This is a genomic window from Phytopseudomonas straminea, from assembly GCF_900112645.1.
Lineage (GTDB): Bacteria > Pseudomonadota > Gammaproteobacteria > Pseudomonadales > Pseudomonadaceae > Aquipseudomonas > Aquipseudomonas straminea.
Genome location: NZ_FOMO01000010.1, coordinates 56,476 through 111,359 on the forward strand (window position 1 = coordinate 56,476; position 54,884 = coordinate 111,359).

Below are 54,884 nucleotides of genomic sequence, written 5' to 3' on the forward strand. Positions count from 1 at the left end.
AGGGCCAGGGTCAGCAGCGCCTGCAGGGCCATCGGCAGCTCGGCCAGTGGCAGATTGCGCACCAGCAGCACCATGGCCACGGCGTACAGGAGCTTCACCGGCACCCAGCGCGGCAGGCGGAAGGCGTGGCTGCTGCGCAGCGCACCGATCAGGTCGAGGCTGCAGTCGATCAGGGTCAGACCGAGCAGCAGCCACACCAGCGCGGTCGGCTGGCCGGCCTGCAGGGCGGCCATGGTCAGCGCGCCGTAGGTCACGTATTCACCCTGGGGGATCAGCAGAATCCGGGTCACGGTGAACACCAGAAGAATGGAGAGCGCCAGCAGCGCGTAGATCGCGCCATTGGTCACGCCATCCTGGCCGAGCAGCAGGGCTATCTGAAAATTCATGGGGGCAACATCCTTCGCATGCAGGGCTGGGCGCGCGCGCGATGAGCCCCGACCCGCAGGCCGGGGCGCATCTGACGGCGAGCGTGTTACCGGTGCCGGGCACCGGTCGGGGTTACTTGAGCAGTACCCACTTGCCGCCTTTCACGGTGATCAGCTCACGGCCGCGCACGTCGAAGCCGCTGTGATCCTCCGCGCTCATGTTGTACACGCCCTGGGTACCGGCCAGTTCGTGGGTGCTTTCCAGTGCATCGCGCAGGGCGGCGCGAAACTCCGGGGTGCCCGGCTGGCCTTTCTTCAACGCGCTGGGAATGGCGTTTTCCAGCAGCAGGCCAGCGTCATAGACGTTGGCGCCGAAGGTCGCCGGCGCGCTGCCGTTGAGCTTGGTGTAGTCGTCGATGTACTTGCGGGCCACGGCCTTGGACGGGTGATCGTCCGGCACTTCGTCGATCACCAGCATCAGGCTGGCAGCGAGGATGGTGCCCTCGACTTTGCGCCCGCCGAGCTGCAGGAAGGCCGGCAGCGCCGCGCCGTGAGTCTGGTAGACCTGGCCCTTGTAACCCTGATCGACCAAGGTGGTTTGCGGCATCACCGCCGAGCCGCCGGGTGCGGCGATCAGCACGGCGTCCGGGCGCTGGGAAAGCACTTTCAGGCTCTGCCCGGTCACCGAGGTGTCCTGGCGCTGGAAGCGCTCGTTGGCGACGATCTTGATGCCGTTCTTGGCGGCCAGGGCGCTCATCACCTTGCCCCAGTTTTCGCCGTAGGGGTCGGCGGTGCCGATCATCCCCAGCGTCTTCACGCCATTCTTGACCATGTGTTCGGTCAGCGCCTCGGCGATCAGCTCATCGTTCTGGGTGGTCTTGAACACCCACTTCTTCTGCTCGTTCATCGGCAGCACCACGGCGGCGGTGCCCACCGGGGCGAGCAGCGGCGTGCCCGACTCGGCGGCGAACTGGATGACGCCCATGGCGTTGGGCGAGCCGCTCGGGCCGATGATGGCGTCGACCTTCTCCTCGTCGAGCAGCTTCTTGAAGGCCTTTACCGTGGCGGTCGGGTCGCTGCCGTCATCGAGCGCGACGTAGCGGATGGCTTCGCCGCCGGCTTCGCTCGGCATCAGCGCGATGCTGTTCTTCTGTGGAATCCCGACCAGCGCGATGGGCCCGGTCGAGGAGCTGATAACGCCGATCTTCACGTCGGCCTGAGCCGTCATCGACGCGCAGAGCGCGCCCAGTAGCAGGGTGGACACAGCTTTCTTGAACAGCATGTCGTACTCCGGGGTGCAGGGCTAATAACGGGCTCAACAGCCGTACCGCGGGGGTAGGGGTATCGCCTTCTCGTAATGGGCTCGGTGGTCTCACCGGCATAGCGCAACCAGTGAACAGCCGGCGGTGCAGCTGAGGGCGAAATTGCAGGTTGCATGCCAGAAATTTTCGGGTGGGGTTGGCGCGGGGGCGTTTGGCCTACAGCCAGGGCGGCCTGCAGAAGGAGGATTTGGCGTAGCCGGAAAACCTAACCGAACGCAGCAAAGCCGGGGGCTTGAGCATCCATTTTTCGGGTCTTTTTTACATTGAAAAAATGAGATTTATTCTGTGTTTTTAGGGGCGCAAATTTTTTCTATCAGTGCCGATTTTATGATTTTTATTTTTGATCAAAAAATAGGCAGGTAACACCGTTGGTGTTGCTGATCTTGCTCGTTTTATAAAATAAATTTCTGTTTTTAAAGGGTATTTTTCATATTTTTCAGAAAAATGTTGGTTTTCGAAGCGTTACCAAAATGCACGCACTTGGTGCTTTTTAGTGGAAAAGTGCACCAAATTACTCATCAATTAATTTTGAATATTCAATTGACAATTCACGTAATTCTGACGATTTTAGATTTACGCGAATCGGCAGCGCTGGCTGCCCGACGCAACGTTCAAGTAGGTGAGTGACATGCAGATGGTCATCGAGCACATGAAGCTGGGCGGCGCCGGACTGACGGTAATGGTCAAGGACACCATCGATATCGCCGGCTACCCGACCCGCGCCTCCAGCCGTGCCCTGCACGATGCCGCGCCGGCCGAGCAGCATGCGGCGGTGGTCGAGCGCCTGCTGGCTGGCGACTGCCAGATCCTCGGCAAGACCGTGTTGCATGAACTGGCCTACGGCACCACCGGCATCAATGCCTACGCCGGCACCGCGGAAAACCCGCGCTACCCCGGGCGCATTCCCGGGGGCTCATCCAGTGGTTCGGCCGCCGCCTTAGCTGCTGGCCTGTGTGATTTCTCCCTGGGCACCGACACCGGTGGTTCGGTACGCATTCCCGCCTGCTGCTGTGGCGTGTTCGGTTTCAAGCCGACCTTCGGCCGTATCGACCGCCGCGGCACCATGCCCGCCCAGACCAGCCTCGACTGCATCGGGCCGTTCGCCCGCAATCTGTCGACGCTGAGCCAAGCCATGGCTGTGATCGACCCGACATTCGGGCCGGCGCCCGAGCTGGGCGACATCACTATCGGCGTAATTTCCGTACAAGCTGCCAGCGACATTCAGGACACCCTCGATGCGCTGCTCGACGCCAGCGACCTGCCCCTGGGCCGCGTCGAGCTGCCCGGCCTGCAGGGCGCCTATGACGCCGGCATGGTGGTGATCAACCGGGAAACCTGGAACGCCTGCGGGCATTTGCTCGCCACCGGCCTGGTCGGCGCCGATATCGCCGGCCGTCTGGAAGCAGCCGGGCAGACCAGCGACGCCGCCCTGGCGACTGCCGAACAGGTGCGCGAGCGCTTCACCGCCGAAGTGGACGCTGCGCTGGAGCGCTTCACCGTGCTGGCGCTGCCGACCATGCCCGATTACCCGCTGCGCCTCGAAGAGGCCGCCGACACCCGCGCGGTGCTCGGCATGACCGCTTTCGTACGTCCCTTCAACCTGTCTGGCCACCCGGCCCTGAGCATTCCCTTCGAAGGGCAGGCCGGGCTGCCGGTGGGGCTGCAACTGATCGCCGCCAAGGGCGCCGACGAACTGCTGCTGGCAGTCGCTGGCGAGCTGCTGCGGCGTCTCGATTCCAACCTCCTGTGATCCCGGAGCCTGTCATGAATTCGCTCAATCTGGCCGGCAAGCCGCCCGCCGCTCCCATTACCGACAGCCAGGCCTTCAAGGACCTGCTGGCCGATATCAAGCAGCGTGGCCGTGCCGGCGAGTTCGACCGCCTGGGCCATATCGCACCGGACGTGATCGAGTCGTTCAAGGCCGTTGGCGTGTACCGCGCCCTGGTGCCGCGTCGCTTCGGTGGCGACGAACGTTCGCCTGGCGAGTTCTGCGCCATGATCGAGGAGATCGCCAAGGCCGACGGCTCCGCCGGCTGGGTCGCCAGCTTCGGCATGAGCCCGGTCTACCTGGCCTCGCTGCCGCTGGAAACCATCGAGCAGGTGTATGCCGATGGCCCGGACGTGGTGTTCGCCGGCGGTATCTTCCCGCCACAGCCGGCTGACCCGGTGGAAGGCGGCTTCAAGGTCAACGGCCGCTGGAAGTATTCCAGCGGCTGCATGGGCGCCTCGCTGGTCGGTATCGCCCCGAAGAACGGCGACAAGCTCGACCTGCCGCGCTTCGCGGTGATGCCGCAGAGCAAGGTGCGCATCGACCAGACCTGGGACACCGTCGGCCTGCTGGGTACCGGCAGCCACGACCTGGTGGTCGAGGACGTGGTGGTGCCCGAGGCCTGGACCTTCGTGCGCGGCGGCCCGGCCAACCTCGACGAGCCGTTCTTCCGCTACCCGTCGCTGTCGTTCGCCACCCAGGTTTTGTCCGTGGTCGGCCTGGGCGTGGCTCGCGCCGCGCTGGACGAGCTGCGTGACATGGCCGCCGGGCGCATCTCGGTGACCGGCGCACCGGCAGTAGCCGACCGTCCGCTGGCCCAGGTCGAGATCGCCAAGGCCGAGGCCGCCCTGCGCGCCGCCCGCTGCTTCTTCTACGAAGCCATCGACGATGTCTGGCAGCTGGTGCTCGCCGGCGAGCCGCTGCCGGCGGAAAAGATCAACCTGCTGCGCCTGTCCTCGACTCACGCCGTACGCGTTGCCGCTGAAGTGGCACGCACCGCGCAGATGCTCTCGGGCATGACCGGCGTCTACAACAGCAGCCCGCTGGCGCGTTTCGTCAACGACGCCCAGGTGGTGACCCAGCATGCCTTCATGGGCGACGTCACCTACCAGAACGCCGGCGCCATCTTCTTCGGCAAGCAACCCTTGCCGGGCTACCTCTGACCTTTCCCGGAGCCAAATCATGAGCGAGAAAAAACCACTGCGCGTGCTGTTCTGCATGGGCATCAACCAGAACTTCTTCGACGCCGCCCGTGACGAGCAGCTGGAAGTCTGGGCCGCATTCAGCGCCATGTGGAACGGCATCCACGACCTGCCGGGCGTGACCGTGTTCGGCAACATGGACGACGACCAGAGCATGGTCGGCCCGAGCAGCGGCTACCCCTGGACCACCTACCTGCTGGCCGACGTGCCGGACCTGGAAACCGTGCACGCCGCCTGCAACCTGTTGCGCACCACCGCCGTGGGCAGCGGCCCTTACAAGCTGTGGCGCTACGTGAAGATCGAGGCCCGTACCGGCCGCGAACTGATCATCCAGCGCGCGTGAATGCCATGTCGACCATCGCCGAACTTCACGCCCGCCTCGCTCGCTTCGAAACCGAGCATGCCGTGCGCGCCTGCATGAACCGCTACATGGTGCTGTGCGACGCCCTGGATGCCAGCACGCCGCTGGACGAACTGGCCGGCCTGTTCACGCGTGAGGCCGTGTGGGAAGGCAAGGGCGCCAAGTACGCCGCGAGCTTCGGCGGCTACCGCGGCCGTGAAGCGATTCGCGCGATGTTCGCCACCTACATGAAAACTCCGACGCACTTCGCCCTCAACGTGCACTTCCTGACCAGCGAGCTGATCGAGGTGCAGGGCGAGGGCGCGACCGGCAGCTGGGTGATGTTGCAGACCTCGACCTTCGCCAGTGGCGCTTCGCACCTGAATGCGGCGCGCCTGACCGTCCGCTTCGCCGAGGAAGAGGGGCAGTGGCGCATGGCGCATTTCCAGACCGAGAACCTGTTCAGTCGCCCTGTCAGCGCCTGGAACAGCGAGGCGCAGCTGCCGGTGCCGAACAAGGCGGCCGAATGACCCGAGACTTTTTTGCAGTCGGCCAGATAAGCCGACCAGGAGCCAACCGTGAATAACATGATCGATGTCGTGAATCTGCAATGCGACCCCGCCGAACTGGTCAAGGCCGACCGCGTGCACACCTCGCTGTACACCGACGCCAAGCTGTTCGACGCCGAGATGGAAAAGATCTTCTACAGCACCTGGGTGTGGGTCGCCCATGAGAGCGAGATCCCGGACGCCGGCAGCTACAAGAGCACCTTCATCGGCAAGCAGCCGGTGATCGCCGTGCGTGACCGCAAGAAGCAGGTTCACGTGCTGCTCAACCGCTGCCGCCACCGTGGCGCCACCGTGTGCGAACACAAGAAGGGCAAGACCAACAGCTTCGTCTGCCCGTACCACGGCTGGGGCTACGCCCTGGACGGTTCGCTGCGCGGCATTCCGCACCCGGACAGCTACGGCGAGTGCCTGGACAAGAGCGAGCTGCCGCTGGTCAGCCTGCGTACCGAAAGCTACGCCGGGATGATCTTCGCCACCTTCAAGGACGACATCGAGCCGCTGGTCGACTTCCTCGGCCCGGCCAAGAAGTGGATGGACCTGTTCATGAAGCAGGGCGCCGGCTACGGCATCAAGGTGCCGGGCGAACACCGCTTCCGCTTCCCGGGCAACTGGAAGATCCAGCTGGAAAACACTACCGACGCCTACCACTTCCCGCTGGTGCACAAGTCGTTCCTGCACTCGGTCGACCAGCAGACCATGGACATGCTCGACTTCGTCGACGGTTCCGGCTACGTCGAAGACCTGGGCAATGGCCACAGCGTGATGGTGATGATCCCCGATCTGATCGACCTGGAAGCCAACCTCGACGCACCGATCCCCACCCGCTTCGAGAGCCTGGCGCAGGAGCTGCGTGACGAAGGTATCGAGGAGCAGCAGGTGCGCCGCATCGTGCGTGCGGTCGGCGGCTCGGGTTTCAACCTCAACCTGTTCCCCAACGTCGCCTGTTCGATGGCGTTCTTCCGGGTGCTGCAGCCGATCTCGGTCAACGAAACGGAAATCCATCACTCGGTGATCACCATGGACGGCGGCCCTGCCGTGGCCAACCGCTACCGCCTGCGCCTGCACGAACACTTCCAGGGCCCGATGGGCTTCGGTACTCCGGATGATTCCGAGGCTTGGGAGCGCGTGCAGAAGGGCGCCAGCGCCGGCGAAGACCTGTGGATCATGCTCAACCGCGGCCTGCCCGGCGAGAAACCCAGTGAAGACGGCCTGGTCAGCGACGTATCCGCTGAAACCGGCATGCGCGCTGCCTACCAGCAGTGGAAAAAGATGATGTCGGCCTGAGCGACGGAGAACCGAAAATGAATCTGCAATTGCTGCAAGAAGTCACCGCTTTCATCTGGGCCGAAGGCGACATGCTCGACCACAACGAGTACGACACCTGGCTGGCGCTGTGGGCCGACAAGGGCACCTACATCATCCCCATCGACCCCAAGGAAGAAGACTTCGAGAACACCCTCAACTACGCCTACGACGACGCCCATATGCGCCAGTTGCGGGTGCAGCGGTTGATCGGTGGCGAGTCGATTTCCACCAGCCCGCAGCCACGCACCGTGCGTTCGGCGTCGAACTTCCGGGTGCTTTCCGAGGAAGGCGACCAGGTGCGGGTGCGGTGCTCCCAGCACCTGCGCGATTTCCGCAAGGACTCGCTCAAGCACTACAGCGCCGACCTGACCTATGACCTGGTGCGCAGCGGCGACAGCTTCAAGATCCAGCGCAAGCTGATCCGCCTGATCAACTCCGACGATACCCTCGCGGGCATCGGCTACATCCTCTGAGGGCCTGACCATGACGCAGATCGCACTGGTCACCGGCGCCGCTCAGGGCTTGGGTCTGGCCATCGCCAGCCGGCTGTTCGCCGCCGGCTATGCGGTGGTGATCACCGACCTGTCGCCCGAGCGCGCCCAGGCGGCAGCCCAGGGCCTGGACGCCAGTGGCGAGCGGGTGCTGGCACTCAAGCTCGACGTTGGCAGCAAGGCTGATTTCGAGGCCGCGCTGGCCGCCACCCTGGCTCGCTTCGGCGCCCTGCACGTGGTGGTCAACAACGCCGCGATGACCATGGCCACGCCGGTCATGCAGATCAGCCCGGACGAGTTCGATCGCGTCATGAGCCTCAACACCCGCAGCGTATTCGTCGGCTGCCAGGTGTTCGGCGCGCACATGGCCAAGGCCGGCTACGGGCGCATCGTCAACATGGCCTCGCTGGCAGGGCAGAACGGTGGCACCGCCACCGGCGCGCATTACGCCGCGTCGAAGGGCGCCATCGTCACCCTGACCAAGATCTTCGCCAAGGAACTGGCCGCCGGCGGCGTGACCGTCAATGCCATCGCGCCGGGGCCGATCGACTCGCCCATGGTGCACTCGGTGGTATCGGCCGAACGCATGCCGGGCATGCTCGCCAACATCCCGGTAGGGCGTCTGGGCGATGCGGATTTTCTCGGCGACCTGATCGTGCAGCTGGCACGTCCGGAAGCCTATTTCACCACCGGGGCGACCTGGGATGTGAACGGCGGCTTGTTTATGCGCTAAGCGCTGGACCAACCCATACGACGGCCGAAACAACGACCGCCTTTACCTTGACGTGCAATGCGGGTGAACCCGAGATGACTGAACAACTCCTGACGGTGCAAGTGCACAAGCGCCAGCTGCAGGGCGACGGCGTCGTCGTCCTCGACCTGATTCCGGTGGGCGGCGCCACGCTGCCGGCGTTCGACGCCGGTGCCCATGTGGATATCCACATCGCCCCTGGCCTGGTGCGCCAGTATTCGCTGTGCAGCGACCCGGCCGACCACGCCGTCTACCGTCTCGGGGTACTCAAGGACCCCGCTTCGCGCGGTGGCTCGGTAGGCGTGCACGACACCTTGCTCGAAGGCTCCGAGGTGCAGATCAGCGCGCCGCGCAACCTGTTCCCACTGGCCAAGGCCGCCAGGCGTTCGATCCTGCTCGGCGGCGGCATCGGCATCACCCCGATGATCGCCATGGCCTACGCCCTGCACGCCAGGGGCGAGGATTTCGAGCTGCACTACTGCGGCCGTTCGCGCAGCCGCAGCGCCTTCCTCGAGCAGCTGCAGAGCGTCGCCTTCGCCGACCGCGTCTTCACTCATTTCGATGACGAAGCGCCCGAGCAGAAGCTCGACATGGACGCTGTGCTCGGCCAGGCCGAAAGCGGTGTGCACATCTACACCTGCGGGCCGACCGGGTTCATGGAGTGGGTGATCGGCGACGCGCTCAAGCGTGGTTACGCGGACGATCACATTCACCGCGAATACTTCCAGGTGGAGGTCGACAACAGTGGCGCCAGCTTCGAAGTGGTCGCCGCGCGCAGCGGCAAGAGCGTGCAGGTCGCTGAAGGGCAAAGCATTCTCGACGCCCTGGCGGATGTCGGCATCAAGATCGAGATTTCCTGCGAGCAGGGCATCTGCGGCACCTGCCTGTGCGACGTGCTCGAAGGCGAGCCGGACCACCGCGACGTGTACCTCACCGACGACGAGAAAGCGGCCAACGATCAGATCCTGGTCTGCTGCTCGCGCGCCAAATCCCCAAAACTGGTTCTGGACATCTAGGAGAACGGACATGGTCGACGTAACCGGATTCCGCAATGCCATGGCCCGTCTCGGCGGCGCCGTTTCTGTCATCACCACCGACGGCCCGCACGGGCGCTTCGGCTTCACCGCCTCGGCGGTGTGCAGCGTCACCGATTCACCACCCACCCTGCTGGTGTGCATGAATCGCGCGTCCACTTCCAACGCGCACTTCAAGAACAACGGCGTGCTTTGCGTGAACGTGCTCAGCGCCGCGCTGCAGGATATTTCCGGGGTGTTCTCCAACCGCGAGATGAACTCCGAGCAGCGCTTCGCCGCCACCTCGTGGACGACCCTGGAAAGCGGCTCGCCGGTGCTGGAAGAGGCGCTGGTCAACTTCGATTGCCGTATCGCCCAGGTCCATGAAGTCGGTTCGCACAGCATCTTCTATTGCGAGGTGCTGCACATCAAACAGGGCGACGCCGAAGAAGGCCTGATGTACTTCAACCGCGCCTACCACCGCCTCTGCGAGTCTTCCAAAGCCGCGTTCTAAACCGTTTCAAGCCTACAAAAAGCCTGGCGCTGCGGCGCCGGGCACGGGCCTTCTCACGCCCGTTTTGCGGATAACCGCGCCGTTCAGAGCGCCCGCAAATTCACTGCCACTGTTGATCTGCTCATACCTACAAGACCCCGGCTCGCCGGAAACAAAGGAGCATCACATGCACCCCAGCACTTCCCCGCTTGCGCGCGCACTGAAAAAAGTCGGCCTGATGGGCGCCGTTCTCGCCCCGATAACCGCCCAGGCGGATCTGGTCGACGACAGCCACCTCAAGGTGGACATGCGAAATTTCTACCTCAACCGCGACTTCACCAACAGCGACGCGCCGGCCTCCAAGGTCGGCAGCTGGTCTCAGGGTTTCGACCTGCAGTTCGCCTCCGGCTACACCGACACGCCGATCCAGTTCGGTGTCGACGTCAATGCCCAGTACGCCATCCGCCTGGGCTCACACGGCGATGACGGCACCCTGCCGATGGATTCGAGCAGCGGGCGCACCGCCAGGGACTACAGCCGCGCCGGCGCCACGCTGAAGATGAAGTATTCCAAGACCGAGCTGAAGGTCGGCGACATGCGCCCCGAGCTGCCGGTGGCCTGGCACGACCCGAGCCGCCAGCTGGACACCATCTACCAGGGCGCCGTGCTGGAATCCAAGGAAATCAGCGGGCTGACCCTGACCGGCGGGCGCTTCTGGTCGGCGGTTACCCGCGAGTCGTCCAACCACGAGAAATTCTACAAGTTCGGCTCCACCGACAACCTCGACAGCGACCGCGGCATGGATTTCGGTGGTGCCACCTGGGACATCACCAAGAACTTCCAGGCCAGCTACTTCCACGCTGTGGTGCACGACATCTACCGCCAGCACTACGTCGGCTTCGCCCACACCGCCGACCTGGGCGGCGGCTTCGGCCTGCGCACCGACGCACGCTACTTCGACAACAAGGAAAACGGCGACGCCCTGAACGGCGAGATCGACAACCGCGCCTTCTCCGGCGGCTTCACCCTGACCAAGGGCGGCCACAAGGCGAGCATCGTCTACCAGCGCATGTTCGGCGACAGCATGTTCCCGACCCTCAACGGCTACATCCCGCAGTTCTACCTGCTGAACTGGGCCAACCAGCCGTTCATGCGCCCGCAGGAGCGTTCCTGGGGCATCGGCTATGGCTACAACTTCGCCGAGCTGGGCCTGCCGGGCCTGACCTTCAGCAGCCGCTTCATCAAGGGCAGCGACATCGACCTGGGTCGTGGCGTGAAGGGCGCCGAGAACGAGCGCGACCTGGCCCTCAAGTACGTGGTGCAGAGCGGCGCGCTCAAGGGCGTGGGCATCGAGTGGAAGAACTACCTGGTGCAGCAGCACGACTTCGGTAACGACTTCAACGAGAACCGCCTGTACGTGACCTACACCTGGAACGTTTTCTGAGGCCCCACGGCGCGGCGCCCGCCTGGGCGCCGCGCAGGTAACGATTGAGCCCCGCTGTAGCGGGGCGACAGGAGTGTGTATGTCCAGTACGACGCAAAAGGGCGGCCTCAGGCGCATCGTCGCCGCATCGGTGATCGGCAACGCGCTGGAATGGTATGACTTCTTTCTGTACGGCACCGCCGCTGCGCTGGTGTTCGGCCCGCTGTTCTTTCCGGCTGGCACCGACCCGGTAGTCGGCACCCTCGGCGCCTTCGCCGGTTTTGCCGTGGGCTTCGTCGCCCGGCCTTTGGGCGGTATCGTCTTCGGCCATATCGGCGACCGCCACGGGCGCAAGCTGGCGCTGGTTATAACTCTTTCGTTGATGGGTTTCGCGACCTTTCTGATGGGTCTGCTGCCGACCTTCGAGCAGGCCGGCTATCTGGCGCCGATCAGCCTGGTGATCCTGCGCATCGTGCAGGGCATCGCCTCGGGCGGCGAGTGGGGCGGCGGCGTGCTGATGCTCAGCGAAAACGCGCCGTCGAGCCGCACCGGTTTCTATTCCTCGTGGAGCCAGCTGGGCGTGACCGGCGGCTTTCTGCTGTCTGCCGGGGCGTTCTATCTGGTGCAGCTGCTGCCAGACGACGACTTCATGAGCTGGGGCTGGCGCATTCCGTTCGTGGCCAGCATCGTGATTTTCGGCGTCGGCCTGTACATCCGCCGCAGCCTGCCGGAAAGCCGCGACTTCCAGCAGGATGTCGAAGCCAAGGCAGCGGCCAAGCACCTGCCGGCAATGCAGGTGCTGCGCGAACATCCCAAGGCGGTGCTGCAGGCCATGGGCCTGCGCCTGGCGGAGAACGGCGGGGCGTACATCTTCCTGTCCTTCGCCATGGCCTATGCCAAGTTCACCGGCCTGGCGACCCAGACCGTGCTGATCGGGGTGATGATCGCCATGACCCTGGAGGCGTTCATGATCCTGTTCTGGGGTTGGCTGTCGGACGTCATCGGCCGGCGCACGGTGTACGCCATCGGTTCGGTGGGGCTGGTGGTCTTCGCCTTCCCGTTCTTCTGGCTGTTCGACACCCACGACACGCTGCTGGTCTACCTGGCGCTGATTCTTGGCCTGCCGCTCAGCCATGCGGCGATGATCGGCACCCAGCCGGCGCTGATGGGCGAGCTGTTTCCCACCCACGTGCGCTACACCGGGCTGGCCATGGGGCACGAGATCGCCTCGATCTTCGCCGGTGGCTTCGCGCCGTTGATCGCCACCGCGCTGTTCGCCCACTTCCAGTCGGCCTGGCCGGTTTCGGTAATGCTGGCGCTGTTCGGCCTCGTCACCACCGTCACGTTGCTGACCATCCGCCAGGCGCCGTACCGCACCGGCACGCCTTGACGCCTTCTTTCTCGAAACCCTCTTGCCCGTGCTTGCGCGGGCTTTTTTATCGCCCGACTTTTTATCGCCCGACTCACCGGGAGCAGACATGACCTTGTATGAACTGATCACCTTCACCGTGCGCGTACGCACTCCGGCCGATGCCATGCGCCGCTTGCAGGCGAGCTTGCAGATTCACGAACCGGGCGTGGTGCTGGCCGGCTGCTGGGTGTCGGAAATCGGCCCGCAGAACCAGATCGCCGTGCTGCGCGGCTTCCCCGACGCCGAGACCCGTGTGCAGGAGCGCACCCGCTACCTGCAGGCGGCGGACGCCTTCGGCATCGCCGACCTGCTGCTGGAAATGCAGGTGGCCGATTACAGCTTGTTCCCGTTTCTCGAGCCGCTGGCGCCCGGCGCCCACGGGCCGTTCTACGAACTGCGCGAATACAACCTGATTCCCTCTGGCCTGGCGCCGACTCTGGCGGGTTGGGAGAAGGCCGTCGGGCCGCGCACCGGACCGCAGTATTCGGCGGTTTATGCGGCGTTCTACGCCACCTCCGGGCAGCTACCGCGCTACCTGCATATCTGGCCCTACGTGAGCCTCGAACAGCGCCTCGATGTACGCACCCGCGCCGTGGCCGATGGTGTATGGCCGCCGGAAAACTCCGGCCCGCAATTGCAGAAAATGAACTCCACCGTATACCTGCCGGCCAGCTTCTCGCCGCTGTACTGAGCACCGCCGGTCAAGACGGCACGCTCGAACAGAGGGATGGCCGGCATCGACAAGCTTTGCCGCGCGGCCTGGCTAGGATGGACGCATAACGACATGCCGAGCGCTGCCCCAAGCGCGCTCCTTTCCAATGCCTACATCCGAGGGTACTGCCATGACCAACGTTTCGATCACGCCGGCCGTTCAGCAATTTCTGCAGCGCCGGCACGGCTCATTCATCGCCGGCCGCGCGGTGCACGACGAAAGCGGCGCCGTCATCGAGGTCATCAACCCGGCAACCGGTGAGGCGATTGCCGCCGTCACCGGTGCCAGTGCGGCGCAGGTCGAGGAGGCGGTGGCATCCGCTCGTGCGGCATTCGAAGGCAGCTGGGCGCAGACCTCGCCGTACCAGCGTGGCGTGCTGCTCAACCGCCTGGCCGACCTGATCGAACAGCACGGCGAGGAACTGGCGCAGCTCGAGAGCCTGTGCTCCGGCAAGGCGATCAACCTGGCGCGCGGCCTGGAGGTGGCGCAGAGCGCGGTGTTCCTGCGCTACTTCGCCGGTTGGGCGACCAAGATCAACGGCGAAACCATGACCCCGTCGCTGCCCTCCATGGCCGGCGAGCAGTACATGGCCTTCACCCGCCGCGAGCCGATTGGCGTGGTGGCCGGCATCGTGCCGTGGAATTTCCCGATCATGATCGGCATTTGGAAGATCGCCTCGGCGCTCACCACCGGCTGCACCGTGGTCGTCAAACCCAGCGAATTCACCCCGCTGACCCTGCTGCGCGTCGCCGAGCTGGCTATCGAAGCCGGCATTCCGGCAGGCGTGATCAATGTGATCAACGGCCTTGGCTCGGTCGGCCAGCAACTGATCGGTCACCCGCGCATCAGCAAGGTGTCGTTCACCGGCTCGGTGCCGACCGGTATCGCTGTCGGCAAGGCGGCCATGGAAGCCAAGCTGACCCGCGCCACCCTGGAACTGGGCGGCAAGAACCCCGCGGCGATGCTCGCCGACGTGGACATCCAGAGTGCCGTGCAGGGCATCGTCATGGCCGCGTTCTCCCACCAGGGGCAGATTTGCGCCTCACCCGAGCGACTGTACGTACACCGCTCGATCGCCGATGACTTCGCCAGGGCGCTCGGCCAGGCGCTGCAGACCCTGAAGATCGGCTCGCCAATGGATGAAACCGTGCACTTCGGCCCGCTTGCCAACAAACCGCATTACGACAAGATGCTGGCCTTCTTCGCCCGCGCCCAGGCCTCCAACACCGTTATCTGCGGCGCCAGGGCCCATGGCGACAAGGGCTACTTCGTCGAGCCGACGGTGATTCTCGCCAATGGTGCGGACGACCATTTCCTGCACGAGGAAACCTTCGGGCCGATCATCTGCATCCTGCCGTTCGACGACGAACAGCACCTGGTCGAACTGATGAACGACAGCCCCTACGGCCTCGGCGCCAGCATCTGGACCAACAACCTGTCCAAGGCACTGAGCCTGATTCCCAAGCTGGAATTCGGCACCGTGTGGGTCAACATGCACACCTTCCTCGACCCGGCCGTGCCTTTCGGCGGCACCAAGGCCTCCGGCCTGGGCCGCGAGTTCGGCTCGGCGTTCATCGAGGACTACACCGAGCTGAAGTCGGTGATGATTCGGTATTGATTTGGCAGATACTGGATATCTGGCGCCTCGGCTTTTGCCGGGGCGCCGGCGCCGATCAGAAAAGAAAAGGGGCAGATTTAGATCTGCCTCTTTCTTGTCATAAAAGCCTGCCCTCACTTCACCGAAAACTTGAACACCGTGTTCTGCGTATAAGTCTGCCCCGGATCCAGCCGTGTTGAGGCGAACTTCGGCTGGTTCGGTGCATCCGGGAAGTGTTGGGTTTCCAGGGTGAAGGCGCTCCAGTGGGCGTAGGTCTTGCCGGCTTTGCCTTTTACCGAGCCGTCCAGGAAGTTGCTGGTGTAGAACTGCACGCCTGGCTCGGTAGTGTAGAGCTGTAAGAAGCGGCCGGAGGCGGGGTCGTGGACTTCCGCGGCGAGTTGCTTGATGTCGCCTTTGGTATCCAGTGCCCAGTTGAAGTCGAAGCCGCCCTGTTTGGCCTCGGCGAATTTGAGCTGCTCGTGGTCAGCCTTGATGTGCTGGCCGATGGGCGTCGGTTTGCTGAAGTCCATCGGCGTGCCTTTGACCGGGGCCAAGTCGCCGGTGGGGATCAGCGTCTTGTTGACCGGCGTGTAGTGGCTGGCGTGCAGGGTGGCGACCTGCTTGAGGATGTCGCCGTTGCCGGCACCGGCGAGGTTGAAGTAGCTGTGGTTGGTGAGGTTGACCACGGTGGGCTTGTCGGTGGTGGCCTTGTAGTCGATGTGCAGTTCGTTGTTGTCGGTGAGGCGGTAGGTGACTTCGGTTTTCAGGTCGCCGGGAAAGCCCATCTCGCCGTCCTTGGACAGGTAGGTGAGGGTCACGCCGACCGAATCCTTGTCCTTCACCGGCTTGGCTTCCCAGACCTTCTTGTCGAAGCCCTCGGCACCGCCATGCAGGGCGTTCGGCCCGTCGTTGAGCGGAACCTGGAAGCGCTTGCCATCGAGCTCGAAGGCGCCGCCGGCCAGGCGATTGCCGAAACGGCCGATGGTGGCGCCGAAGAATGCAGTGCCGCCTTCGTAGCCCTGCACGTCATCGAAACCCAGCACCACGTCTTCGACCTTGCCGTTCTTGTCCGGCACTTCCAGGGCCTGCAGCACGCCCCCGTAGGTGATGATGGTGGCCTGCATGCCATGGCTGTTGCGCAACTGGTACTGCTCGACGGGCGTGCCATCGCGGGTCTTGCCGAATGGCTTGTGTTCACTGGTCAGCCCTGCCGCGTTGGCGCCGGTGCTGGCGATCGCCAGGGAGAGGGCCAGGCCGGACAGCAGGTGATGAGGTTGGGTCATGGTCGAACTTCCTTTTATTGTTGTGGGAATCGTTCTAACGCAAGCGGCCTTCGCTGAGAGGCAAGCCGGAATAATTTTGATACGAAAAACAGGTTAGCTGTTATCTGACAACCAGCTAGTCCGTTCGTCCCGGCATGGCCGATCAGATAGCTGGTTCAGCGCGAACTAACCCGCCGAGCGCGGCACTAAGGGGAAATCATGTCAGGCGCTGAGACTGGCATTGCTGCAGACAGGGAGAAGATTGAGTCATGAGCGACAGTGCATTGGAAACCGGGCCACGGACGGTGGTAATCCAGCTGCAGCCCGAGGATCTGGCCCTGGCCCAGCGCCTGCACTTCTGGCAGCACGTGCGCAGCCGTGGCGGGCTGATTCGCTTGGCTATTGTCTGGGTTGTGGCCACAGCGGTCTTTGCCGGCCTGTTGCGGCTGATGGGAGACAAGGCCGTGATGCCGGTTGTGATCTTCGCCCTCATCGCGCCGGTCGCGGTGCTGGCCTTTCCGTACCTGATCACCCATCTGCTGGGCGGGGTCGCGGCACGCCGAACCTTCAGGCAGCAAAAAACCTTACATAAACCTGCCAAGTTGACCTGGAACGAGCAGGGAGTGGTGATGCAGAGCGCGTATGGCGATGCTCGCATACCCTGGGCGGACCTTCGCAAGGCGCGCGAGGATCAGCGGGTGATTCTGCTCTATGAGTCCGACCGCCTGTATCGGCTGATCCCCAAGCGTTGCTTATCGGCCACGCAGCTGGCCGATATTAAGTCCTGTCTAGGGGCCGTCCCGCCGGGCTAGGGCTGCGCCTGCCACTGGCGGATCGCTTCTAACACCTGATCCTGATAGCCGTGCAGTTTGCGCGCCTTGTACGGTGAGTCGCTGATTGCCAGGATCGGTGCGCTGTAGTGGATGGCTTCGGCCAGGCGATTCAGATAGGCGTAGCCGTTTTCTCGATACTCGGCCAGCTCCTCGTCATTCAGGCGGATCAGCACGCTGCAGCTCACGGCGCCGTGGTGGCACTCCACGTCGAGCAGCAGGCCGCTGTCGTCTTCGAGCAGGAGCCAGGCGTGGGGTTGGTGGTCGATGACTTTCATGGCCCGTCAGCCCTTGCCGATCGTCTGCTGGGAAAACAGCGTGCGGATCGCCTCGCGGTATTCGCGGCTGCCGGTGCGCATGCTGTTGTTGTGGTTGCCGCCGTCGATCAGCAGCAGGCGTTTGGGCTGGTTGGCCGCCTGGTAAAGGCTTTCGCTGAAGCGCGCCGGCACGTAGCGGTCGCCGGTGCCGTGGGCGATCAGCACCGGCACCTTGATGTCGCCGATCTTGCTCAGTGAATCGAATTTCTGCGACAGCAGCCAGCGCACCGGCAGCGAGGTGTATTCGGCGGCCACGGCGGTGGCGGCATCAGCCAGGTTGGTGAAGGTCGATTCGATGATCAGCCCGGCCAGCGGCGGCGTATGGCGATCACGGCCCAGGGAGTCGGCGAGGTTGACCGCCACCGCGCCGCCAAGGGAATGCCCGTAGATAAAGCGTTTGGCAGGATCCGGCTGCAGCTCGGTCAGGCGTTGCCAGGCGATTTCGGCGTCTTCGTAGAGGGTGCGTTCGGAAGGCAGGTCGCCGCGGCTCTCGCCGAAGCCGCGGTAGTCGATGGCCAGTACCGCGAAGCCCATGGCGTGCAGTTGCTCGATGCGAAACAGCTGGCCGGTGAGGTTCCAACGCGAGCCGTGCAGGTACAGGAGGGTCGGTGCGTTCGCCTTGCGGGCCGGCCACCACCAGGCATGGATGCTCTGACTGTCGCCGAACTCCGGCACGCTGAGGGTCATGTCTTTCACGCCGGCCGGCAGGCCGTGGAACCAGCTGGCGGTGCCCGGCTCGATGCGAAACACCAGTTCGCGTTCCTTTTGCTCGAGCTGGGCGCAGCCGACCGGCAGGCCGACGGCCAGGAGTGCGAGCAAGCCGATGCTCAGCCAGCGACGGCGCAGGGTGTGGATAAGTGTGGTGGCCATGGTTCTCCACGGAGGTTGCAAACGTAACGCGCGCCGCGCTTCGCTCAAGGGCGGCGCAGGGGCGTGGGAGGTGATAGGCGAATAGACCGAAACGCTGCGGCTGCGTTCGTCTGCGCTGGTGCTTTCGGGTATCGAGTTGTAACCGCCGCATGCTGGCGCTTTCAAGCCTGCGCTATGCTGCGCCGCTGTATTTTCGCGGACATTGCCATGTCGCTCACTCCCGCCGATTTGCGCCGCCCGGCCGGCGCCACCCTGGTGCTGCTGGCCTCGCTGTATTGCGCCCAGGGTTTGCCGTCCGGGCTGATCGCCCATGCGTTGCCGGTGCTGCTGCGCCAGCATGGCGTGGACCTGGCGGTGATCGGGCTGCTCAAGCTGCTGGCGCTGCCCTGGCTGCTCAAAGTGCTGTGGGCGCCGTGGGTGGATCGCCTGTCATCGCGTCGCTTCGGCCATCACCGCGGCTGGATTCTGCCGCTGCAGGGCGCGGTAGTGGTGATCCTGCTGATCCTGGCGCTGCTCTCGCCGGATGCGCTGTTCGGCACCCATCTGCCGCTGTTGCTTGGCCTGCTGGTGCTGGTCAACCTGGCGGCGGCGACCCAGGACATCGCCACCGACGGCCTGACCGTGCGCCTGTTGCCCGAGCGCTGGCGCGGGCTGGGCAACAGCCTGCAGGTCGGCGGCTACAAGGTCGGGATGATCGTCAGTGGTAGCGGCCTGTTGCTGGTGATCGACCGTTTCGGCTGGAACCTGTCGCTGCTGGCGCTGACCCTGCTGGTGGCTCTGATGCTGCTGCCGGTCTGGCGCTTTGCCGAAACGCAGCAATTGCCGCCAGCCAGCGCGCCGGCCGAGCCAATGGGCGTTGGCCTGCTATGGCGCCACTACCGCGGCCTGCTGGCGCTGCCGGGCATGGGGCTCTGGCTGGCGGTGGTGCTGACCTTCAAGCTCGGCGACGCCCTCGGCTCGCCGATGATCAAGCCGATGCTGGTCGACCAGGGCTGGAGCAACGCCGAGCTGGGCCAGCTGACGTTGATCAGCAGCCTGGTCGGTATCGGCGGGGCGTTGCTGGGCGGCCTGTTGTATGCGCGCCTGGGTGTGCTGCGCGCGCTGCTGATCTTTGGCACCTTGCAGGCGCTGAGCCTGGCCGCGTTGGCGCTGCTGGTCAGTCGTGGCGGCGATACGATTCTTGTCTACGCGCTGACCCTGAGTGAGCAGGCCGCCGACGGCTTATCCACTGTCGCGCTGTTCGCCGCGATGATGCGCCAGTGCCGGCCGGGTCACGAAGGGGCGGACTTCACCCTGCAGGCTTCCACGCAGATTCTGCTCGGCGGCTTCGTCGGTGCGGCCAGCGGTGTGCTGGCCAAGGCGCTGGGCTATGACAGGTTGTTCGTCTGTGCCGGGGTACTCGGGCTGGCGGCATTGCTGCTGGTGGCTCGCTACTTTCGTCGGCACGGCTGGCGGTAGCCTGCGGATCGTTCGTGGTCCGGGTCGAGCGTAGCGACACCCGGGGATTCCTAGGTATCGCTGCGCTCAACGCCAGGCTACTGGCTCAGTCCTCGAACAGCACCGGGCAGGTGGCGCCTTCGAGTTTCTGGATTTCCTCGATCACATGGGGGCGGGCGTGGCGCAACACCAGCTGGCGGTTCTGCGCCATCAGGCGGCGCGCCTCCAGATGAAGCATCTCTACGCCGGCGTAATCGATGAAGTTGATGTGCCGGGCGTCGACCACCACCCGTTCGCCGTGACTCAGTTGCAGGATCTGCTGCACGTAGTGGCAGGCACCAAAGAAGATCGAGCCTTCCAGGCGCAGCAGTTCGTCGTCGCCGTCGCGGGTGTATTTGAAGCGCGGCTGCGAGGTGCGCTTGAGGTAGAAGAACAGCGAAGCCAGCACGCCGGCGTAGATCGCTGTTTGCAACTCCAGCACCAGGGTGGCGAGCAGGGTCAGCAGCATCACCACGAACTCCGCGCGGCTGACCCGCAACAACGCGCGCACGCCTTCGATATCCACCAGGCCCCAGCAGATCAGTAGGATCGCCGCGCCCATGCTGGGCAGGGCGATATGGGCGATCAAAGGCGCGCAGAACAGCGCGAAGGCCGCCACCAGCAGTGCCGAGAACACCCCGGCCATTGGCGAGGTGGCGCCGCTCTGCAGGTTCAGCGCCGAGCGGGTGAAGGAGCCGGCCGACAGCGAACCGGAGAACCATGGGCCGATCATGTTGGAAAGGCCCTGGGCGCGCACTTCCTGATTGGCGTCCAGCAACTGCTGGGATTTCGCTGCCAGCGAGCGGGCGATGGACAGGCTGGTGACCAGCCCGAGCATGCCGCAGGCGATGGCGGCGGGCAGCAGGCCAAGCAGGCTATTGACCTCGAAGTGCAGCAGGGTGAGTGGCGGCAGCGAACCCTCGAAGGCATCGACCAGGCGGATGCCGGCGAAGAAGCCGGGCAGGGCGGCAACCAGCAGGCTGCCGGCGACCACACCGATCAGCAGCGCTGGCAGGCGCGGCCACAGGCGCCGGCAGACCAGGCTGACCGCCAGGGTGGAGGCCGCGACCAGCATGGCGTGCCAGTCGGCCTGGCCCAGATGCTGGCCGAGGTCGAGCAGAGTCGCCACGGCGGTGCGCTGGCTTTCCAGTTCCAGGCCCAGCAGGTTGGGCAACTGGCCGAGGGCGATCACCAGCGCGGCGCCCAGGGTGAAGCCGAGGATCACCGATGGTGAGACGAAGTTGACCAGGTTGCCGAAGCGCAGCAGCCCGAGCAACCACTGGAACAGCCCGGCGAGGAAGGTCAGCACCAGCACCAGGGCGACGAATTCCTCGCTGCCCGGCCGGGCCATGGGGCTGACGCTGGTGAACAGCACGATGGAAATCGCCGCCGTCGGCCCGCCGATCAGGTGCCACGACGAGCCCCACAGGCAGGCGATGATCACCGGCACGATGGCCGCATAGAGCCCGTACTCGGCCGGCAGGCCGGCGATCAGCGCGTAGGCGATCGATTGCGGCAAGGCGAGGATGGCGCCGCTCAGTCCGACCAGCAGATCCGTGCCCAGGCTGCGCCGGGTGACGGTCGGCCACCAGAGCAGGAAGGGGAACAGGCTGTAACGGCTGGGTAGGCGCATGCGGTTTTCGTTGAGTGGGTCGGCTGGTGGGCAGGGTAGCAGAGGTGTTGGTCATCACGTCTGCGGCTTGAGAAAGTCAGGAACTGGCAGTTGCATAACTTGTGGAAGGGGCCGGGCGGCGATCCGCTTTAGCCGCGAGCTCTTTACACCTAGACAGGCACAATCGCGGCTAAAGCCACTCCCACGAGATCGCGACCAGCACCTACGCGGCCGGCGTCCACCGCTCTGCAATCGCAACGGTGGATGAAAAAAGCGCCATCCACCCTACAGGGCGATCAATTTGTAGTTCGTAGGATGGGTGAAACCCATCAATGGCCGATGGGTTTCACCCATCCTACAAGCTATCGACCCCTAACAGGCCCTACAGCTTGGCCTTCACCGCCGCCAGCGCATCGCCGCCTTCACGGGTGGTGACGCCCTTGAGCCAGCCGTCGATCACCTCGGGGTTGGCCTTTAGCCAGTCTTTCACGGCCTGATCGTTGCTGGCCTGTTTGCTCAGCACCTTGTCCATGATGGCGTTCTCCATGTCCTGGGTGAACTTCAGGTTGCTCAGCAGCTTGCCGACGTTCGGGCACTGCGCCGCATAGCCCTTGCGGGCCAGGGTGTTGACGCTGCCGCTGTCGCCAAAGTACTTCTCGCCGCCCTTGAGGTACTTCATGTCGTACTGCACGTTCATCGGGTGCGGGGTCCAGCCGAGGAACACCACGAACTCGTCGCGCTTCACCGCGCGGCCAACCTGCACCAGCATGGCCTGCTCGCTGGACTCGACCAGTTTCCAATCCTTCAGGCCGAATTCGTTGGCGGCGATGATCTCCTTGATCGACTCGTTGGCCGGCGCGCCGGAGGCGATGCCGTAGATCTTGCGGCCGAACTTGTCGGCGTGTTTTTCCAGGTCCGCGAAGGTCTTCACGCCGGCGTCATAGGCGTAGGTCGGCACCGCCAGGGTGTACTCGGTGCCGCTGAGGTTCTCGGCGACCTTATCCACAGCCCCATTGGCGACGAACTTGTCGTAGTTGGCCTGCTGCGCCGGCATCCAGTTGCCGAGGAACACGTCCACCTGGCCCTTTTGCAGGCCGGCGAAAATGATCGGTACGCCCAGGGTCTGGGTCTTCACTTCATAGCCCAGACCGTCGAGCACCAGGCTGGCGATGCCGTTGGTCACGGCGATGTCGCTCCAGCCCGGATCGCCAAGCGTCACCGTGGCGCAACTGGCGTCTTCGGCGTGGGCCTGGCTGGCCAGGGTGACGGCCAGGAGCAGGCTGCCCGCGACGGCTTTCTTGAACGTTTTCATGCCTCTGTCCTTACGTTGGTTTTCTGTTGGGCAGGCTATGCGACGCAAGCGAGCGCGCCAGGTTCCCGCTTTTTGGCCCCGGCGCGCGACGTCACGGTTGGGGAAAGCGGGTGCGGCGCTCCAGGTCGTCGAGGTCGATGTGATTGCGCATGTATTGCTCGCTGGCATCGACCATCGGCTGGTGGTCCCAGCTCTTCAGGCGGCCTCTGGTCAGCGCCTCGGCGACCAGGCGGCGACGGCGCTGGCTGGCCAGGGTGGCGCCGTGGATGGCTGCCATGTTCCACCGGCTGCGCGCCTCGGCGAGAAACGCCTGGAGCTGCTCGCGATGACCCGTTGAGGTGGCGAGGTTCTCGCGTTCCTGGGGATCGTTGGCGACATTGAACAGCAGCAGCGGGTCTTCCTCGCTGTAGACGAATTTCCACTCGCCACGGCGAATCATCATCAGCGGGCTGGTGGTGCCTTCGGCCATGTATTCGCCGAGCACTTCATCGTGGCCGCCGTTGCCCTGCAGATGCGGCAGCAGTGAGCGGCCATCGAGCGCCAGGCCCGGCTCGACCTGGCCGCCGGCCAGCTCCACCAGGGTCGGCAGTAGGTCGACGGTGGATACCGACTGCCTCACCCGATGCGCCGCGAAACGCGCCGGCGCATGAACCAGCAGCGGCACCCGGGCGGCCATCTCGAACCAGTGCATCTTGTACCAGAGGCCGCGCTCGCCAAGCATGTCGCCGTGGTCGCCGGAGAACACGATGATGGTGTCGTCGGCCAGCTTGCAGTCCTTCAGCGTCTTGAGCAGCTTGCCGATGTTGTCGTCGATGTAGCTGCAGGCGCCGAAGTAGGCGCGCCGCGCGTCGCGGATCTTGTGTTCGGGCAGCGGCTTGTCCCACAGGTCGATGACCTTGAGCAGGCGCTGCGAGTGCGGGTCCTGCTCGGCCTGGTCGATCACCTGCTGGGGCAGCGGAATGTCTTCTTCGCTGTAGCGATCCCAGTATTCCTCGGGGATGGTGTAGGGGTCGTGCGGGTGGGTCATCGACACGGTCAGGCAGAACGGCTGGTCGGGCGTCACCCGCACGTGGTCGTAAAGGTACTGCTGGGCCTTGAACACCACCTCTTCGTCGAAGTCGAGCTGGTTGGTGCGCACGCAGGGGCCGGCCTGCAGCACCGAGGACATGTTGTGGTACCAGCTGGCACGCACCTCGGGCTCGTCCCAGTTCACCGCCCAGCCGTAGTCGGCGGGATAGATGTCGCTGGTCAGGCGTTCCTCGTAGCCGTGCAACTGGTCCGGGCCGCAGAAGTGCATCTTGCCGGACAGCGCCGTGCGGTAGCCGAGGCGACGCAGGTAATGGGCGTAGGTCGGCACGTCGGCGGGGAAGTCGGCGGCGTTGTCGTAGGCGCCGATCTGGCTGGGCAGTTGGCCGCTGACCAGGGTGAAGCGCGACGGCGCGCACAGCGGGCTGTTGCAGTAGGCGGAGTCGAACAACACGCCCTCGGCGGCCAGGCGCTGCAGGTTCGGCACCTTGATCGGTGAATTGGCGTCGTGCAGCGGCAGCAGCGGCGCGGCCATCTGGTCGGCCATGATGAAGAGAATGTTGGGGCGTTTCATGGCGGCGTATTCCATATCGTTGTTTTATGCGAAATTGATCAGCCGATGATCAAGGCTCGATGAACAGGGGTAAACCCGGATGCAGCACATGGCTCGGATAAGCAGCGCTTATGTTTGAGGCGCTCGAAGGCATATCGCTCGATACGCTGCGGGTGTTCGAATCGGCGGCGCGCCACCTGAGTTTTACCGCCGCTGCAGCGGAGCTCGGCAGCACCCAGCCGGCAATCAGCCAGCAGATCAAACGGCTGGAGGCGCAATTGGCGACCCGCCTGTTCGACCGCGTATATCGCGGCATCGTGCTGACCGATGCCGGCGAAGCGTTGCTGGCGCCGGTGCAGGAGGGGCTGGCGGCCATGGACGCCGGGCTGGCGACGGTCGCCGGCCGTCAGCAGCACGAGGTGCTGCAGGTCGCGACCGACTTCGCCTTTGCCGCCTACTGGCTGATGCCGCGCCTGCAGCGTTTTCACCAGCGTTATCCGGACGTGGACGTCAGCCTGATCACCAGCGAGCGCGACCTGGCCAGCCTGCCGGCGGAGATCGACGTGGCCATCTCCTTTGGTGACGGGCGCTTCAAGCACGGCGAGCAGCACCTGCTGTTCAGCGAGGAGGTATTCGCCGTCTGCAGCCCGCTGCTGCTCAAGGATATCGAGCCCTCTGCGGGTGATCTGCTGGCGCGCCTGCCCTTGCTGCACCTGCGCCCGGAAAGCCGCTCGCGCTGGTTCGACTGGAGCGGCCTGTTCCGCGCCCTGGGCATCGCCGAGATGCCCAGCCCCGGCAGCCTGCGTTTCGACAATTACACGCTGCTGATCCAGGCGGCCATCGCCGGGCGCGGCGTGGCCATCGGCTGGCGGCATCTGGTCGACGAGCTGATCGGCCAGGGGCTGTTGGTGCGGCTCGACTCGCGCTCGGCCGCCTCGCGCTTCGGCTATTACGTGGTGCTGCCCGCGCGCAAACGGCGCATTCGCCTGGTGGAACATTTCGTCGCCTGGCTGCAGGATGAGCTGCAACGCGAACCCCTGCCGGCTCGGCCGGGTGGTATCGACCCCAAAGGACTTGCCCTATGAGCGAAACCAGAATTCGCGGCTACCACGCCCATGTGTATTTCGACGCCAGCAGCATCGCGCAGGCTCGGGTGCTGTGCGAAGCGGCGGCCGCACGTTTCGCGCTGAAGATGGGGCGCATGCACGAAAAACGCGTCGGCCCGCACCCGCAGTGGAGTTGCCAACTGGCGATGCGCGCCGAGCTGTTCGGCGAGGTGATTCCCTGGCTGATGCTCCACCGCGGCGCGCTGGTGGTGCTGGTTCACCCGATTACCGGCAACGATCTGGTCGACCACCGCGACCATGCCTTCTGGCTGGGGGCCCCTCAGCCACTGGATCTGTCGACCTTGTCGGGTGGGCCGTTGACCTTCGAGCTCTGACGCGCAAAGCAAGGCAAGGTATGATCCGCGGCTGATTTTCCGAGAGCCCGCGCCATGCCTTACCTGCTCGCCGTCACCGTCCTCTGGGCGTTTTCCTTCAGCCTGATCGGCGAATACCTGGCTGGCCGGGTGGACAGCGACTTCGCCGTGCTGGCGCGGGTGGCGGTGGCGGCGCTGGTGTTTCTGCCGTTCACCCTGTGGCGCGGTTTGCCGCGGCGTTTGCTGGGCGGCTTCTGGCTGGCCGGAGCGCTGCAATTCGGTGTCACCTACCTGTGCCTGTACCGCAGCTTCCAGGTGCTGACGGTGCCCGAGGTACTGCTGTTCACCGTGCTAACGCCGATCTACGTGACCCTGCTCGACGATGCCCTGGCGCGGCGCTTCAGCCCCTGGGCACTGGTGGCCGCGCTGGTGGCGGTCGGCGGCGGCGTGGTGATCCGCTTCGAGCGCCTGGAAGGCGAGTACCTGATCGGCTTCCTGCTGCTGCAACTCGCCAACCTGACCTTCGCCGCGGGCCAGGTGCTGTGCCGTCAGTTGCTCCTGCGCTACCCGACCGAGCAGCCGTTGCACCGCTTCTTCGGGCATTTCTTCCTCGGTGCGCTGGTGCTGGTGGTGCCGTCGTTCCTGCTGTTCGGCAACCCGGACAAACTGCCAAGCACCGCGCTGCAGTGGGGCATCCTGCTGTGGATGGGGCTGTTCGCCACGGCACTGGGGCTGTTCTGGTGGGTCAAGGGCAGCGTCAAGGTGGATGCCGGCACCCTGGCGGTGATGAACGAACTGCACGTGCCGGCCGGCCTGGTGGTGAACCTGCTGATCTGGAACCGCGACGCCGACCTGCCGCGCCTGGCTCTGGGCGGTGCGATCATCCTCGCCTCGCTGTGGCTCAACCGCCTTGGCAGGCGGCGCCTGGCGACCGCCTGATCCATTTATCGGACGATAGGAACCGGCCTTGACGGGTGCTAACATCGCACCTTCAATTGCCGATGCAATTAGCTGTTTTTCAAACCCTATTTCTGGGGCTCATATGAGCGTTGCCGAGAGAAGATCTGCGCGGCGCTTTTATCGAGGCTCAAGGGTCATGGACGAAGTTCCTTCACCGGCACGGAGCGCCTTTTCAGCCATCTCTTGCCCAGTGAATCCATCGTGAATATTCGACGCCCCTTCGCCAGCCTTGCCCTGGCCTGCCTGTTCATCGTTTCTCCGCTGGTGGCCTCCGCCGCCACCGCGCCTGCCAAGCAGGAACTCGCCTCCGGCAGTGCCCTGCTGGTCGACCTGAATACCAACAAGGTCTTGTACTCCAGCAACCCGGACATGATGGTGCCGATCGCCTCGGTGACCAAGCTGATGACCGCCATGGTCACCCTGGATGCCAAGCTGCCGCTCAACGAGGAGCTGCCGGTGATCATCCGTGACGTGCACGAGATGCGCGGCGTGTATTCGCGCGTGCGCATCGGCAGCGAGATCAGCCGCCGCGAAATGCTCCTGCTGACCCTGATGTCGTCCGAGAATCGCGCGGCCTCCAGCCTGGCCCATCACTACCCGGGCGGCGTCACTGCCTTCGTCGCGGCCATGAACGCCAAGGCCCGCGCCCTGGGCATGACCCACACCCGCTACGTGGAACCGACCGGCCTGTCCGAGCACAACGTGTCCACCGCCAACGATCTGGTGAAGCTGCTCAAGGCAACCCGTAGTTACCCGCTGATCGGCGAGCTCAGCTCCACCCCGGAAAAGACCGTGGCCTTCCATAAACCCAACTACACCCTGGGTTTCCGCAACACCAACGGGCTGACCCGCAAGCAAGGCTGGGACGTGCAGCTGACCAAGACCGGCTTCACCAACAGCGCCGGTCACTGCCTGGTGATGCGCACCACCATGGCCGGCAAGCCGGTGGCCTTCGTGGTGCTCGACGCCTTCGGTAAGTACACCCACATGGCCGACGCCAGCCGCCTGCGCAAATGGGTGGAAACCGGCAAGGTTACTCCAGTGGCGCCCGCCGCCCTGGCCTACAAACAGCAACGCGCTTCGCAGCGCCAGCTGCAGGCGTCGCAGTAAGCGCTAACGCGCCTGCCAAAGCGGATCGGCTGCCAGCCGCTCGGCGATGAAATCCAGCAGCGTACGCAGCGCCGGCAGCATTTGCCGGCGCGATGCGTAGATGGCGTGAATACCCAGGGACTGCGGCTGCCAGCCTGGCAGCACACGCAGCAATCGCCCTGCTTCCAGTAGCGGCGCCGCGGCATACAGTGGCTGCATGCAGATGCCGCCGCCGCTTACCGCCGCCTCCAGCAGCACCGCCGTGTCGTTGCTACTCAGGTTGCCCGTCACCGGCACCTGCATTTCCCCTTGCTCACCCGTGAAGTGCCACAGGTTGCGACCGAAATAGCTGTAGGTCAGGCAATTGTGCGCGGTCAGTTCTTCCGGCTGGCGCGGTGTACCGGCACGCGCAAGGTAGCTCGGCGCCGCGCACACCACCGAATGGCAGTCGCCCAGATGACGGGCGATCTGGTTGGGTTCCAGCTGATTGGTGATGCGCAGCGCCAGGTCGATGCGTTCCTCGACCAGGTTCACCGCCTGGCTGCCGATCAGCACATCCACCGAGGTCTTCGGGTAGCGCGCCAGATAATCCACCAGCACCGGGCTCAGCCAGGTTTGCGCAAACGACTGGCTGGTGGCGATGCGCAAGTTGCCGCTTGGCCCGTCGCTAGCCTTGAGGCCGGTGGCCTGCATCATCTCGGCGGTATGCAGCATTTCCCGGCAGTGCGGCAGCAGCTCGTGACCGACTTGGGTGAGGCTCAGCTTGCGCGTGGTGCGGTGCAAAAGGCGTGCGCCGACCCAGCCTTCCAATTCGGCCAGGTAGCGCGAGACCATCGCCCGCGACAGGTCCAGATGCTCGGCAGCGGCCGTCTGGCTGCCGCGATCCACCACCTCGACGAAGACGCGGGTTGCCGTGAGTCTGTCCATGATTTGCTCGTTTCATGCAACGGTGTAGCGGCGATTATGCGGCTTTTTGAGGCGTTGCACGCGGGTAAGCTCATGCCTCGTCCATCGGTGCGCTGCAGTGCCTGCCGATGCCTCCTTGCCCGTCACAGTGGAGCCTCACATGAAAGTCGTCATTCTGGGTATCAGTGGTCGCGTCGGCTCGCGGCTGAGTCATGAACTGCTGCAGCGTGGTCATCAGGTTATCGGGATCGCCCGCGACGTAAGCAACGTGCCGGCCCAATCCGGTCTTACCCTGGCCAGCGCCGATGTGGCCGATGTCGAGCGCCTGGTGCCGTTACTCAAGGGGCACGATGCGGTGGTCAGTACCACACGCTTCGTTGGCAGCGATGCCTCGAGCCTGATCGCTGCGGTGAAGGCCGCTGGCGTACCGCGTCTGCTGGTGGTTGGCGGCGCGGGCAGCTTGGAAGTGGCGCCTGGTGTCGCGCTGATCGACACGCCGCAATTTCCGGCGGCCTACAAGGAGGAAGCGAGCGCGGGGCGGGATTTCCTCAACGTGCTGCGTGGCGAGCAGGCGCTGGACTGGACCTTCCTGTCGCCCTCGGCACTGTTCGAGCCGGGCCAGCGCACCGGGCGTTTCCGCCTCGGCAGCGACAGCCTGCTGGTCGATGCCGACGGCAACAGCGCGATCTCCATGGAGGATTACGCCATCGCCCTGGTCGATGAGCTGGAACAGGCCAAGCATTCGCGCAAGCGCTTTACCGTCGGTTATTGAAGGCCAATTGTCGTCAATGCGCGGCTTGGACCAAGCCGCGCGTTTACCTCAACCTGAGCTATTCAGGTGCTTCTCCATTGGCTGGTAAACCAGCCCCGCGAATTCGCCTACCGCGCCACTGCATATGAAACCAAAGCGTTCATAAGCCGTTACCGAAGAAAGCGATGCCCTGACCGTAATAACATCGCTTCTTGCATATTCAAGCGCTGTGCTCAGTAATTGCCTGCCAATACCACGCCGCTGGCAGGCGGGTTCGATGAACAGCATGGCAACATGGCGGCCTTCCTTGAGTTCGATTACGCCCTGTATCGCGGCTGCGTCGGTAAATACCAGCATCAGATTGTCGCCATGCATACGGCTGGCGAAGCTGTCCGCTGCAGCAACGTTGGTGAAGGTCTCTACGCCTTGCTCTGATAACCCGGGCGCGACCGCTTCACTGAATGCTCTGAGGCAAATCGCACTGACGAACTCCAGATCATCGCGTTCGATCTTTCGTATGGGCATAGACCATTCCTTGGTGTTGGTGAAATGACCGGCACTTAACGCCACGACCATCGAACATACGTCAGGAGAGGCAGGTTTAGAACCGTTGCTTGGGCGGGACCGCCGGTCCACCTTACGTGCAGATAATAAAAAACCGCTGCACCCGACTCGGGGCAGCGGTTTTTTGTTTTGGCGCAGGGTGCTTAGCGGCGGGCGCTGCGCACACCTTCGGCCAGTTGGCTGCACAGCTCGAGCACGCCGTCGATGGCCTGCTGATCATTGCCGGCCGCCTTGGCGATCTGGTCGATCAGCGCCGAGCCGACCACCACACCGTCGGCCAGGCGGGCGATGGTCGCCGCGTGTTCCGGGGTGCGGATGCCGAAGCCGATGCTGATCGGCAGGTCGGTGTGGCGGCGCAGACGGGTGACCGCTTCCTGCACGTGTTCCACGGTTGCCGAACCTGCGCCGGTAACACCCGCCACCGACACGTAGTAGACGAAGCCCGAGCTGCCGGCGAGTACGGTCGGCAGGCGCTTGTCGTCGGTGGTCGGGGTGGTCAGGCGGATGAAGTCGATACCCGCGGCCTGGGCCGGGTCGCACAGGTCACGGTTATGCTCCGGCGGCAGGTCGACCACGATCAGGCCGTCGACGCCGGCCTCCTGGGCATCGGCGATGAAGCCCTCGACGCCGTACTTGTGGATCGGGTTGAAGTAACCCATCAGCACCAACGGCGTGGTGCTGTCGTCCTGGCGGAACTCACGGACCATCTGCAGCGTCTTGGCCAGGTTCTGCTTGGCGGCAAGCGCGCGGATATTGGCCAGCTGGATCGCCGGGCCATCGGCCATCGGGTCGGTGAACGGCATGCCCAGCTCAATCACATCAGCGCCGGCTTTCGGCAGACCCTTGAGGATCTTCAGCGAGGCGTCGTAGTTCGGGTCGCCAGCAGTGACGAAGGTCACCAGGGCGGCGCGGTTCTGTTCTTTCAGCTCGGCGAAGCGCGTCTGCAGGCGGCTCATATGTGTTCTTCCTGTTCGTCGAAGTGGTGCATGACGGTCTGCATGTCCTTGTCGCCGCGGCCCGAGAGGTTGAGCACCATCAGGTGATCCTTGGGCAGGGTCGGGGCGCGCTTGAAGACTTCAGCCAGGGCGTGGGACGACTCCAGCGCCGGGATGATGCCTTCCAGGCGGCAGCACTGGTGGAAGGCGGCGAGCGCCTCCTTGTCGGTGATCGAGGTGTACTCGACGCGGCCGATGTCGAACAACCAGGCGTGCTCAGGACCAATGCCGGGATAGTCGAGGCCGGCGGAAATCGAGTGGGCGTCGATGATCTGGCCGTCGTCGTCCTGTAGCAGGAAGGTGCGGTTGCCGTGCAGCACGCCCGGTACCCCGCCGTTCAGGCTGGCGGCATGCTTGCCGGTTTCCACGCCGTGGCCGGCCGCCTCGACGCCGATGATCTGCACCGACTTGTCGTCGAGGAACGGGTGGAACAGGCCCATGGCATTGGAACCACCACCGATACAGGCGACCAGCGAATCCGGCAGGCGGCCTTCCTGCTCCTGCAACTGGTCGCGGGTTTCCTTGCCGATCACAGCCTGGAAGTCGCGCACCATCGCTGGATACGGGTGCGGGCCGGCCACGGTGCCGATGATGTAGAAGGTGCTGTCGACGTTGGTCACCCAGTCGCGCAGGGCTTCGTTCATCGCGTCCTTCAGGGTGCCGGTGCCGGCGGTGACCGGAATCACCTCGGCGCCGAGCAGCTTCATGCGGAAGACGTTGGCCTGCTGGCGATCGATATCGGTGGTGCCCATGTAGATCACGCACTGCAGGCCGAAGCGCGCGGCGACGGTGGCGGTGGCCACGCCATGCATGCCGGCGCCGGTCTCGGCGATGATGCGCTGCTTGCCCATGCGCTTGGCCAGCAGGATCTGGCCGATGCAGTTGTTGATCTTGTGCGCGCCGGTGTGATTGAGCTCCTCACGCTTCAGGTAGATCTTCGCGCCGCCGCAGAACTCGGTCAGCCGCTCGGCGAAGTACAGCGGGCTTGGGCGGCCCACGTAGTCGCGCTGGAAGTAGGCCAGCTCCTTGGCGAACTCGGGATCGGCCTTGGCCTTTTCGTACTCGGCGGCCAGGTCGTGGATCAGCGGCATCAGCGTCTCGGCGACGTACTGACCGCCAAACGCGCCGAACAGGCCGGTGGCGTCGGGGCCGTTGCGAAGTGAAGTCATGGGAGTCTCCTGTGAATTCAGCGGCCGTGGTCGGCCTGCCAGCCAGATGGCTTGGCGTCGATGGTGGCCAGACTAACGCTGCCGCGTTGCTCGGAAAAGCGATTAGTTTTAACGGATGGGTGAGTAAATATCACATATCTATGGTTCTGTTGTTGATGATCAGCTGTGCGGGGTGTCGCAATTATCGAGGCTATAAGGCCTGGCCATTGGCGTTGTCAGCGGGTTGGCCGATAATCCCTCAATCATGATTTTTACGCACAGGTAGGGAACGCCCATGAAAACAGCTTGGTTGTGGATATTTCCCGGGATCGGCGCGCTGATGCTGGCCGGGGCGGTCGGCATTCAGGTGGCGCGCTTCAGCGATCAGGCACAGATGACGCGCGCCGAGGGTTCGGTGGTGGATATCGAGGGCGGTTGCCCGACGGTGTCGTTCACCAGCCTCGATGGCACCCTGGGCGAGTACCACAGTGGCACTTGCAGCACGCCGCCGTCGTTCGATATCGGCGAGCGGGTGACGGTGTATTACGACCCGCAGAACCTCGAGCGGGCGCGGATCGACAGCTTCGAGCAGAACTGGATTGGCAGCCTGATCCTCGGCGGTATCGGCGCGGTATTTCTGCCGCTTGGCCTGCTGTTCGTGTTGCCGCCGCTGCTTGGCAAGCGCCGCGCTGCCGAATTGCTGGTCACCGGTACACCGGTTCAGGCCGAGGTGGTGGATGTCGAACTCAATGGCGGACTGAGCATCAATGGCCGTAACCCGTACCGCATCGTCGCCCAGTGGCTGAACCCGCAGACCAACAAGCTGCATGTGTTTCGCAGTGAAAACCTGTGGTTCGATCCGGGCCCCTATATCAGCGAGTCGCTGGTCACGGTGATGATCGATCCGCAAAACCCCAAGCGCTACAGCATGGACACGCGTTTTCTGCCCGAGTTGGCGGACTGACGTGGCCCAGGACCTGCCGTCACTCAATGCCCTGCACGCCTTCGAGGCAGCGGCGCGGCTGGGCAGCGTCAGCCGTGCGGCGCTCGAACTGCACGTCACCCACGGCGCGGTAAGCCGGCAGATCCGCACCCTGGAGGAGCAGCTTGGCGTGTCGCTTTTCGCCAAGGACGGGCGCGGGCTGAAGCTGACCGAGGCGGGCTTGCGCCTGCGGGACGTGAGCGGCGAGACCTTCGCCCGGCTGCGCCAGGTCTGCGGCGAGCTGCGCCAGCGCGAGGCGGACATGCCCTTCGTGCTCGGTTGCCCGGGCAGCCTGCTGGCGCGCTGGTTCATTCCGCGCCTGGACCGCCTCAACAGCGCGCTGCCGGATCTGCATTTGCAGCTGTCCACCAGCCAGGGCGAGCTGGACCCGCGCAGCCCTCAGGTCGACGCCACGCTGCTGTACGCAGAGCCGCCCTGGCCGGCGGACATGCAAGTGTTCGAGCTGGCGCGCGAGTCCATCGGCCCGGTGCTCAGCCCGCAACACCCGCGCTTTACCGAGCTGAGCGCGGCAGCGCCGGGCGCCTTGCTGAATGAAGCCCTGTTGCATACCACCTCGCGGCCCCAGGCCTGGCCGCAGTGGCTGGCCGCGATGCACCTCGACCCAGCGGCGATGCGCCTCGGCCAGGGCTTCGAGCACCTCTACTATCTGCTCGAAGCGGCGAGCGCCGGCCTCGGCGTGGCCATCGCGCCGCTGCAGCTGGTGGCCGATGACCTCAAGGCGCGGCGGCTGGTGGCACCCTGGGGCTTCGTCGAGACTGACGCGCGCCTGGCGCTATGGGTGCCCGAGCGACGTAGCGGCGGGCGCGCCGAGCGGCTGGCCGACTGGTTGCGAAGTGAGTTGCAAATCGCGCAGTGAGCCTCAGGCTGGCGAGAACCTTCGCTGATCGGCATCGGTCATAACGTCGGCCCCGCGATCTGCTTCGGGCCATGACCGAGAGAGGGATTTGTCGATGAACCGTATGCAAAAGCTGGGCGGCCTGCTGGCCGGTATGGCGTTAACCGCGCTGGCGCAGGCCGAGCCACTGAATATCGAGGGAATTGGCCTGTCGCGCGATATCTCCTGCAAAGGCCAGGACGTGAACATCTCCGGCAACGCCAACGTAATTCACCTCAAGGGCGATTGCGGCGCGGTGGAGGTTTCCGGCTCGGAACACAAAGTGACGCTGGGCACGGCCAAGTCCCTCAGCGTTTCTGGTGCCGAGCATGAAGTGGTGGCCGAGCGCGTCAATGCGCTGAGTGTCGATACCCTTAACAATCAGGTGCGTACCGCGGTCGTCGCGGGTGAGCAGTCGACACCGATAACGGTTGCGGGTACTGGGCAAAAGCTGGATCTGCGCCTCGAGGGCGAGACCAGACTGGACGTCAGTGGGATCGAACAGCAGGTGCGCTGGAGTAGCGATGAGCCGCAGGTGCAGCTATCGGGCGCCGACAACAAGGTCGAGCGCCAATAGAAACGGGCGCCCCGGAGAGGGGCGCCGCGGTATTTACTCCACGTCGGTGAACTGGATGATTTCCACCCAGTAGCCGTCCGGGTCCTTGATAAAGGCGATGTTGCGCATGCGGCCGTCGGTGAGGCGCTTCTGGAAGTCCACACCGAGGTCTTCGAAGCGCTGGCAGGCAGCCTTGATATCCGGCACCGCCACGCACAGGTGACCAAAGCCGCGCGGGTCGCTGTTGCCGCTGTGGTAGGAAAACTCCGGATCCTTCTCGGTGCCGTAGTTGTAGGTCAGCTCCAGCACGCCGGGAATGGATTTGCGCCACTCGTGACGGGCTTTCGGGTCGGCCGGGATCTGCGACTTGTCGGCAATCAGTGCCAGAAAGTAGAGGCTGAATTCGGCATCCGGGAAATCGCTCTTCTCCAGCAGCGTGAAGCCCAGCACGCGGGTGTAGAAGTCCAGGGACTTCTCGAGATCCTTCACGCGGATCATGGTGTGGTTGTAGACGAAGTCCGCGGTGGCGACGTCGGGCTTGCCGGTCACGCCGGGCAGTTTGTTGAGTTCGTCGAGGGTCATGGGCGTCTCCATCAGGTGAGTGGACAATTCAAAAAGTCATGAGGTCAGTAGATGGCCTCGTGAGGTGTGTTTTTCAAGGTGGTGGCTAGAGCAACTGTTTGGATTACCTTGTGGGAGCGGGCCATGCCCGCGATTCCTTTCGCGGGCATGGCCCGCTCCCACAGGTACTGCATCAAACCTCCAAAGTAATCAGTTCAGCCCGCACCCCGTCCTCATCGATATGCAGCAGGGCCACCCCAATCGGCAACTTGAACCGCTGTGGGCCGGCGCTGCCGGGGTTGAGGTAGAGCACACCATCGCGCACGTCATGCAACGGCTTGTGCGAATGCCCGGCGATCACCACATCGATACCTTCGGCCTTGGGGTCGATGGCCAGCTGCTTGAGGTCGTGCAGTACATACAGACTGATCGCGCCAAAGCGCAGTGTCAGGTGCTCGGGAATGCCGTCGGCCCAGGCGTCACCATCGTTATTGCCGCGTACAACCGACAGCGGCGCGATGCGTTCGAGCTCGGCAAGGATCTGCGGCCCGCCGATATCGCCGGCGTGAATCAGGTGGTCGACGCCCTCAAGCGCCGCCAGCGCCTGGGGCCGCAACAGGCCGTGGGTGTCGGCGATCAGGCCAATCTTCATGGGTTCTCCTGCATGGTCTTTCTAGGAGCAGCCCCGCCCGCGATGCGTTCCGTAAACCGTAGCCCGGGTCGAGCGAAGCGACACCCGGGGCTCTGCCCCAGAAACAGAAAACCCGGCACAAGGCCGGGTTTTCATTTACAGCGCGACAGGGATCAGTCTTCCAGCATCGCCTTGTTGCGTACCGCGCCCTTGTCGGCGCTGGTGGCGAGCAGGGCGTAGGCTTTCAGGGCGGTGGTTACCTTGCGCGGACGCTGCTCGGCCGGCTTCCAGCCCTTCTTGTCCTGCTCGTGACGGCGATGGGCGATTTCCTCGTCGCTGACCAGCAGGTTGATCGAGCGGTTGGGGATGTCGATCAGCACCTTGTCGCCATCCTTCACCAAGCCGATGGCGCCGCCGGCAGCCGCTTCCGGCGAGGCGTGGCCGATGGACAGACCCGAAGTGCCGCCCGAGAAACGGCCGTCGGTGAGCAGGGCGCAAGCTTTGCCCAGGCCCTTGGATTTCAGGTACGAGGTCGGGTAGAGCATTTCCTGCATGCCCGGGCCGCCTTTCGGGCCTTCGTAGCGGATGATGACGATGTCGCCTTCCTTCACTTCGTCATTGAGGATGCCGCGCACAGCGCTGTCCTGGCTTTCGAAGATCTTGGCGTTGCCCTCGAACACGTGGATCGACTCGTCGACGCCGGCGGTCTTCACCACGCAGCCGTCCAGGGCGATGTTGCCGTACAGCACGGCCAGGCCGCCTTCTTTCGAGTAGGCATGCTCGAAGCTGCGGATGCAGCCGTTCTCGCGGTCGTCGTCGAGGGTTTCCCAGCGGGTCGACTGGCTGAACGCGGTCTGGGTCGGGATGCCCGCCGGACCGGCCTTGAAGAAGTGGTGCACGGCTTCGTCATCGGTCTGGGTGATGTCCCACTGGGCGATGGCTTCGGCCATGGATTTGCTGTGCACGGTCGGCAGATCCGTGTGCAGCAGGCCGCCACGGGCCAGCGAACCGAGGATGGAGAAGATGCCGCCGGCGCGGTGCACGTCTTCCATGTGGTACTTCTGGATGTTCGGCGCCACCTTGCACAGCTGCGGCACCAGACGCGACAGACGATCGATATCGCGCAGGTCGAAGTCCACCTCGGCTTCCTGGGCCGCGGCCAGCAGGTGCAGGATGGTGTTGGTCGAACCGCCCATGGCGATGTCGAGCATCATGGCGTTTTCGAACGCCTTGAAGTTGGCGATGTTGCGCGGCAGCACCGAGTCGTCGCCTTCGCCGTAGTAACGTTTGCACAGCTCGACGATGGTGCGGCCAGCCTGCAGGAACAGCTGCTCACGGTCGCTGTGGGTGGCCAGGGTCGAGCCGTTGCCCGGCAGGGCCAGGCCCAGCGCTTCGGTCAGGCAGTTCATCGAGTTGGCGGTGAACATGCCGGAGCACGAACCGCAGGTCGGACAGGCGCTGCGCTCGTATTCGGCGACTTTCTCGTCCGAGGCGGTGCTGTCGGCAGCGATCACCATGGCGTCGACCAGGTCCAGGCCGTGGCTGGCCAGCTTGGTCTTGCCGGCTTCCATCGGACCGCCGGAGACGAAGATCACCGGGATGTTCAGGCGCAGGGCGGCCATCAGCATGCCGGGGGTGATCTTGTCGCAGTTGGAGATGCAGACGATGGCGTCGGCGCAGTGGGCGTTGACCATGTACTCCACGGAGTCGGCGATGATCTCGCGGCTCGGCAGCGAATAAAGCATGCCGTCGTGGCCCATGGCGATGCCGTCGTCGACGGCGATGGTGTTGAATTCCTTGGCCACGCCGCCGGCTTTCTCGATCTCGCGGGCGACCAGCTGGCCCAGGTCCTTCAAGTGCACGTGGCCGGGCACGAACTGGGTGAAGGAGTTGGCGATGGCGATGATCGGTTTCTTGAAGTCTTCGTCCTTCATCCCGGTGGCGCGCCACAGGGCGCGGGCGCCGGCCATGTTGCGGCCGTGGGTGGAGGTCTTCGAGCGGTAATCAGGCATGACGGATTCCTGCGGCTAATCAGGTAGGCATTGATAGGTGGGTGAGCGGATCAGCGGCAGGTGACCGCGAAGCAAGGTGGCATGGCGCACGACGGGATCTCCGTCTGCCTGCCCGGGCTCACAGCCCGCCGAAGGGTGGCTGGCGGGAAATGCCCTGATTCTACGCCGCCCCAGTCGCCAAGGGAAAGGCTGGCGCCGGCCCAAAGCCCGGGGCTCCGCCAAGCGGAGCCCCGGCGGTTACCAGTCGTTGGCCGGCTGTTCGAGCGGCTGGCGCTCCAGGCGCAACTGCCACGCGGTGCTTTCTTCAAGGAGCTGCTGGTACTCGGCGGCCACTTCCCGGCCATCCAGGGCTTGGTCTACGTCGAAGATCTGCAGACCCTGGCGAGTGCTCAGGTAGAAGCGGCCACCGGCCAGGTATTGCAGCGCAAAGATGTCACTCGGCGGCACGTTCAGCGGATAGGCACGCAGCACCTGGCCGGTCTGCGCCGAACTGGCGAGGATGAACCCCTCGCTCAGGTGCAGGATCAGCGGGCTATGGCCGTCAGGGTCGATGAGGGCCATCCAGCCTGGCATCCCGGCCGCGGGCAGGTGGAACGGGACGCGCTCGCGCTGCCCCTGTTCCTGCGGGTAGAGCACGCCGTCCTCGTAGAGCAGCCAGATACGCCCCTGGGCATCGCGGCCCATCTGCTGCGCGCCGTCCTCACCGATCTCGCTGAGTTGCTGGCTGTCCAGGTCCAGGCGCATCGGCTGCGACGAGCTCGGCAGCAGGTAGAGGGCATCGCCCTGGCTGGACAGCAGCAGGGTTTCGCCTGTCGGTATGTAGGTGTTCTCGTAGCCCGCTGCGGGCAGTTGCAGGCGTTCGAGGCGCTTGCCGCTGGCCGCCTCGAGAATCGTCAGGCTGTTGTCGGCGCGATCCATCACGTACAGACGCCCCTCGTGCAGCAGCACACGACTGGGAAACCGTGCGGGCTCGTCGCTGACCGGCACGCTGTATTCGATCGCACCACTGGCCAGGTCGATACGGCTCACGGCGCCTTTGCTCAGGCCAAGCACGTAAGCCTTGCCGGCCGGCTCGTCGAGGGCCATATCGGTCACCCCTACACCCACGCACTCCGGGCCCGGGCAGCCCCACAGCTGGCCGCGTGCGTAAGGTTGGGTCAGCAGGGTACGCAGGGGCTGCTGGGTCGTCAGGTCGTACTCGATGATTTGCATATCAGCGTCGTTCTTCAGCAGGTAGACCCGCGAGGGATCGCTGCTCGGCACGATCCGCGCGACCACTGGCAGGTCGATGGCGAACCCCTGGGCCTGTTCGCCATCGACCCAGGTGCGGGGTGCCTGACGCTCCGCTTCGATGTGTGCCTTGAGGGTGTCGATGCGCCGGGTTTCCTGAACTTCATGCAGCGCCATCTGACGCAGTTCGTCCACGCGCGGGTTGTCGAACACCGGGTTGAGCAGGTTAAAGGTACCCAGCGCCAGTGCCAGCAGGGCGCCAACGGCAATACCGAGGCGCGCCGGCAGGCTGGTGCCCAGGCACAGCGGCAGGGTGGCCAGCAGGCCGAACAGGAAACCGCCAAGGTGGGCGGCGTTGTCGGTGCCCTGATCTATCAGGCCGTAAACCAGTGCCAGCAGCGGCACCAGCAGGGCGTTACGCAGCAGGCTGTCGCCCGCCTCGCCGGTGCCGCGCAGCTTGACGCTCAGGGCGATGGCCAGCTCGGCGCCGGCCAGGCTCATGATCGCCCCAGAGGCGCCGACGCTGACGAAGATCACCTGGGTGACCTGGCCGAAGAACGAGACCTGCTGCTGGTCGACGTGCACTGCCGCCGAGGCCAGGCTGGCGAATACGCCGCCGAGCAGGTACAGCAGCAGCCATTGCCAGCGCGCCAGCAGGCTTTCCAGGGTGACGCCGATCAGCAGCAGGGCGAGCATGTTCTGCCCCAGGTGCGCCAGCGAGGCGTGCAGGAACAGGTTGCTCAGCAGGCGCCCGTATTCGCCCGTTAACGTCAGGATGGCGATGTTGGAGCCCAGAGACATCAACTGGTCTTCCCCGAACGGCCCATAGCCGCCGAGCTGGCGCGCCTGCCAGAGGTACGCGGCGATAGTGACGAGGATCAGACTCAGGGTCAGCCAGGGGAGGCGCCAGCGCTTGAGGGGTTCCATGGACGGTGCAGTTCCTGTGCGAGGTCGGCGAACGCTGCGCGATTGTGCCGATTCCCGTGGGAAACGTCATCTGGATGTCCGGCGTTTCGAGGGGTCTCGCGAGGCCCGGCGCTAACCGCGCAGGATGGCTGCCGGGATCTGCTCCAGGGGAATTTCCTTGCTGACCGCACCGAGCTTCATGGCTTCCTTGGGCATGCCGTAGACCACGCAGCTGGCTTCGTCCTGGCCGAGGGTCAGGGCGCCGGCGTCGTACATCTCGCGCAGGCCGCGGGCGCCGTCGTCGCCCATGCCGGTCATGATGATGCCCATGGCGTTGGCGCCGGCAGCGCGGGCTGTGGAGCGGAACAGTACGTCCACCGAGGGCTTGTGGCGGCTGACCGGTGGGCCGTCGACTACGTCGACCACATATTGGGCGCCGCTGCGTTTGAGCAGCAGGTGGCGGCCACCCGGGGCGATCAGTGCGCGGCCGGGCACCACGCGGTCGCCATTGCGGGCTTCCAGAATCTCCAGTTCGCACAGCGCGTTGAGGCGCTCGGCAAAGGCGGCTGTGAAGCGCTCGGGCATGTGCTGGACGATGACGATCGCCGGGCAGACTCTTGGTAGGCGGGTGAGGATGTATTCCAGCGCCTGGGTACCTCCGGTGGAGGTGCCGATGGCGACGATGCGCTCGGTAGTGCGCGCCATGGCACTGCTGGCAGGTGGCAGGATGGCGTCGGCGCTGAGTTTGGCCTGGGGCGCGGGTGCAGCCGCCTTGTTGCTCAGCCGTTTGACGTTGGCACGGGCGGCGGCCTTGACCGCGTTGACCAGGTCATCGCTGGCGTTGACCAGGAATTTGCTCAGGCTGGCCTGGGGCTTGGTGACGATGCTAACCGCACCGGCCGACAGCGCCTGCATGGTAGTGGTGGCGCCCTTTTCGGTCAGTGTCGAGCAGATCACCACCGGCGTCGGGTGTTCGGCCATCAGCTTGCGCAGGAAGGTGATGCCGTCCATGCGTGGCATCTCGACGTCCAGCACGATCACGTCCGGCCACTGGCGCTGCATCTTGTCGAGGGCGAACAGCGGGTCTGCGGCGGTGCCGATGACCTCGATCGCCGGGTCGGCTGCCAGCACCTGGGAGAGCACCTGGCGCACCACGGCGGAGTCGTCGACGATCATCACTTTGATGCTTTTCATTGCGGTCGCTTTCCGGCAGGAGGTTCTTGGGCGGCGAGGGGCTGAGTCTGCTTCAGCGCGATCTGGCCGCTCCAGATATCGAAGATTAGATTGCGGTGGCCGAAGCCGCCGACATGTTCGCCGTGGCAGCCGATTTTCTTTTCGGCGAGCAGGCGGCGTGCGGCATCGATGTTCTGCTGGCCGACATGATTGCGACGGGCTTTCGCGAGCCCTGGGAACATGTGGCCGCCGCCCAATATACGCGCCTGGTACTCGGTCAGCTTGGTACCGCTCTGGGCGATGGCTTCGCACAGCAGGCTCATCACCTCGTCGGCATAGCGGCCATCGCGCTGCTTGGCCGGGCGGCCGCGGGTGGGCAGCATGAAATGGCACATGCCGCCCAGGCGCGCATGGGGGTGCCAGAGCACGATCGACACGCAGGAGCCCAGCAGCGTGCGCACGCGGGTGTAAGGTCCGCCGAAGTGATAGTCGCCGGGGTTGAGATAGACCTCGGCGATGGAGGGGCGATTAGGCATCTGGCTTGCGATAGATCGAGGGTTTGACGACCTTGAGCGTATCGTTGACGCCGTTCAGGCTTTCCGAATGGCTGATGATGAAGTGCCCGCCTGGGCGCAGATGTTTTATCAGACGATCTACCACCTGACGCTTGGTCTCGGCGTTGAAGTAGATCATCACGTTGCGCAGGAAGATCACGTCGAACAGGCCCACGTCCGGCAGCGTATTGTTGAGGTTGATCTGGGTGAAGCGCACGCGCTGGCGCAGCGATGGCGTGATCATCATCCGCCCCTGGTTCTCGTCGACGCCGCGTAGACAGTGTTTGACCAGCAAATGGCGGGGGATATTTTCGCTGTCGGCGAGCTCGTACACGCCACTGCGCGCCTGGTCGAGAATGCGCTGGCTGATGTCCGAGGCGAGGATCTCCCACGGCCTTTCACCGAGACGTTCGGCCAGCAGCAGGGCCAGGGTGTAGGGTTCCTCGCCACTGGAGCAGGCGCCGCTCCAGATCCGCAGCGGACGACCGCTGGGAATCGCACCGGGCTTTTGCAACAGCTCGCGCAGGAAGTCGAAGTGCTTGGGCTCGCGGAAGAAGTAGGTTTCGTTGGTGGTCAGCAGATCCACGCAGGTCTGCAGTTCCGTCTTGTCCTTGCCGACCAGACGAAAGTACTCGCCATAGGTAGCCATGCCAAGGGAGCGCAGGCGCTTGTTCAGGCGCCCGGCCACCAGCGGCTTCTTGGCGTCGGACAGGTGAATGCCGGCGATGTCGTGGATCAGCTGGCGGAACTGGTGGAACTCGATATCGGAGAGGGTGGCCTGGCTCGAGTCGCGCATCAGTTGCCGGCACCCTGTTGCTGTGCCTGGCTCAGCGCGACGTACTCCTCGGCCGAGATCACCCGGCCGATGTCGAGCATCACCACCAGGCGATCATCGAGTTTGCCCATGCCGCGGATGAAGTCGGCGCGGATACTGCCTCCGAAGGCCGGTGTCGGCTCGATGTGCTCGGCGCCCAGCTCGCGCACTTCGTTGACCGCATCGACCACGATGCCGATCACCTGGGTGTGTTCAGGGCCGGCGATTTCCAGAATCACGATGCAGGTGCGCGGGCCGATGCGGGTAGGTTGGCCGCCAAAGCGCTGGCCAAGGTCCACCACCGGCACCACGGCGCCGCGCAGGTTGATCACGCCGAGGATGCTTGGCGGCATCATCGGCACCGTGGTCAGCCGGCCGTAGCCGATGATCTCGCGCACCGCGCGGATCTCGACGGCGAACAGCTCCTGCGCCAATGTGAAGGTCAGGTACTGGCCCGACCCCGCCGTGGCGTTGTCGAGCAGCCGTGGCTCGGAACTCATGGCTTACTCCTGAAAGCGCACGTAGCCGGCCGGCAGACCGCCGCTGTGGCCGTCGTCGTCACGCGGCTGGCGCGTCGGGCCGTTGCCGCGGGCCGGTTGCTGACGGTTGCGCGGCGGGTTGGCGACGGTGATGCGCTCGCCGGTGCCGTTGAGGCGGAAGAAGTCCATCAGCTGTTGCAGCTGCTCGGCCTGACCGCTCATTTCCTCGGCGGTGGCCGCCAGCTCTTCGGAGGCCGATGCGTTCTGCTGGGTCAGCTCGCTGAGCTGGTTCATCGCCGTGCTGATCTGGCCGACGCCGCTGCTCTGCTCGTCGGAGGCCGCCGCGATTTCCTGCACCAGATCGGAAGTCTTGGCGATGGATGGCACGATCTCGTCGAGCAGGGTGCCGGCGCGTTCGGCCAGGGCCACGCTGTTCTTCGCCACTTCGCCGATTTCCTGAGCGGCCACCTGGCTGCGTTCGGCCAGCTTGCGTACTTCAGCGGCGACCACCGCGAAGCCCTTGCCGTGCTCGCCGGCGCGGGCCGCTTCGATGGCGGCGTTCAGAGCCAGCAGGTTGGTCTGGTAGGCGATGTCGTCGACGATGCCGATCTTGTCGGCGATGGTCTTCATGGCTCGCACGGTATCCTTCACCGCCTGGCCACCTTCGCCGGCTTCATTGGCGGCCTTGCTGGCCATGCCGTCGGTAACCCGGGCATTCTCGGTGTTCTGCGCAATGGACGCCGACATCTGTTCCATCGACGCGCTGGTTTCTTCCACCGAGGCAGCCTGCTCGGAGGCTGCCTGGCTCATGCTCTGGGCAGTGGAAGAGATCTCTTCCGAAGCGCTGGACAGTGAGTCGGCGGAGCTGCGCACTTCGGCGATGATCTGCGTCAGGCGGGCGGACATGTTGCTGATCGAGGCCAGCATGCTGGTGGTGTCGTTGGGCTTGACCACCACCTGGGTGCGCAGGTCGCCCTCGGCGATGCGGGTCACCACTTCGGCGGCATAGGCCGGCTCGCCGCCCAGTTGCTTGAGCAGGCTGCGGGTGATCAGCCAGCCGAGCAGGATGGAGATGAAAATGGCGACACCGCCGATCAGCGAGAGCTGCAGACGCGATTCTTGATAGAGCTGGGCAGCGCCTTCGGCATCCTGGTCCATCAGCTCGCTTTGATACTTGACGAGCGCGCTAGCTGCCGTGAGCAACTCGTTGTTGGCTGGAATGATGTCGCTGTACAGGTAGGCTTCTGCACGCTCTGGATCGTTCAACAGCTTGAACATCTCGTCATAGCGTTTGCCTACCTCGGCGCGGGCAGCGTTGACGCGTGCCAGAAACTCTTTGCCCTGGGGCGAGGTGACGGTGCGATCCAGTTCTTCGGTCGCCGCTTTGCGACGCTCACGGCTGGCTTCCAAAAGGCCGAGGTTCTTGCGATCAGCGTCGTCATCGTCGAGCAGAATGATGTCGCGAATGTAGCGCCCCTGATTCAGGGTCTCTTCCTTGATAACGTTGGCTTCGCGGATCTTTACGTAGCGATCCTTGATGATCATGTCATTGGAGTCGTTGATCGCGCTCATGCGCGTCAGGCCCAGCACCAAGGCGATCAGCAGCAGCACGATGACCGTGCCGAAACCGAGGCCGAGCTTTGTGGACACACGTAGGTCTTTGAACATGGTTGCTTCCCTCTGTGATGCTTGGCTGCCCGATCAGGCGGACAATGCGTTGTTGCCGTCTGGCAGAGCCGCAATCTCGGCAACCGCAAGGGCGTTCTCGATGGCCAGCAGGATGATGAAATCATCCTCGCGGTGAACCATCGCCTGAATGAAGTCGCTGCGAATCGCGTTGCCGAAGGCCGGTACCGGATTCATTTCCGCCGGGGCGACCTCCAATACCTCGCTGACGGCATCGACGAGGATGCCGAGTATCTGCGGGGCGTCGGGCTGGGGGACTTCGACGATGATGATGCAGGTGCGGCGGTCGATCTGCGTCTTGGCGTGGTTGAAGCGCAGGCTCAGGTCGATGACCGGCACCACGGCGCCGCGCAGGTTGATCACGCCATGTACGCAGCGGTTGGCCATCGGCACCTTGGTGGTGCGCTGGTACTCGATGATTTCCCGCACGCACAGCCCGTCCAGGGCGTAGCGCCGGTCGTGCAGGATGAAGCTCAGGTACTGGTGCACCAGCTCTTCGCCCGCGGCGCCTTGCGGGTTGCTGGCAGTGGTCACAGTGAGTTCACTCATGGGCGTAGACCTGGGCGGATTCGTGATGCGCGACGCTGCGCGGCGCGGCCAACTGGTTGAGCAGTCGGGGTATGTCGAGAATCAGTGCGACGGTGCCATCACCGAGAATGGTGAAACCGCCAAGTTCGCTGCAGCCGGCGAAGATCTTGCCCAGGGGCTTGATCACCGTCTGGAACTCGCCGGCTAGCTGGTCGACCACCAGGCCTGCGCGCAGCCCTGCCTGGCGCACCACCACCACACTTTCTCGGCGCGGCGGCTGGCTTTCGTCCTCGAACAGGTCACGCAGGCGCACGATGGGCAGCATCTGCCCGCGCAGCTCCAAGTGGCCGCGCTTGAACGAGGTGTCGGCGGGCAGCTCGATGCATTCTTCTACCAGTTCCAGGGGAATCACGTAGCCGGCCTGGCCGACACTGACCAGGAACCCGTCGATGATCGCCAGGGTCAGTGGCAGGCGGATGCGAATGCGCGTGCCCTGGCCGAGGGTGCTGTCCAGGTCGATGGTGCCTCGCAGAGCGGCGATGTTGCGCTTGACCACGTCCATGCCGACGCCGCGGCCGGACAGGTTGCTCACCTGCTCGGCGGTGGAGAAACCTGGCTCGAAAATCAGTGCGAAAGTTTCCTTTTCCGATAGCGTCTGGCCTTCGCCGATCAGGCCGCGCTCGCGGGCCTTGGCGATAATTCGCTGAGCATCCAGACCGCCGCCGTCGTCACTGACTTCCAGCACGATGCTGCCGGCGTCGTGGTAGGCATTTAGCGATACCTTGCCCTGGGCCGGCTTGCCGCGCGCCAGGCGGGTTTCTACCGACTCGATGCCATGGTCCATGGCGTTGCGTACCAAGTGCGTGAGTGGGTCGGTGATCCGCTCGACCACGGTCTTGTCGAGCTCGGTTTCGCCGCCGCTGATGGACAGGGCGATGTCCTTGCCGATCTCGCCTGCTACGTCACGTACCACCCGCTGAAAGCGGTTGAAGGTGCTGCCGATCTGCACCATGCGCAACGGCAGGGCCGAGTCGCGGACTTCCTCGACCAGCCGCGAGAGCAGCTCGGTGGCTTCGAGCATTTCCGGGTGGCCGCAGTTCTGGGCGGTCATTCGCGCCCCGGCACCGGCGATAATCAGCTCGCCGACCAGGTCGATGAGCTTGTCCAGCTTGCCGGCATCGACGCGGATCAGGCTGTTCTCGTTGCTGCGGTTTTCCTTGATCTGTTGCTGCTTCTGCAGCGCGGCGGCCACTACGGGCGGTTGTACCAGGCTTTCCTCGACCAGCACACGGCCGATCGGGCGTGGCTCGTCGCGCTCCTGACCCTGCACCTGGGTGTGCAGCACTTCCTGCAGCTCGTTGGCGGTCAGGGTGCCGCAGCGCATGAGGATCTCGCCCAGGCGCATGTCTTCTTCCGGCAGCGCGCGGATCAGTTCCAGGTACTGCTCGGACTTGCTGTTGGGCGGTAGGATGCGGATCAGGCTATCTTCGCGCACGAATTCGAAGGCGCCTTCGATGGTGGCCTTGTCGGCGTCGCTGACGAAGGCCATTTCAAAACCCAGGTAGCAGGTTTCCGGGTCCATTTCGGCGGCGACCGGAATGCGGTCGAGCAGCGGCACGATGCTGACGATCTTGCCGAAGGTGCTCAGGTAGCGGAACAGGCCCAGCGGGTCCATGCCATTACGCAAGGTGTCTGGGCCGAAACGCAGGGACAGGTGCCAGTGATCAGCGCCGACACCCTCACCATGGCCGCGCTCGATACGGGTAGCGGTGGCCGGCATCGGCTCGGCGGCCGGTGCGGGATCCAGATAACCGGACAGCTGTTCGGCCAGCTGCTGGTGGACAATCTGCGTGTCCTCTTCGAGCGTCTCCAGATCGGCGCCGCTGTCGACCAGGGCTACCAGGCGCGCCAGGTGGTCGCCGACCTGCAGAAACAGCGCGGTCATGTCCTTGTCGAAGCGCAGCTCGCCGTTGCGCACGCGGTCCAGCACGCTTTCGGCGATATGGGTGAAAGCGACGATCACGTCGAGACCGAACAGGCCGGCCGAGCCCTTGATGGTGTGGGCGGCGCGGAAAACCGCATTGATGGTGTCGGCGTCGTCGGGATCGTTTTCCAGCTGCAGCAGGGCTTCTTCCATCTGCTGCAGCAGTTCCTGACTTTCGGCGATGAAGACCTGCAGCACTTCGTCCATGTTCATGGTGATTACTCGCTCGCCGGCTTGATCAGGATGGGATCGCCGAAGAAGGTGCCCAGCCCGCTCAACTCGAACGCCTCGATCACCGCCGGGCTGTGGTTGGTCAGGCGCAGGTCGCAGTTCATGCGCGCCGCTTCCTGCTTGGCCAGGATCAGCAGTTGAAGGCCGGCGCAGTCCAGCTCGTCGACGGCGCCGAGGTCGAGCTCCACTTCCACATCGCTGGCCAGCGCCTGCGTCAGCAGCTGCATGTGCTCGGTGGCGCTGTAAATGGTCAGGCCGCCTTCCAGTGGCAGGATGCGGTAGAGATTCTCCGCCGGCGCGTCGGTCATGGCAGGATCAGCTTGGAAACGGCGGTGAGCATCTGCGCCGGCTGGAAGGGTTTGACCACCCAGGCCTTGGCGCCCGCAGCGCGGCCTTCTTCTTTCTTGGCTTCGCCGGCTTCGGTGGTCAGCATGATCACCGGGGTGAACTTGTAGGCGGGCATCTGCTTGACGTTCTTGACGAAGGTGATGCCGTCCATATTGGGCATGTTCACGTCACTGATGATCAGGTGCACCTTGCGGCCGTCGAGTTTGCTCAGCGCATCCTTGCCGTCGCAGCCTTCGATGACCTGATAACCGGCCCCCTTGAGCGTAATGCTGACGACCTGGCGGATGGAGGCGGAGTCGTCGACGATGAGTACGGTCTTGCTCATGGGAAACCTCAAAAAAACGTGATGTCGGAGTCGTTGCTTTTGGCGCTGCTTTTTTCACCCCGATGAATCTGGTGCTGCTCGGGGGTGGTGTAGGTCTGAGACAGCTCGGCTAGCCAGCGGTCGGCGTCCAGCGCGGGAGGCGCGAGATTCTGCTGGCGCTGCGCGCTGCGGTTCTGGATGTGGGCGTGCAGCTTGTCCTGGTCGGCGGCGATATGGCCGAGTGTCTGGCTGATGCGGTCCTGGAACTGCAGCGAGACCAGCACTTCGGAGATGTCCTGGGCGACCGATTCGCTCTGCGTGCGCATGGTTTCGTTGTGTTGAACGATGTCGCTGGCGTTTTGCTTGAAGCGACTGATCACCCCGGCGATTACTTCGCTGGCCTTGTTCAGGGTGGCGGTGTCGGTCTTGGTGTACTCCTGGGAAATGTCCAGGGTCTTGTGGATCGCATCGTTGACGATCACCACGGTCTCGCCGATGCGCTGGCCGGTATCTCCGGACATCGAGGACAGCTTGCGCACTTCATCTGCGACCACCGCGAAGCCGCGGCCACTCTCGCCAGCGCGGGCGGCTTCGATGGCGGCATTGAGGGCCAGCAGGTTGGTCTGCTTGGCGATGTTGGCCACATCCTGGGCCATGTCCTGCAGCTGGTCGGTGAAGCTGGAGAGTTGGGTGATCTCCTTGAGCAGCGACTCCTTGCTGGCCAGGGCGTCGCGCAGGGCGACGATGATCATGTCCAGCTCGTATTCGCTGCTCGACAGCAGCGCCACCAGACGCTTGCCGGCGTCGCGCTCGGTGCTGCCACCCAGGCTGCTCTGGATCCGCGTGGCCAATTGGGCGAAGCGCTCGCTCAGGGAGCTGATGGATTCTTCGGTATGGCTGCGGGCGTTCTCGATTTGTTGCGACCACAGCGGCAGCACCTGCTCGCACAGCTGTTCGACGCTTTCGTCCTGATTAGGCTGTGGCTCGTGGCTGTGCAGCTGCTCCGAGGATATCGAACCAGCGCTGCGGCGGCGCAGGGCAAAAACGACGACGGCGCTGGCGACCAGCAGAATGGCCAGGGCCGGCAAGGTGCCGAGCACGTGTTGGCCAACCAGAATCACAGCGGCGGTGCCTGCAATGACGATCAATAGGGGGGCTAGCAGAGGGGTGGAAAGGTCACGCATGTGAGGCTCCGTGGCGGACTGGGCGCAGACTCCACGGAACCGGCAAGGGGTGGGCTGGGCTCCAGCGCAGTGACCAAGCATTCCTTTGGATATCGGCAGCATGCATCAAGCATCTTCTTGGGGTGCATCGGTGTTGACTGATATTTATCTGGGTTTAGGCGCCGTAAAGACCTAGGGATTTCCTTAGGCTGTATCGGAATTCATTTGGTTAGAAGCAAAACGAATCAGGTCTGCATTCGTTGCAAAGCGCATCTTTTCCATCAGATTTATCTTATGGGTGCTGACTGTCTTGTTACTGATCGTCAATTGTTTGGCTATGTGATTAACGCTCAAGCCGGCCGCCAGTAGGCGCATGATCTGGAACTCTCGGTTGGTCAAACTGTCCAGTCCGCTCCTGTTGGCAGGCTTCAAGCTGCTCAAGGCAATCGGCTCGACCAGTTCTGGATCGATGAAACGATTGCCGGTACTCACTTTTCTGACTGCATCCACCAACACTTCCGGAGACTGGCCTTTGGTGAGATAGCCCGCCGCGCCGCTGCGCAGCGCGCGCAGGGCCAGTTGGGGATCGTGGTGCATGCTCAACACCAGTATGGGAGTCTTGGGGTATTGATGGCTGATGCGGGTGATCAGTGCTTCGCCGCTGAGGCCCGGCATGCTGAAGTCGAGCAGGAGCAGATCTGCCAGGGTACTGCGCAGCTTTTCCAGCGCCTGGGCGCCATCGGCAGCCTCCGCGACGACGCGGATGTCATCGTAGAATTCGAACAGACGCTTGAGGCCGGCGCGCATCAGCGCATGGTCGTCGGCGATCAGCAGCTTGATCATCAGAAAATCCTTAAAAACGCTGTGTAGCGCATGGGGCTGAAAAGTCTTGTCGGCTCGCCGCGTCGCTGGTGGTGCGCGGGCTTGTCGGTTGCGGCGGCAGATGAATGTCACGGGGGAGCGCGCTGATTCGTTGTAAGTCGTCGAACAGGCGAAGCGAGGTTGTTTTCAGGCCGCCTTGCGCACGGCTGACAGGGCTGCCGAACTGCGAAGCCATCAAGCTTTTGAAACGCAAGCAAGAGGTACGCTTGCGCTGCCGGTCGCGGACTGTCGTGTGGTTTTTTGCGCTGCGCCTGCGGTGGCGCAGGATGTCCGCTGCCGCGTTATCTGACGCGGGTTTCGGATGGCGCAGGTGGGAGAGTGTCGTCGCGTGTTTCACCTGAACTCTTCTCGCTTCCTATGCGGCGGTTGAACGGCGTGCTCTGGGCCTGCGCAGAATCTGCCGCTTTCTTAAGCGTAGACCCTGCAACCAGTGACGCCTGACGCGACTGCGTTGACGCCGCTGAAACAGACAGCAAGCGTCATGCCTATATGTCGGCAGCTGATGTCAGAACTGCAATACGCGCGAGTGGGATTTTTCGAGGCAGGGGAATCGACCCATTGTTCGGGCGATCGGTAGCGGCGAGGTGCGGGATCACGACACTGCGCCTAGGGGCGCATCAGCTGAGCGGGCCTGGGGTCACCAGGTACCGCTCTGCTGGAGTGGGCCTGCCGCGAGGCGTGGCAGGCGCCGCCGTCAGCTATTGGGCAGCAGGCGGCAGGTCAGGCTCTTGATGTAACGGGTTTCGGCGATGGCTGGGTGCACCGGGTGATCCGGGCCCTGGGCGCCGCGCTCGAGCAGCTGGATGTTGCGGTCCAAGTGGCGTGCGCTGGTCAGCAGGATGTTCTGCAGGTTGTCCTCGTCCAGATGCATGGAGCAGCTGGCGCTGACCAGAATGCCGTCCTTGTTGAGCAGGCGCATGGCGGTTTCGTTGAGGCGGCGATAGGCGGCCTCGCCGTTCTTGATGTCCTTCTTGCGCTTGATGAAGGCGGGTGGGTCGGCGATCACCACGTCGAAGCGCTCTTCGGCCGCCTTCAGTTCACGCAGGGCGGCGAATACGTCGCCTTCCACGCAGGTGACCTTCTCGGCGAAACCGTTGAGCGTGGCGTTGCGCTCCACGCCGTCAAGGGCAAAGGCCGAGGCATCCACGCAGAACACTTCGCTGGCGCCGAAGGCCGCAGCCTGCACGCCCCAGCCGCCGATGTAGCTGAACAGGTCGAGCACGCGCTTGCCCTTGACGTAGGGCGCCAGGCGCGCGCGGTTCATGCGGTGGTCATAGAACCAGCCGGTCTTCTGGCCTTCGATCACCGGCGCCTCGAACTTCACGCCGTTCTCTTCCAGGGCGACCCACTCCGGCACCATGCCGAAGGCGGTATCGACATAGCGCTCCAGACCTTCGGCATCACGGGCGGCGGAATCGTTCTTGAGCAGGATGCCGCTGGGCTTGAGCACCTGGATCAGGGCAGCGAGCACGTCGTCCTTGTTGCGCTCCATGGTGGCCGAGGCCAATTGCACGACCAGAATGTCGAAGAAACGGTCGACCACCAGGCCCGGCAGCAGGTCGGAATCGCCGTACACCAGGCGGTAGCAGGGCTGGTCGAACAGCCGCTCGCGCAGGCTCAGGGCGACGTTGAGACGGTGTACCAGCAGGGACTTGTCGAGCACATGCTTGACGTCACGCGACAGCAGGCGCGCGCAGATCAGGTTGTTGGGGCTCAGGGCAACGATGCCCAGGGGTTTGCCGCCGGCAGCTTCGAGGATCGCCTGGTCACCGGCTTCGAAGGCATTGAGCGGCGTGACGGCAACGTCGATCTCGTTGCTGTAGACCCACAGGTGGCCGGCGCGCAGGCGTCGGTCGGCATTGGCTTTCAGGCGCAGGCTAGGCAGGGACATGGTGGGCTCCGTCGCAAAAAACGCGCATTCTAAACGAGGAGCCCGGTAGCTGCTTGCCGCAGTTGCAACGCGTGGACGCGCGGCTGCATCACCGCGGCGTTCACGGCCGCGGCTCAGGCGGCGAGCGCGGCGATCAGCTTCTCGTTGAAGGCAGGCAGGTCGTCCGGCGTGCGACTGCTGATCAGCTTGCCGTCGACCACCACTTCCTTGTCCACCCAATTGGCCCCAGCGTTCTTCAGGTCGTCGGTCAGCGAAGGGTAGCTGGTCAGGGTCTTGCCCTTGAGCAGATCGGCACTGGCGAGAATCCAGGCGCCATGGCAGATCACCGCGATCGGCTTGTTAGCCTTGGCGGCGTCCTTGACCAATTCCACTGCCATCTCGTCGAGGCGGATGGTGTCGGCGTTGACTACGCCGCCGGGCAGCACGATGGCATCGTAATCGTCGATCTTCGCGGTATCGAAGGTCTTGTCGACGGTGAACGCATCGGCTGGCGTGGTGTGGTTCCAGCCAGTGACCTTGCCGGATTTGCTGGACAGGATCTCAGCGGTGGCACCAAGTTCTTCGAGTGCCTGTTTGGGGCCGGTCAGTTCGACCTGCTCGAAACCGTCGGTAACCAGCAGAGCGATACGTTTGCCTGTCAGGGACTTGCTCATCGAAAACACCTCTCTGAAATGTGCTGAGTGAGCAATATTCGGGGATGTGTCGGGCTGCTTAGTTCAGGTCAGGCGACGACCTGCAGTTTTGTTCTGTAACCGCTGACGCAAAAGTCGCCACGCTCAGGGTAGACTGAGTACTCCATCATCTTCACTTCGCCGCCTCCATGGACAAAGAACTTTCGGCCGAGCAGATACAAGCGTTTCTGCAAGGCATCAGCGTGCCGCCACAACCGCAGATCATGGTCGATCTGCAGTTCGAGCAGTACATGCCCAACCCGGACCTGAAGGCCATTGCGCGGCTGATCAGCCAGGATCCGGGGCTGTCCGGCGCCTTGCTGAAAATCGTCAACTCGCCGTATTTCGGCTTGGCCAACCGCATCGGTTCCATTCAGCATGCGGTCAATCTGCTGGGTAGCCGCTCGGTCATCAACATGGTCAACGCCCTGTCGATCCGTGGCGAGATGACCGATGAGACCATCGTCACCCTCAACCGCTTCTGGGATACCGCCCAGGACGTGGCCATGACCAGCCTGACCCTGGCCAAACGTATCGGTTACGAGTCCGTGGACGAGGCCTACACCCTCGGCCTGTTCCACAACTGCGGTATTCCGCTGATGCTCAAGCGCTTTCCGGATTACATGAGCGTGCTCGAGGAGTCCTACGCCAGCGCCAGTGCCGAGCGGCGCGTGGTCGACACCGAGAACCGCCTGCTCAATACCAACCACGCGGTGGTCGGCTACTACACCGCCAAGTCGTGGAACCTGCCGCTGCACCTGTGCCAGGCCATCGCCAACCACCACAACGTGCTGGCCATCTTCGCCGAAGACAACGACAACGATGCCCAACTCAAGAACCTGCTGGCGATCCTCAAGATGGCCGAGCACATCTGCCGCAGCTATCAGGTGCTGGGTAACCAGGATGAGGATCACGAGTGGCAGAGCATCGAGGCGCTGATCCTCGATTACGTGGGGCTCTCTGGCTATGACTTCGAGAACCTGCGTGAGAGCATCCGCGACCTGGGCGCTGCCTGAGGCGCCGTCCCTGAATCCGTTTCGAGGCCGTCATGCCTGAATTGCCTGAAGTCGAAACCACGCGCCGTGGTATCGCCCCCCATCTGATCGGCCAGCGCGTCAGCCGGGTTATTGTTCGTGAACGGCGCCTGCGCTGGCCGATCCCCGAAGACCTCGACGTGCGCCTTTCCGGTCAGCGCATCGAAACCGTGGATCGACGTGCCAAGTACCTGCTGATCAAGGCCGAGGTCGGCACGTTGATCAGTCATCTGGGCATGTCGGGTAACCTGCGCCTGGTCGAGGCCGGGCTGCCGGCGGCCAAGCACGAACATGTGGATATCGAGCTGGAATCCGGCCTGGCGCTGCGCTACACCGACCCGCGCCGCTTCGGCGCGCTGCTGTGGAGCGAGCTGCCGCTGGAACACGAGCTGCTGGTGCGCCTGGGGCCTGAACCGCTGACCGAGCTGTTCGATGGCGAGCGTCTGTATCAGCTGTCGCGCGGCAAGGCGGTGGCGGTCAAACCGTTCATCATGGACAACGCGGTGGTAGTCGGCGTGGGCAACATCTACGCCACCGAGGCGCTGTTCGCCGCTGGCATCGACCCGCGCCGCGCGGCTGGTACGGTGTCGCGGGCGCGCTACGTGCGCCTGGCTCAGGAGATCAAGCGCGTGCTGGCCCACGCCATCGAGCGCGGTGGCACCACCCTGCGCGATTTCATCGGCGGCGACGGCCAGCCCGGTTACTTCCAGCAGGAGTTGTACGCCTACGGTCGCGGCGGTGAATTCTGCAAGGTGTGCGGCAATACCCTGCGCGAGGTGAAGCTGGGCCAGCGGGCCAGCGTTTATTGCCCGAAGTGCCAGCGTTGAGTCGCTTTGTCCGATAACGTGACCACTTGTTCAGCGATTGACGGCCATCACGCGACAATTGCCGGCGCGCTGTTATAGTTACCGGCATCGTCCCGTATACTTTTGAAGGATCGCCCCATGAAACTGTTTCGCTCTTGCGCTGCTGTTCTGGCGCTGACTGCTGCCTCGCTGGCGCACACCGCCCATGCGCAAGAAGTGCAGCAGAACGCCAGCGGTGACCCGCTCTACACCGTCAATGCCCCGGATGGTTTCGCCATGATCGGCGACCTGCTGATCGCTCGCCCGCTGCTGATCGGCGCCACTGCCATCGGCGCGGCCGCTTTCGTCGTCGCCTTGCCGTTCTCGGCCATGGGCGGTGGCATCGGTGCTACTGGCCGTGCGCTGGTGGTCGAGCCGGGCAAGGCGGCTTTCGTACGCTGCCTGGGTTGCACCGGTGACGGTTACAACCAGCGCCAGTGATCGCGGATTTCTTGCAATAAAAAGCCCCTCATAGAGGGGCTTTTTATTGCCTGACATCTTTCAGCGCATGGTCTGCACCGCGCTGCTGCCGATACCGCGCGGATCGCTGGCGGCTTCGACCTGGCCGCTGGCCTTGTTCCAGCGCAGCACCTGCCCGTTGCCGTACTCGCGCTCGACATTCTTGAGCTGATAGCCACGTGCCTGCAGCTCGGCGGCCTGGGCAGCGCTGA

At 64.1% G+C, this 54,884-nt stretch carries 57 protein-coding genes (2 of these 57 only partly in view); 26 read left to right on the forward strand and 31 right to left on the reverse strand.

What is annotated here, in order from left to right; all coding sequences use genetic code 11:
* Window positions 1-386, reverse strand: the beginning of a protein-coding gene (locus BM279_RS19785) for a branched-chain amino acid ABC transporter permease (protein ID WP_093506604.1). 652 nt of this gene lie to the left of the window's left edge; only the first 386 of its 1,038 coding nucleotides appear in the window; it begins with the start codon at window positions 384-386; the stop codon falls past the left edge of the window.
* A 112-nt stretch (window positions 387-498) separates the two neighbouring features.
* Window positions 499-1,647 carry an ABC transporter substrate-binding protein gene (locus BM279_RS19790; RefSeq protein WP_093506606.1) on the reverse strand — a complete coding sequence of 383 codons (1,149 nt, stop codon included), beginning with the start codon at window positions 1,645-1,647 and terminating at the stop codon, window positions 499-501.
* Between the two features lie 668 nt (window positions 1,648-2,315).
* Between BM279_RS19790 and BM279_RS19795 the strand changes: the two genes are divergently transcribed.
* From BM279_RS19795 to BM279_RS19855, 13 genes are all read left to right on the forward strand, one after another.
* A complete protein-coding gene (locus BM279_RS19795) occupies window positions 2,316-3,437 on the forward strand; it encodes an amidase (protein WP_093506608.1) in 1,122 nt (373 codons plus the stop codon).
* Between the two features lie 14 nt (window positions 3,438-3,451).
* Window positions 3,452-4,618 (forward strand): indole-3-acetate monooxygenase, encoded by a 1,167-nt coding sequence (iacA, locus tag BM279_RS19800; protein WP_093506610.1) that lies wholly within the window; start codon window positions 3,452-3,454, stop codon window positions 4,616-4,618.
* A 19-nt stretch (window positions 4,619-4,637) separates the two neighbouring features.
* The gene (locus BM279_RS19805) at window positions 4,638-5,000 is read left to right on the forward strand and encodes an IacB protein (RefSeq protein WP_093506612.1); all 363 of its coding nucleotides are present in this window, start codon (window positions 4,638-4,640) and stop codon (window positions 4,998-5,000) included.
* A gap of 5 nt (window positions 5,001-5,005) precedes the next feature.
* Complete coding sequence (locus tag BM279_RS19810) at window positions 5,006-5,527, forward strand: nuclear transport factor 2 family protein (protein WP_208604552.1); 522 nt, start codon at window positions 5,006-5,008, stop codon at window positions 5,525-5,527.
* 57 nt (window positions 5,528-5,584) lie between these two features.
* The gene (locus tag BM279_RS19815; protein ID WP_425272700.1) at window positions 5,585-6,850 is read left to right on the forward strand and encodes an aromatic ring-hydroxylating oxygenase subunit alpha; all 1,266 of its coding nucleotides are present in this window, start codon (window positions 5,585-5,587) and stop codon (window positions 6,848-6,850) included.
* 17 nt (window positions 6,851-6,867) lie between these two features.
* Entirely contained in the window at window positions 6,868-7,344 is a 477-nt protein-coding gene (locus tag BM279_RS19820) for an aromatic-ring-hydroxylating dioxygenase subunit beta (protein WP_093506618.1), read from the forward strand.
* 10 nt (window positions 7,345-7,354) lie between these two features.
* Window positions 7,355-8,095 carry an SDR family NAD(P)-dependent oxidoreductase gene (locus BM279_RS19825; protein WP_093506620.1) on the forward strand — a complete coding sequence of 247 codons (741 nt, stop codon included), beginning with the start codon at window positions 7,355-7,357 and terminating at the stop codon, window positions 8,093-8,095.
* A 74-nt stretch (window positions 8,096-8,169) separates the two neighbouring features.
* A complete protein-coding gene (locus tag BM279_RS19830; protein WP_093506622.1) occupies window positions 8,170-9,129 on the forward strand; it encodes a PDR/VanB family oxidoreductase in 960 nt (319 codons plus the stop codon).
* Between the two features lie 10 nt (window positions 9,130-9,139).
* Window positions 9,140-9,640: a flavin reductase gene (locus tag BM279_RS19835; RefSeq protein ID WP_093506624.1), complete on the forward strand. Its 501-nt coding sequence runs from the start codon at window positions 9,140-9,142 to the stop codon at window positions 9,638-9,640.
* A 166-nt stretch (window positions 9,641-9,806) separates the two neighbouring features.
* Window positions 9,807-11,063 carry an OprD family porin gene (locus BM279_RS19840; protein WP_093506626.1) on the forward strand — a complete coding sequence of 419 codons (1,257 nt, stop codon included), beginning with the start codon at window positions 9,807-9,809 and terminating at the stop codon, window positions 11,061-11,063.
* Between the two features lie 79 nt (window positions 11,064-11,142).
* Window positions 11,143-12,432 (forward strand): MFS transporter, encoded by a 1,290-nt coding sequence (locus BM279_RS19845; protein ID WP_093506628.1) that lies wholly within the window; start codon window positions 11,143-11,145, stop codon window positions 12,430-12,432.
* 88 nt (window positions 12,433-12,520) lie between these two features.
* Window positions 12,521-13,144 carry an NIPSNAP family protein gene (locus BM279_RS19850; protein ID WP_093506630.1) on the forward strand — a complete coding sequence of 208 codons (624 nt, stop codon included), beginning with the start codon at window positions 12,521-12,523 and terminating at the stop codon, window positions 13,142-13,144.
* 151 nt (window positions 13,145-13,295) lie between these two features.
* Window positions 13,296-14,783, forward strand: coding sequence for an aldehyde dehydrogenase family protein (locus BM279_RS19855; protein WP_093506632.1), 1,488 nt, complete (start codon window positions 13,296-13,298; stop codon window positions 14,781-14,783).
* A gap of 113 nt (window positions 14,784-14,896) precedes the next feature.
* On the opposite strand, the gene BM279_RS19860 is transcribed toward BM279_RS19855, so the two are convergent.
* Entirely contained in the window at window positions 14,897-16,045 is a 1,149-nt protein-coding gene (locus tag BM279_RS19860; RefSeq protein WP_093506634.1) for an aldose epimerase family protein, read from the reverse strand.
* Between the two features lie 248 nt (window positions 16,046-16,293).
* On the opposite strand from BM279_RS19860, the gene BM279_RS19865 reads away from it, so the two are divergent.
* Complete coding sequence (locus tag BM279_RS19865; RefSeq protein WP_093506636.1) at window positions 16,294-16,836, forward strand: YcxB family protein; 543 nt, start codon at window positions 16,294-16,296, stop codon at window positions 16,834-16,836.
* Here BM279_RS19865 and BM279_RS19870 read toward each other — a convergent pair.
* A complete protein-coding gene (locus tag BM279_RS19870; RefSeq protein ID WP_093506638.1) occupies window positions 16,833-17,132 on the reverse strand; it encodes a hypothetical protein in 300 nt (99 codons plus the stop codon). The genes BM279_RS19865 and BM279_RS19870 overlap by 4 nt on opposite strands.
* 6 nt (window positions 17,133-17,138) lie before the next feature.
* Window positions 17,139-18,041: an alpha/beta hydrolase gene (locus tag BM279_RS19875; RefSeq protein ID WP_093506639.1), complete on the reverse strand. Its 903-nt coding sequence runs from the start codon at window positions 18,039-18,041 to the stop codon at window positions 17,139-17,141.
* A gap of 207 nt (window positions 18,042-18,248) precedes the next feature.
* Here BM279_RS19875 and BM279_RS19880 point away from each other — a divergent pair, with 207 nt between their 5' ends.
* Window positions 18,249-19,499: an MFS transporter gene (locus BM279_RS19880; RefSeq protein WP_093506778.1), complete on the forward strand. Its 1,251-nt coding sequence runs from the start codon at window positions 18,249-18,251 to the stop codon at window positions 19,497-19,499.
* Window positions 19,500-19,584: 85 nt separating this feature from the next.
* Here BM279_RS19880 and BM279_RS19885 read toward each other — a convergent pair whose 3' ends face one another.
* The 3 genes from BM279_RS19885 to betC form a co-directional block, all read right to left on the reverse strand.
* Window positions 19,585-21,150: a SulP family inorganic anion transporter gene (locus tag BM279_RS19885; protein ID WP_093506641.1), complete on the reverse strand. Its 1,566-nt coding sequence runs from the start codon at window positions 21,148-21,150 to the stop codon at window positions 19,585-19,587.
* Between the two features lie 361 nt (window positions 21,151-21,511).
* Window positions 21,512-22,441, reverse strand: coding sequence for a choline ABC transporter substrate-binding protein (gene choX, locus BM279_RS19890; RefSeq protein ID WP_093506643.1), 930 nt, complete (start codon window positions 22,439-22,441; stop codon window positions 21,512-21,514).
* 91 nt (window positions 22,442-22,532) lie between these two features.
* Window positions 22,533-24,041, reverse strand: a complete 1,509-nt coding sequence (gene betC, locus BM279_RS19895; protein WP_093506645.1) for a choline-sulfatase — start codon at window positions 24,039-24,041, stop codon at window positions 22,533-22,535.
* Between the two features lie 110 nt (window positions 24,042-24,151).
* On the opposite strand from betC, the gene BM279_RS19900 reads away from it, so the two are divergent.
* The 4 genes from BM279_RS19900 (at window position 24,152) to pbpG (ending at window position 27,510) form a co-directional block, all read left to right on the forward strand.
* Window positions 24,152-25,105, forward strand: a complete 954-nt coding sequence (locus tag BM279_RS19900; protein WP_093506647.1) for a choline sulfate utilization transcriptional regulator — start codon at window positions 24,152-24,154, stop codon at window positions 25,103-25,105.
* Window positions 25,102-25,461, forward strand: a complete 360-nt coding sequence (locus BM279_RS19905; protein ID WP_093506649.1) for a DOPA 4,5-dioxygenase family protein — start codon at window positions 25,102-25,104, stop codon at window positions 25,459-25,461. Before BM279_RS19900 ends, BM279_RS19905 begins: the two co-directional genes overlap by 4 nt.
* A gap of 54 nt (window positions 25,462-25,515) precedes the next feature.
* Entirely contained in the window at window positions 25,516-26,379 is an 864-nt protein-coding gene (locus BM279_RS19910; protein ID WP_093506651.1) for a carboxylate/amino acid/amine transporter, read from the forward strand.
* Window positions 26,380-26,601: 222 nt separating this feature from the next.
* The gene (pbpG, locus tag BM279_RS19915; protein WP_093506780.1) at window positions 26,602-27,510 is read left to right on the forward strand and encodes a D-alanyl-D-alanine endopeptidase; all 909 of its coding nucleotides are present in this window, start codon (window positions 26,602-26,604) and stop codon (window positions 27,508-27,510) included.
* Window positions 27,511-27,513: 3 nt separating this feature from the next.
* Here pbpG and BM279_RS19920 read toward each other — a convergent pair whose 3' ends face one another.
* Window positions 27,514-28,416 carry a LysR family transcriptional regulator gene (locus tag BM279_RS19920; protein ID WP_093506653.1) on the reverse strand — a complete coding sequence of 301 codons (903 nt, stop codon included), beginning with the start codon at window positions 28,414-28,416 and terminating at the stop codon, window positions 27,514-27,516.
* A 139-nt stretch (window positions 28,417-28,555) separates the two neighbouring features.
* Between BM279_RS19920 and BM279_RS19925 the strand changes: the two genes are divergently transcribed.
* Window positions 28,556-29,167 (forward strand): NAD(P)-dependent oxidoreductase, encoded by a 612-nt coding sequence (locus BM279_RS19925; RefSeq protein ID WP_093506655.1) that lies wholly within the window; start codon window positions 28,556-28,558, stop codon window positions 29,165-29,167.
* 48 nt (window positions 29,168-29,215) lie between these two features.
* On the opposite strand, the gene BM279_RS19930 is transcribed toward BM279_RS19925, so the two are convergent.
* The 3 genes from BM279_RS19930 to trpB all read right to left on the reverse strand — a co-directional run bounded on the left by BM279_RS19930 (window position 29,216) and on the right by trpB (window position 31,874).
* Window positions 29,216-29,671 (reverse strand): GNAT family N-acetyltransferase, encoded by a 456-nt coding sequence (locus BM279_RS19930; RefSeq protein ID WP_093506657.1) that lies wholly within the window; start codon window positions 29,669-29,671, stop codon window positions 29,216-29,218.
* A gap of 182 nt (window positions 29,672-29,853) precedes the next feature.
* Window positions 29,854-30,666 carry a tryptophan synthase subunit alpha gene (gene trpA / locus BM279_RS19935; protein WP_093506659.1) on the reverse strand — a complete coding sequence of 271 codons (813 nt, stop codon included), beginning with the start codon at window positions 30,664-30,666 and terminating at the stop codon, window positions 29,854-29,856.
* Window positions 30,663-31,874 (reverse strand): tryptophan synthase subunit beta, encoded by a 1,212-nt coding sequence (gene trpB / locus BM279_RS19940; RefSeq protein ID WP_093506661.1) that lies wholly within the window; start codon window positions 31,872-31,874, stop codon window positions 30,663-30,665. Before trpB ends, trpA begins: the two co-directional genes overlap by 4 nt.
* A 274-nt stretch (window positions 31,875-32,148) precedes the next feature.
* On the opposite strand from trpB, the gene BM279_RS19945 reads away from it, so the two are divergent.
* The 3 genes from BM279_RS19945 to BM279_RS19955 all read left to right on the forward strand — a co-directional run bounded on the left by BM279_RS19945 (window position 32,149) and on the right by BM279_RS19955 (window position 34,307).
* Window positions 32,149-32,817 (forward strand): DUF3592 domain-containing protein, encoded by a 669-nt coding sequence (locus tag BM279_RS19945; RefSeq protein ID WP_093506663.1) that lies wholly within the window; start codon window positions 32,149-32,151, stop codon window positions 32,815-32,817.
* 1 nt (window position 32,818) lies between these two features.
* Window positions 32,819-33,712 (forward strand): LysR family transcriptional regulator, encoded by an 894-nt coding sequence (locus tag BM279_RS19950; protein ID WP_093506665.1) that lies wholly within the window; start codon window positions 32,819-32,821, stop codon window positions 33,710-33,712.
* A gap of 94 nt (window positions 33,713-33,806) precedes the next feature.
* Complete coding sequence (locus BM279_RS19955; protein ID WP_093506667.1) at window positions 33,807-34,307, forward strand: DUF3060 domain-containing protein; 501 nt, start codon at window positions 33,807-33,809, stop codon at window positions 34,305-34,307.
* A 33-nt stretch (window positions 34,308-34,340) separates the two neighbouring features.
* On the opposite strand, the gene gloA is transcribed toward BM279_RS19955, so the two are convergent.
* From gloA to BM279_RS20040, 18 genes are all read right to left on the reverse strand, one after another.
* On the reverse strand, window positions 34,341-34,868 hold the full coding sequence (gloA, locus tag BM279_RS19960) for a lactoylglutathione lyase (protein ID WP_027903157.1): 528 nt from the start codon (window positions 34,866-34,868) through the stop codon (window positions 34,341-34,343).
* A gap of 172 nt (window positions 34,869-35,040) precedes the next feature.
* Window positions 35,041-35,499 (reverse strand): metallophosphoesterase family protein, encoded by a 459-nt coding sequence (locus tag BM279_RS19965; protein WP_093506669.1) that lies wholly within the window; start codon window positions 35,497-35,499, stop codon window positions 35,041-35,043.
* Window positions 35,500-35,651: 152 nt separating this feature from the next.
* Window positions 35,652-37,490: a dihydroxy-acid dehydratase gene (gene ilvD, locus BM279_RS19970; RefSeq protein WP_093506671.1), complete on the reverse strand. Its 1,839-nt coding sequence runs from the start codon at window positions 37,488-37,490 to the stop codon at window positions 35,652-35,654.
* A gap of 237 nt (window positions 37,491-37,727) precedes the next feature.
* Window positions 37,728-39,647 carry a rhomboid family intramembrane serine protease gene (locus tag BM279_RS19975; protein WP_093506673.1) on the reverse strand — a complete coding sequence of 640 codons (1,920 nt, stop codon included), beginning with the start codon at window positions 39,645-39,647 and terminating at the stop codon, window positions 37,728-37,730.
* A gap of 111 nt (window positions 39,648-39,758) precedes the next feature.
* Window positions 39,759-40,820 carry a protein-glutamate methylesterase/protein-glutamine glutaminase gene (locus tag BM279_RS19980; protein WP_093506675.1) on the reverse strand — a complete coding sequence of 354 codons (1,062 nt, stop codon included), beginning with the start codon at window positions 40,818-40,820 and terminating at the stop codon, window positions 39,759-39,761.
* Window positions 40,817-41,335 (reverse strand): chemotaxis protein CheD, encoded by a 519-nt coding sequence (locus tag BM279_RS19985; RefSeq protein WP_093506677.1) that lies wholly within the window; start codon window positions 41,333-41,335, stop codon window positions 40,817-40,819. The genes BM279_RS19980 and BM279_RS19985 overlap by 4 nt, the downstream gene beginning before the upstream one ends.
* A complete protein-coding gene (locus BM279_RS19990; protein ID WP_093506680.1) occupies window positions 41,328-42,149 on the reverse strand; it encodes a CheR family methyltransferase in 822 nt (273 codons plus the stop codon). Before BM279_RS19990 ends, BM279_RS19985 begins: the two co-directional genes overlap by 8 nt.
* Window positions 42,149-42,667, reverse strand: a complete 519-nt coding sequence (locus tag BM279_RS19995) for a chemotaxis protein CheW (protein WP_027903163.1) — start codon at window positions 42,665-42,667, stop codon at window positions 42,149-42,151. Before BM279_RS19995 ends, BM279_RS19990 begins: the two co-directional genes overlap by 1 nt.
* 3 nt (window positions 42,668-42,670) lie before the next feature.
* Window positions 42,671-44,314: a methyl-accepting chemotaxis protein gene (locus tag BM279_RS20000; protein WP_093506682.1), complete on the reverse strand. Its 1,644-nt coding sequence runs from the start codon at window positions 44,312-44,314 to the stop codon at window positions 42,671-42,673.
* Between the two features lie 33 nt (window positions 44,315-44,347).
* Complete coding sequence (locus BM279_RS20005; RefSeq protein WP_093506684.1) at window positions 44,348-44,881, reverse strand: chemotaxis protein CheW; 534 nt, start codon at window positions 44,879-44,881, stop codon at window positions 44,348-44,350.
* Window positions 44,874-47,057, reverse strand: a complete 2,184-nt coding sequence (locus tag BM279_RS20010; RefSeq protein WP_093506686.1) for a chemotaxis protein CheA — start codon at window positions 47,055-47,057, stop codon at window positions 44,874-44,876. The genes BM279_RS20005 and BM279_RS20010 overlap by 8 nt, the downstream gene beginning before the upstream one ends.
* 5 nt (window positions 47,058-47,062) lie before the next feature.
* Window positions 47,063-47,383 carry an STAS domain-containing protein gene (locus tag BM279_RS20015; protein WP_027903167.1) on the reverse strand — a complete coding sequence of 107 codons (321 nt, stop codon included), beginning with the start codon at window positions 47,381-47,383 and terminating at the stop codon, window positions 47,063-47,065.
* Window positions 47,380-47,748: a response regulator gene (locus BM279_RS20020; RefSeq protein WP_093506688.1), complete on the reverse strand. Its 369-nt coding sequence runs from the start codon at window positions 47,746-47,748 to the stop codon at window positions 47,380-47,382. Before BM279_RS20020 ends, BM279_RS20015 begins: the two co-directional genes overlap by 4 nt.
* An 8-nt stretch (window positions 47,749-47,756) precedes the next feature.
* Window positions 47,757-48,911, reverse strand: a complete 1,155-nt coding sequence (locus BM279_RS20025) for a methyl-accepting chemotaxis protein (RefSeq protein ID WP_093506689.1) — start codon at window positions 48,909-48,911, stop codon at window positions 47,757-47,759.
* 183 nt (window positions 48,912-49,094) lie between these two features.
* Window positions 49,095-49,733: a response regulator gene (locus BM279_RS20030; protein ID WP_093506691.1), complete on the reverse strand. Its 639-nt coding sequence runs from the start codon at window positions 49,731-49,733 to the stop codon at window positions 49,095-49,097.
* A gap of 10 nt (window positions 49,734-49,743) precedes the next feature.
* A complete protein-coding gene (locus BM279_RS23265) occupies window positions 49,744-50,109 on the reverse strand; it encodes a hypothetical protein (RefSeq protein WP_143103628.1) in 366 nt (121 codons plus the stop codon).
* A 357-nt stretch (window positions 50,110-50,466) separates the two neighbouring features.
* Window positions 50,467-51,663, reverse strand: a complete 1,197-nt coding sequence (locus tag BM279_RS20035; protein ID WP_093506693.1) for a class I SAM-dependent rRNA methyltransferase — start codon at window positions 51,661-51,663, stop codon at window positions 50,467-50,469.
* 113 nt (window positions 51,664-51,776) lie between these two features.
* Window positions 51,777-52,316 carry a type 1 glutamine amidotransferase domain-containing protein gene (locus BM279_RS20040; RefSeq protein WP_093506695.1) on the reverse strand — a complete coding sequence of 180 codons (540 nt, stop codon included), beginning with the start codon at window positions 52,314-52,316 and terminating at the stop codon, window positions 51,777-51,779.
* A gap of 167 nt (window positions 52,317-52,483) precedes the next feature.
* On the opposite strand from BM279_RS20040, the gene BM279_RS20045 reads away from it, so the two are divergent.
* The 3 genes from BM279_RS20045 (at window position 52,484) to BM279_RS20055 (ending at window position 54,654) form a co-directional block, all read left to right on the forward strand.
* A complete protein-coding gene (locus BM279_RS20045) occupies window positions 52,484-53,350 on the forward strand; it encodes an HDOD domain-containing protein (RefSeq protein ID WP_093506697.1) in 867 nt (288 codons plus the stop codon).
* Between the two features lie 32 nt (window positions 53,351-53,382).
* Window positions 53,383-54,195, forward strand: coding sequence for a bifunctional DNA-formamidopyrimidine glycosylase/DNA-(apurinic or apyrimidinic site) lyase (mutM, locus tag BM279_RS20050; protein WP_093506699.1), 813 nt, complete (start codon window positions 53,383-53,385; stop codon window positions 54,193-54,195).
* 117 nt (window positions 54,196-54,312) lie between these two features.
* Window positions 54,313-54,654, forward strand: coding sequence for a hypothetical protein (locus BM279_RS20055; protein WP_013789296.1), 342 nt, complete (start codon window positions 54,313-54,315; stop codon window positions 54,652-54,654).
* 60 nt (window positions 54,655-54,714) lie between these two features.
* On the opposite strand, the gene ggt is transcribed toward BM279_RS20055, so the two are convergent.
* Window positions 54,715-54,884, reverse strand: the final stretch of a protein-coding gene (ggt, locus tag BM279_RS20060) for a gamma-glutamyltransferase (protein WP_093506701.1). The gene runs 1,525 nt beyond the window's last position; the window shows 170 of its 1,695 coding nt (coding positions 1,526-1,695); its start codon lies off the right edge, out of view; it ends in the stop codon at window positions 54,715-54,717.

What these genes read in the sequence shown, in the direction of transcription:
- BM279_RS19790 (WP_093506606.1), bottom strand. Translation starts at nt 1,647, where the DNA reads ATGCTGTTCAAGAAAGCTGTGTCCACCCTGCTACTGGGCGCGCTCTGC.
- BM279_RS19795 (WP_093506608.1), top strand. Translation starts at nt 2,316, where the DNA reads ATGCAGATGGTCATCGAGCACATGAAGCTGGGCGGCGCCGGACTGACG.
- iacA (WP_093506610.1), top strand. Translation starts at nt 3,452, where the DNA reads ATGAATTCGCTCAATCTGGCCGGCAAGCCGCCCGCCGCTCCCATTACC.
- BM279_RS19805 (WP_093506612.1), top strand. Translation starts at nt 4,638, where the DNA reads ATGAGCGAGAAAAAACCACTGCGCGTGCTGTTCTGCATGGGCATCAAC.
- BM279_RS19810 (WP_208604552.1), top strand. Translation starts at nt 5,006, where the DNA reads ATGTCGACCATCGCCGAACTTCACGCCCGCCTCGCTCGCTTCGAAACC.
- BM279_RS19815 (WP_425272700.1), top strand. Translation starts at nt 5,585, where the DNA reads ATGATCGATGTCGTGAATCTGCAATGCGACCCCGCCGAACTGGTCAAG.
- BM279_RS19820 (WP_093506618.1), top strand. Translation starts at nt 6,868, where the DNA reads ATGAATCTGCAATTGCTGCAAGAAGTCACCGCTTTCATCTGGGCCGAA.
- BM279_RS19825 (WP_093506620.1), top strand. Translation starts at nt 7,355, where the DNA reads ATGACGCAGATCGCACTGGTCACCGGCGCCGCTCAGGGCTTGGGTCTG.
- BM279_RS19830 (WP_093506622.1), top strand. Translation starts at nt 8,170, where the DNA reads ATGACTGAACAACTCCTGACGGTGCAAGTGCACAAGCGCCAGCTGCAG.
- BM279_RS19835 (WP_093506624.1), top strand. Translation starts at nt 9,140, where the DNA reads ATGGTCGACGTAACCGGATTCCGCAATGCCATGGCCCGTCTCGGCGGC.
- BM279_RS19840 (WP_093506626.1), top strand. Translation starts at nt 9,807, where the DNA reads ATGCACCCCAGCACTTCCCCGCTTGCGCGCGCACTGAAAAAAGTCGGC.
- BM279_RS19845 (WP_093506628.1), top strand. Translation starts at nt 11,143, where the DNA reads ATGTCCAGTACGACGCAAAAGGGCGGCCTCAGGCGCATCGTCGCCGCA.
- BM279_RS19850 (WP_093506630.1), top strand. Translation starts at nt 12,521, where the DNA reads ATGACCTTGTATGAACTGATCACCTTCACCGTGCGCGTACGCACTCCG.
- BM279_RS19855 (WP_093506632.1), top strand. Translation starts at nt 13,296, where the DNA reads ATGACCAACGTTTCGATCACGCCGGCCGTTCAGCAATTTCTGCAGCGC.
- BM279_RS19860 (WP_093506634.1), bottom strand. Translation starts at nt 16,045, where the DNA reads ATGACCCAACCTCATCACCTGCTGTCCGGCCTGGCCCTCTCCCTGGCG.
- BM279_RS19865 (WP_093506636.1), top strand. Translation starts at nt 16,294, where the DNA reads ATGAGCGACAGTGCATTGGAAACCGGGCCACGGACGGTGGTAATCCAG.
- BM279_RS19870 (WP_093506638.1), bottom strand. Translation starts at nt 17,132, where the DNA reads ATGAAAGTCATCGACCACCAACCCCACGCCTGGCTCCTGCTCGAAGAC.
- BM279_RS19875 (WP_093506639.1), bottom strand. Translation starts at nt 18,041, where the DNA reads ATGGCCACCACACTTATCCACACCCTGCGCCGTCGCTGGCTGAGCATC.
- BM279_RS19880 (WP_093506778.1), top strand. Translation starts at nt 18,249, where the DNA reads ATGTCGCTCACTCCCGCCGATTTGCGCCGCCCGGCCGGCGCCACCCTG.
- BM279_RS19885 (WP_093506641.1), bottom strand. Translation starts at nt 21,150, where the DNA reads ATGCGCCTACCCAGCCGTTACAGCCTGTTCCCCTTCCTGCTCTGGTGG.
- choX (WP_093506643.1), bottom strand. Translation starts at nt 22,441, where the DNA reads ATGAAAACGTTCAAGAAAGCCGTCGCGGGCAGCCTGCTCCTGGCCGTC.
- betC (WP_093506645.1), bottom strand. Translation starts at nt 24,041, where the DNA reads ATGAAACGCCCCAACATTCTCTTCATCATGGCCGACCAGATGGCCGCG.
- BM279_RS19900 (WP_093506647.1), top strand. Translation starts at nt 24,152, where the DNA reads ATGTTTGAGGCGCTCGAAGGCATATCGCTCGATACGCTGCGGGTGTTC.
- BM279_RS19905 (WP_093506649.1), top strand. Translation starts at nt 25,102, where the DNA reads ATGAGCGAAACCAGAATTCGCGGCTACCACGCCCATGTGTATTTCGAC.
- BM279_RS19910 (WP_093506651.1), top strand. Translation starts at nt 25,516, where the DNA reads ATGCCTTACCTGCTCGCCGTCACCGTCCTCTGGGCGTTTTCCTTCAGC.
- BM279_RS19920 (WP_093506653.1), bottom strand. Translation starts at nt 28,416, where the DNA reads ATGGACAGACTCACGGCAACCCGCGTCTTCGTCGAGGTGGTGGATCGC.
- BM279_RS19925 (WP_093506655.1), top strand. Translation starts at nt 28,556, where the DNA reads ATGAAAGTCGTCATTCTGGGTATCAGTGGTCGCGTCGGCTCGCGGCTG.
- BM279_RS19930 (WP_093506657.1), bottom strand. Translation starts at nt 29,671, where the DNA reads ATGCCCATACGAAAGATCGAACGCGATGATCTGGAGTTCGTCAGTGCG.
- trpA (WP_093506659.1), bottom strand. Translation starts at nt 30,666, where the DNA reads ATGAGCCGCCTGCAGACGCGCTTCGCCGAGCTGAAAGAACAGAACCGC.
- trpB (WP_093506661.1), bottom strand. Translation starts at nt 31,874, where the DNA reads ATGACTTCACTTCGCAACGGCCCCGACGCCACCGGCCTGTTCGGCGCG.
- BM279_RS19945 (WP_093506663.1), top strand. Translation starts at nt 32,149, where the DNA reads ATGAAAACAGCTTGGTTGTGGATATTTCCCGGGATCGGCGCGCTGATG.
- BM279_RS19955 (WP_093506667.1), top strand. Translation starts at nt 33,807, where the DNA reads ATGAACCGTATGCAAAAGCTGGGCGGCCTGCTGGCCGGTATGGCGTTA.
- gloA (WP_027903157.1), bottom strand. Translation starts at nt 34,868, where the DNA reads ATGACCCTCGACGAACTCAACAAACTGCCCGGCGTGACCGGCAAGCCC.
- BM279_RS19965 (WP_093506669.1), bottom strand. Translation starts at nt 35,499, where the DNA reads ATGAAGATTGGCCTGATCGCCGACACCCACGGCCTGTTGCGGCCCCAG.
- ilvD (WP_093506671.1), bottom strand. Translation starts at nt 37,490, where the DNA reads ATGCCTGATTACCGCTCGAAGACCTCCACCCACGGCCGCAACATGGCC.
- BM279_RS19975 (WP_093506673.1), bottom strand. Translation starts at nt 39,647, where the DNA reads ATGGAACCCCTCAAGCGCTGGCGCCTCCCCTGGCTGACCCTGAGTCTG.
- BM279_RS19980 (WP_093506675.1), bottom strand. Translation starts at nt 40,820, where the DNA reads ATGAAAAGCATCAAAGTGATGATCGTCGACGACTCCGCCGTGGTGCGC.
- BM279_RS19985 (WP_093506677.1), bottom strand. Translation starts at nt 41,335, where the DNA reads ATGCCTAATCGCCCCTCCATCGCCGAGGTCTATCTCAACCCCGGCGAC.
- BM279_RS19990 (WP_093506680.1), bottom strand. Translation starts at nt 42,149, where the DNA reads ATGCGCGACTCGAGCCAGGCCACCCTCTCCGATATCGAGTTCCACCAG.
- BM279_RS19995 (WP_027903163.1), bottom strand. Translation starts at nt 42,667, where the DNA reads ATGAGTTCCGAGCCACGGCTGCTCGACAACGCCACGGCGGGGTCGGGC.
- BM279_RS20000 (WP_093506682.1), bottom strand. Translation starts at nt 44,314, where the DNA reads ATGTTCAAAGACCTACGTGTGTCCACAAAGCTCGGCCTCGGTTTCGGC.
- BM279_RS20005 (WP_093506684.1), bottom strand. Translation starts at nt 44,881, where the DNA reads ATGAGTGAACTCACTGTGACCACTGCCAGCAACCCGCAAGGCGCCGCG.
- BM279_RS20010 (WP_093506686.1), bottom strand. Translation starts at nt 47,057, where the DNA reads ATGAACATGGACGAAGTGCTGCAGGTCTTCATCGCCGAAAGTCAGGAA.
- BM279_RS20015 (WP_027903167.1), bottom strand. Translation starts at nt 47,383, where the DNA reads ATGACCGACGCGCCGGCGGAGAATCTCTACCGCATCCTGCCACTGGAA.
- BM279_RS20020 (WP_093506688.1), bottom strand. Translation starts at nt 47,748, where the DNA reads ATGAGCAAGACCGTACTCATCGTCGACGACTCCGCCTCCATCCGCCAG.
- BM279_RS20025 (WP_093506689.1), bottom strand. Translation starts at nt 48,911, where the DNA reads ATGCGTGACCTTTCCACCCCTCTGCTAGCCCCCCTATTGATCGTCATT.
- BM279_RS20030 (WP_093506691.1), bottom strand. Translation starts at nt 49,733, where the DNA reads ATGATCAAGCTGCTGATCGCCGACGACCATGCGCTGATGCGCGCCGGC.
- BM279_RS20035 (WP_093506693.1), bottom strand. Translation starts at nt 51,663, where the DNA reads ATGTCCCTGCCTAGCCTGCGCCTGAAAGCCAATGCCGACCGACGCCTG.
- BM279_RS20040 (WP_093506695.1), bottom strand. Translation starts at nt 52,316, where the DNA reads ATGAGCAAGTCCCTGACAGGCAAACGTATCGCTCTGCTGGTTACCGAC.
- BM279_RS20045 (WP_093506697.1), top strand. Translation starts at nt 52,484, where the DNA reads ATGGACAAAGAACTTTCGGCCGAGCAGATACAAGCGTTTCTGCAAGGC.
- mutM (WP_093506699.1), top strand. Translation starts at nt 53,383, where the DNA reads ATGCCTGAATTGCCTGAAGTCGAAACCACGCGCCGTGGTATCGCCCCC.
- BM279_RS20055 (WP_013789296.1), top strand. Translation starts at nt 54,313, where the DNA reads ATGAAACTGTTTCGCTCTTGCGCTGCTGTTCTGGCGCTGACTGCTGCC.